Annotated in this window: 47 protein-coding genes and 1 pseudogene (1 of these 48 cut by a window edge); 16 read left to right on the plus strand and 32 right to left on the minus strand. The window is 61.7% G+C overall.

Annotated features, from left to right (window positions below):
- Positions 1–259 precede the first annotated feature (259 nt).
- Genes CI807_RS08800 through CI807_RS08895 form a run of 20 tightly spaced genes read right to left on the minus strand, consistent with a single transcriptional unit; the run spans position 260 to position 17,511 of the window.
- Complete coding sequence (locus CI807_RS08800) at positions 260–703, minus strand: hypothetical protein (RefSeq protein WP_095014395.1); 444 nt, start codon at positions 701–703, stop codon at positions 260–262.
- Positions 704–729: 26 nt separating this feature from the next.
- Positions 730–1,956, minus strand: a complete 1,227-nt coding sequence (locus CI807_RS08805; RefSeq protein WP_095014396.1) for a beta-ketoacyl-ACP synthase — start codon at positions 1,954–1,956, stop codon at positions 730–732.
- On the minus strand, positions 1,956–2,684 hold the full coding sequence (locus CI807_RS08810; protein WP_095014397.1) for a 3-ketoacyl-ACP reductase FabG2: 729 nt from the start codon (positions 2,682–2,684) through the stop codon (positions 1,956–1,958). Before CI807_RS08810 ends, CI807_RS08805 begins: the two co-directional genes overlap by 1 nt.
- Positions 2,681–3,142, minus strand: a complete 462-nt coding sequence (locus CI807_RS08815) for a hotdog family protein (RefSeq protein ID WP_095014398.1) — start codon at positions 3,140–3,142, stop codon at positions 2,681–2,683. Before CI807_RS08815 ends, CI807_RS08810 begins: the two co-directional genes overlap by 4 nt.
- A complete protein-coding gene (locus CI807_RS08820) occupies positions 3,139–4,305 on the minus strand; it encodes a beta-ketoacyl-[acyl-carrier-protein] synthase family protein (protein ID WP_095014399.1) in 1,167 nt (388 codons plus the stop codon). The genes CI807_RS08815 and CI807_RS08820 overlap by 4 nt, the downstream gene beginning before the upstream one ends.
- Positions 4,302–4,784 (minus strand): hypothetical protein, encoded by a 483-nt coding sequence (locus CI807_RS08825; protein WP_095014400.1) that lies wholly within the window; start codon positions 4,782–4,784, stop codon positions 4,302–4,304. Before CI807_RS08825 ends, CI807_RS08820 begins: the two co-directional genes overlap by 4 nt.
- Positions 4,781–5,515 carry a class I SAM-dependent methyltransferase gene (locus CI807_RS08830; RefSeq protein WP_095014401.1) on the minus strand — a complete coding sequence of 245 codons (735 nt, stop codon included), beginning with the start codon at positions 5,513–5,515 and terminating at the stop codon, positions 4,781–4,783. Before CI807_RS08830 ends, CI807_RS08825 begins: the two co-directional genes overlap by 4 nt.
- A complete protein-coding gene (locus CI807_RS08835; protein WP_177409570.1) occupies positions 5,512–6,759 on the minus strand; it encodes an NAD(P)/FAD-dependent oxidoreductase in 1,248 nt (415 codons plus the stop codon). Before CI807_RS08835 ends, CI807_RS08830 begins: the two co-directional genes overlap by 4 nt.
- Before the next feature lie 33 nt (positions 6,760–6,792).
- Complete coding sequence (locus CI807_RS08840; RefSeq protein WP_095014403.1) at positions 6,793–9,105, minus strand: MMPL family transporter; 2,313 nt, start codon at positions 9,103–9,105, stop codon at positions 6,793–6,795.
- Positions 9,095–9,685, minus strand: a complete 591-nt coding sequence (locus CI807_RS08845) for an outer membrane lipoprotein carrier protein LolA (RefSeq protein WP_095014404.1) — start codon at positions 9,683–9,685, stop codon at positions 9,095–9,097. The genes CI807_RS08840 and CI807_RS08845 overlap by 11 nt, the downstream gene beginning before the upstream one ends.
- A complete protein-coding gene (locus tag CI807_RS08850) occupies positions 9,682–10,107 on the minus strand; it encodes a thioesterase family protein (protein WP_095014405.1) in 426 nt (141 codons plus the stop codon). The genes CI807_RS08845 and CI807_RS08850 overlap by 4 nt, the downstream gene beginning before the upstream one ends.
- The gene (hutH, locus tag CI807_RS08855) at positions 10,100–11,641 is read right to left on the minus strand and encodes a histidine ammonia-lyase (RefSeq protein WP_095014406.1); all 1,542 of its coding nucleotides are present in this window, start codon (positions 11,639–11,641) and stop codon (positions 10,100–10,102) included. The genes CI807_RS08850 and hutH overlap by 8 nt, the downstream gene beginning before the upstream one ends.
- Entirely contained in the window at positions 11,625–12,560 is a 936-nt protein-coding gene (locus tag CI807_RS08860; RefSeq protein WP_095014407.1) for a glycosyl transferase, read from the minus strand. The genes hutH and CI807_RS08860 overlap by 17 nt, the downstream gene beginning before the upstream one ends.
- Entirely contained in the window at positions 12,557–13,291 is a 735-nt protein-coding gene (locus tag CI807_RS08865; protein WP_095014408.1) for a glycosyltransferase family 2 protein, read from the minus strand. Before CI807_RS08865 ends, CI807_RS08860 begins: the two co-directional genes overlap by 4 nt.
- Positions 13,284–14,954, minus strand: coding sequence for an acyl-CoA synthetase family protein (locus CI807_RS08870; RefSeq protein WP_095014409.1), 1,671 nt, complete (start codon positions 14,952–14,954; stop codon positions 13,284–13,286). The genes CI807_RS08865 and CI807_RS08870 overlap by 8 nt, the downstream gene beginning before the upstream one ends.
- The gene (locus CI807_RS08875; RefSeq protein ID WP_095014410.1) at positions 14,951–15,496 is read right to left on the minus strand and encodes a hypothetical protein; all 546 of its coding nucleotides are present in this window, start codon (positions 15,494–15,496) and stop codon (positions 14,951–14,953) included. Before CI807_RS08875 ends, CI807_RS08870 begins: the two co-directional genes overlap by 4 nt.
- Complete coding sequence (locus tag CI807_RS08880; protein WP_016979215.1) at positions 15,493–15,747, minus strand: acyl carrier protein; 255 nt, start codon at positions 15,745–15,747, stop codon at positions 15,493–15,495. The genes CI807_RS08875 and CI807_RS08880 overlap by 4 nt, the downstream gene beginning before the upstream one ends.
- A 9-nt stretch (positions 15,748–15,756) precedes the next feature.
- A complete protein-coding gene (locus CI807_RS08885; RefSeq protein WP_014716603.1) occupies positions 15,757–16,026 on the minus strand; it encodes a phosphopantetheine-binding protein in 270 nt (89 codons plus the stop codon).
- Positions 16,004–16,816 (minus strand): 1-acyl-sn-glycerol-3-phosphate acyltransferase, encoded by an 813-nt coding sequence (locus tag CI807_RS08890; protein ID WP_095014411.1) that lies wholly within the window; start codon positions 16,814–16,816, stop codon positions 16,004–16,006. Before CI807_RS08890 ends, CI807_RS08885 begins: the two co-directional genes overlap by 23 nt.
- Positions 16,792–17,511, minus strand: coding sequence for a beta-ketoacyl synthase chain length factor (locus tag CI807_RS08895; RefSeq protein ID WP_095014412.1), 720 nt, complete (start codon positions 17,509–17,511; stop codon positions 16,792–16,794). Before CI807_RS08895 ends, CI807_RS08890 begins: the two co-directional genes overlap by 25 nt.
- 348 nt (positions 17,512–17,859) lie before the next feature.
- On the opposite strand from CI807_RS08895, the gene CI807_RS08900 reads away from it, so the two are divergent.
- Both CI807_RS08900 and CI807_RS08905 read left to right on the plus strand, forming a co-directional pair.
- Complete coding sequence (locus CI807_RS08900; RefSeq protein ID WP_016979218.1) at positions 17,860–18,630, plus strand: ParA family protein; 771 nt, start codon at positions 17,860–17,862, stop codon at positions 18,628–18,630.
- A 337-nt stretch (positions 18,631–18,967) separates the two neighbouring features.
- Complete coding sequence (locus CI807_RS08905; RefSeq protein WP_016979219.1) at positions 18,968–19,183, plus strand: DUF6124 family protein; 216 nt, start codon at positions 18,968–18,970, stop codon at positions 19,181–19,183.
- Positions 19,184–19,304: 121 nt separating this feature from the next.
- Here CI807_RS08905 and trxC read toward each other — a convergent pair whose 3' ends face one another.
- Positions 19,305–19,745, minus strand: coding sequence for a thioredoxin TrxC (gene trxC, locus CI807_RS08910; RefSeq protein ID WP_095014413.1), 441 nt, complete (start codon positions 19,743–19,745; stop codon positions 19,305–19,307).
- A gap of 237 nt (positions 19,746–19,982) precedes the next feature.
- Between trxC and CI807_RS08915 the strand changes: the two genes are divergently transcribed.
- Entirely contained in the window at positions 19,983–20,282 is a 300-nt protein-coding gene (locus CI807_RS08915) for a type II toxin-antitoxin system HigB family toxin (RefSeq protein WP_095014414.1), read from the plus strand.
- A complete protein-coding gene (locus tag CI807_RS08920) occupies positions 20,279–20,680 on the plus strand; it encodes a type II toxin-antitoxin system HigA family antitoxin (RefSeq protein ID WP_095017526.1) in 402 nt (133 codons plus the stop codon). Before CI807_RS08915 ends, CI807_RS08920 begins: the two co-directional genes overlap by 4 nt.
- Before the next feature lie 39 nt (positions 20,681–20,719).
- Here CI807_RS08920 and selO read toward each other — a convergent pair whose 3' ends face one another.
- From selO to CI807_RS32075, 5 genes and pseudogenes are all read right to left on the minus strand, one after another.
- A complete protein-coding gene (gene selO / locus CI807_RS08925; protein WP_095014415.1) occupies positions 20,720–22,183 on the minus strand; it encodes a protein adenylyltransferase SelO in 1,464 nt (487 codons plus the stop codon).
- 48 nt (positions 22,184–22,231) lie between these two features.
- Positions 22,232–25,573 (minus strand): mechanosensitive channel MscK, encoded by a 3,342-nt coding sequence (gene mscK, locus CI807_RS08930; RefSeq protein WP_095014416.1) that lies wholly within the window; start codon positions 25,571–25,573, stop codon positions 22,232–22,234.
- Positions 25,574–25,623: 50 nt separating this feature from the next.
- Entirely contained in the window at positions 25,624–27,366 is a 1,743-nt protein-coding gene (locus tag CI807_RS08935) for a potassium/proton antiporter (RefSeq protein WP_016977199.1), read from the minus strand.
- A 157-nt stretch (positions 27,367–27,523) separates the two neighbouring features.
- Entirely contained in the window at positions 27,524–28,396 is an 873-nt protein-coding gene (locus CI807_RS32070; protein WP_371858000.1) for a methyl-accepting chemotaxis protein, read from the minus strand.
- Between the two features lie 30 nt (positions 28,397–28,426).
- Positions 28,427–29,188, minus strand: a pseudogene (locus tag CI807_RS32075) (MCP four helix bundle domain-containing protein); the annotation flags it as partial.
- Between the two features lie 239 nt (positions 29,189–29,427).
- Between CI807_RS32075 and CI807_RS08945 the strand changes: the two are divergent.
- Together CI807_RS08945 and CI807_RS08950 are read left to right on the plus strand one after the other, a co-directional pair.
- Positions 29,428–29,658, plus strand: a complete 231-nt coding sequence (locus tag CI807_RS08945; protein ID WP_095014418.1) for a hypothetical protein — start codon at positions 29,428–29,430, stop codon at positions 29,656–29,658.
- Positions 29,655–29,948: a cell division protein ZapA gene (locus CI807_RS08950; protein ID WP_016977202.1), complete on the plus strand. Its 294-nt coding sequence runs from the start codon at positions 29,655–29,657 to the stop codon at positions 29,946–29,948. The genes CI807_RS08945 and CI807_RS08950 overlap by 4 nt, the downstream gene beginning before the upstream one ends.
- On the opposite strand, the gene CI807_RS08955 is transcribed toward CI807_RS08950, so the two are convergent.
- Both CI807_RS08955 and putA read right to left on the minus strand, forming a co-directional pair.
- Positions 29,945–31,747, minus strand: coding sequence for an acyl-CoA dehydrogenase (locus tag CI807_RS08955; protein ID WP_095014419.1), 1,803 nt, complete (start codon positions 31,745–31,747; stop codon positions 29,945–29,947). The genes CI807_RS08950 and CI807_RS08955 overlap by 4 nt on opposite strands.
- Before the next feature lie 166 nt (positions 31,748–31,913).
- Entirely contained in the window at positions 31,914–35,867 is a 3,954-nt protein-coding gene (gene putA / locus CI807_RS08960; RefSeq protein ID WP_095014420.1) for a trifunctional transcriptional regulator/proline dehydrogenase/L-glutamate gamma-semialdehyde dehydrogenase, read from the minus strand.
- A gap of 461 nt (positions 35,868–36,328) precedes the next feature.
- On the opposite strand from putA, the gene putP reads away from it, so the two are divergent.
- The 4 genes from putP (at position 36,329) to CI807_RS08980 (ending at position 41,616) form a co-directional block, all read left to right on the plus strand.
- The gene (gene putP, locus CI807_RS08965) at positions 36,329–37,813 is read left to right on the plus strand and encodes a sodium/proline symporter PutP (protein ID WP_095014421.1); all 1,485 of its coding nucleotides are present in this window, start codon (positions 36,329–36,331) and stop codon (positions 37,811–37,813) included.
- Positions 37,814–38,015: 202 nt separating this feature from the next.
- A complete protein-coding gene (locus tag CI807_RS08970; protein ID WP_095014422.1) occupies positions 38,016–39,977 on the plus strand; it encodes a type VI secretion system tip protein VgrG in 1,962 nt (653 codons plus the stop codon).
- 21 nt (positions 39,978–39,998) lie between these two features.
- A complete protein-coding gene (locus tag CI807_RS08975; RefSeq protein WP_095014423.1) occupies positions 39,999–40,682 on the plus strand; it encodes a DUF4123 domain-containing protein in 684 nt (227 codons plus the stop codon).
- Between the two features lie 97 nt (positions 40,683–40,779).
- Positions 40,780–41,616, plus strand: a complete 837-nt coding sequence (locus CI807_RS08980) for a 23S rRNA (adenine(2030)-N(6))-methyltransferase RlmJ (protein ID WP_016975658.1) — start codon at positions 40,780–40,782, stop codon at positions 41,614–41,616.
- A gap of 109 nt (positions 41,617–41,725) precedes the next feature.
- Here the strand turns inward: CI807_RS08980 and msrA are convergent, their stop codons facing one another.
- The 4 genes from msrA to aceE all read right to left on the minus strand — a co-directional run bounded on the left by msrA (position 41,726) and on the right by aceE (position 49,743).
- Positions 41,726–42,373, minus strand: coding sequence for a peptide-methionine (S)-S-oxide reductase MsrA (gene msrA, locus CI807_RS08985; protein ID WP_095014424.1), 648 nt, complete (start codon positions 42,371–42,373; stop codon positions 41,726–41,728).
- A gap of 73 nt (positions 42,374–42,446) precedes the next feature.
- Positions 42,447–45,140 carry a bifunctional diguanylate cyclase/phosphodiesterase gene (locus CI807_RS08990; RefSeq protein ID WP_095014425.1) on the minus strand — a complete coding sequence of 898 codons (2,694 nt, stop codon included), beginning with the start codon at positions 45,138–45,140 and terminating at the stop codon, positions 42,447–42,449.
- A gap of 305 nt (positions 45,141–45,445) precedes the next feature.
- Positions 45,446–47,086, minus strand: coding sequence for a dihydrolipoyllysine-residue acetyltransferase (gene aceF / locus CI807_RS08995; protein WP_095014426.1), 1,641 nt, complete (start codon positions 47,084–47,086; stop codon positions 45,446–45,448).
- Between the two features lie 11 nt (positions 47,087–47,097).
- Positions 47,098–49,743, minus strand: coding sequence for a pyruvate dehydrogenase (acetyl-transferring), homodimeric type (gene aceE / locus CI807_RS09000; protein WP_095014427.1), 2,646 nt, complete (start codon positions 49,741–49,743; stop codon positions 47,098–47,100).
- Between the two features lie 383 nt (positions 49,744–50,126).
- Between aceE and glnE the strand changes: the two genes are divergently transcribed.
- The 6 genes from glnE to CI807_RS09030 form a co-directional block, all read left to right on the plus strand.
- The gene (glnE, locus tag CI807_RS09005; protein WP_095014428.1) at positions 50,127–53,066 is read left to right on the plus strand and encodes a bifunctional [glutamate--ammonia ligase]-adenylyl-L-tyrosine phosphorylase/[glutamate--ammonia-ligase] adenylyltransferase; all 2,940 of its coding nucleotides are present in this window, start codon (positions 50,127–50,129) and stop codon (positions 53,064–53,066) included.
- Between the two features lie 161 nt (positions 53,067–53,227).
- Positions 53,228–54,262, plus strand: a complete 1,035-nt coding sequence (gene waaF, locus CI807_RS09010) for a lipopolysaccharide heptosyltransferase II (RefSeq protein WP_095014429.1) — start codon at positions 53,228–53,230, stop codon at positions 54,260–54,262.
- A 1-nt stretch (position 54,263) separates the two neighbouring features.
- On the plus strand, positions 54,264–55,325 hold the full coding sequence (waaC, locus tag CI807_RS09015) for a lipopolysaccharide heptosyltransferase I (protein WP_095014430.1): 1,062 nt from the start codon (positions 54,264–54,266) through the stop codon (positions 55,323–55,325).
- Positions 55,325–56,449, plus strand: coding sequence for a glycosyltransferase family 4 protein (locus tag CI807_RS09020; protein WP_095014431.1), 1,125 nt, complete (start codon positions 55,325–55,327; stop codon positions 56,447–56,449). The genes waaC and CI807_RS09020 overlap by 1 nt, the downstream gene beginning before the upstream one ends.
- The gene (gene rfaP, locus CI807_RS09025; protein ID WP_095014432.1) at positions 56,446–57,252 is read left to right on the plus strand and encodes a lipopolysaccharide core heptose(I) kinase RfaP; all 807 of its coding nucleotides are present in this window, start codon (positions 56,446–56,448) and stop codon (positions 57,250–57,252) included. Before CI807_RS09020 ends, rfaP begins: the two co-directional genes overlap by 4 nt.
- Positions 57,252–57,671: the 5' portion of a lipopolysaccharide kinase InaA family protein gene (locus CI807_RS09030; RefSeq protein WP_016975594.1), read on the plus strand. 315 nt of this gene lie beyond the right edge of the window; the window shows 420 of its 735 coding nt (coding positions 1–420); it begins with the start codon at positions 57,252–57,254; the stop codon falls past the right edge of the window. Before rfaP ends, CI807_RS09030 begins: the two co-directional genes overlap by 1 nt.

Consider the following 57,671-nt stretch of genomic DNA (forward strand, 5'->3'; position numbering starts at 1 on the left):
GCTACGCAGCCCAACGCGGGGCAAGCCCGCTCGCCACAGGTACTGCGTTAGTTGTCAAATCAGCACTTTGCCACGGGTTGCCCCAGGGATGTTTTCAGGCATACTGCCCACGTTCCCGAAAGGGGCTTGTGAGACTCTGAGGATCCTGGGCAACCAGCAATCGCAGAGCCAGGCAGGAAGCGGCGATGACAAGCCAACCTGTTTGTGAAGAGGGCGCCGAAAGGCGCCCTTTGTCGTTTCTGTAGAGCCTGAATTCGTTTTATTTGGTGGTGCCGGTTTGCTCAAACAACTGCGCCGCCGTCCCTGCCTCATTCACGCCATTGCTGCGCAACCCCGCCATGATGTCGCTGTCCAGATTGTTCACCCAACGGTTGTAGTTGCGATGGATCTTGCCGTCCTTGTAGCCCAGGTCGCGGCTGTCGCGGTAGGTGATGGCGTAGCTGTTGCGGGTGTAGCGGATGTCGATGGCTGCGTAATACTGGTTACGCACGTTGATCTCGGCCTGTACCAGCTGCGGGCTCAGGCGTTGTACCGTCCACTCGCGTTTTTGCAGGGCGTTGACGATCACCGTTTTCATTTTTTCTTCGCTGACCTGGGCGTCGGCCGGCAGGTCGTGCTGGGTATTGAGGATCGGCTTGCTGGTGCAACCGGCGGTGACCAACAGGGCCAGGGTGATCAGGGTGACGCGTAGCAAGGAAGACATTCCGTATTCTCCAATCGATTTAAAGGTCAGGACCAGCGGCGGAAGATCAGCGAGGTGTTGACGCCGCCAAAGGCAAAGTTGTTGTTCATCACGTAGTCGTGGTGCATCTCGCGGAACTCACCTTGCAGGTAATCCAACTCGCCGCATTGCGGGTCGACCGAATCCAGGTTGAAGGTGTGCACGTATTGGTCGCGGTTCATCATCTCGATGCTGAACCACGACTCCAGCGCGCCGCACGCACCCAGGGTGTGGCCGAGGAAACTCTTCTGCGAGCTGATAGACATGCGGCTGCCGAACAGGCTGCTGGTCGCCAGCGTTTCGGCGATATCGCCCTGGTCGGTGGCGGTGCCGTGGCCGTTCACGTAGCCGATCGCGGAAGGCTCCAGCCCGGCATCTTCCAGGGCCAGTTCCATCGCACGGCGCATGGTTTTCTGCTCTGGGCGGGTGGTGTGCTGGCCGTCGGCGTTGCTGCCGAAGCCCACCAGCTCGGCGTGGATATGCGCACCGCGTGCCAACGCGTGTTCCAGTTCTTCCAACACCAGCATGCCGCCGCCTTCACCGATCACCAGACCGTCACGACCACTGTCATAGGGACGTGGACTGGTCTGAGGCGCATCGTTTTTCAGGCTGGTGGCGTAGAGCGCGTCAAACACCATGGCTTCGGTGGGGCACAGCTCCTCGGCGCCGCCGGCGAGCATCAACGGCAGGCGGCCGAACTTGATTGCTTCATAGGCATAGCCGATGCCTTGGCTGCCGCTGGTGCAAGCGCTGGACGTGGGGATCAGCCGCCCGGTCAGGCCAAAGAAGATGCTGATATTCGCCGCCGTGGTGTGCGGCATCATGCGCACATAGGAGTTGGCATTCAGCCCCTCGGCCACCGAGTTCAGCAGCATGTTGCCGAACGCCTTGATCTCGTCGGTGCTGCCGGTGGACGAGCCACAGGCCACGCCCATGCGCCCGTCCTTGATTGACTCATCGCCGAGCAAGCCCGCGTCCTGCAACGCCTGCTCTGCCGCCCACACTGCAAGGCGCGACACCCGGCCCATGCTGCGCAATTGTTTGCGCGTCCAGTGCGCGGGCACGACAAAATCGTCGATCGGCCCGGCCAGGCGCGTGTTCAGTTCGGTAAAGCGGTCCCACTCATCCATGCGCCGGATGCCGCTGCGGTTGGCGCGGAAGTTGGCGGAAATGGTTTCCCAGTCGCCGCCCAGTGAAGTCATACCGGCCATGCCGGTCACTACGACGCGTTTCATCAGCACAGGCCCCCATTCACCGCCAGCACCTGGCGCGTGATGTAACCGGCTTCGGCCGACATCAGGAAATTCACCGCGCCGGCCACCTCTTCCGGGGTGCCCATGCGTTGCGCGGGGATCATCTTCATCAGTTCTTCCACCGGCACGTTCTCATCCAGCATGGCGGTGTCGATCAAGCCGGGGGCGACGCAGTTGACGGTGATCTTGCGCTTGCCCAGCTCGATGGCCAGGGCCTTGGCCGCACCGATCAAGCCGGCTTTGGAGGCGCTGTAATTGACCTGGCCGCGATTGCCGATCAGCCCGGAGACCGAGGTGATGCACACGATGCGCCCAGCCGCGCGACGACGAATCATCGGCATCATCACCGGGTGCAGCACGTTGTAGAAACCATCGAGGTTGGTGCGCATCACCACATCCCAATCGTCTTCCGACAAGGCCGGGAAGGCGCCGTCACGGGTCAGGCCGGCGTTGAGTACCACGCCGTAATAGGCGCCGTGTTGCTCAACATCCGCTTCCAGAATCTCCTTGCACGCCGCGCGATCCGCCACATCGAATTGCAGCACCCGCGCCTTGCGGCCCAGGGCTTCAACTTCGGCCTGCACTGCATCGGCGTCGCTACGGCCACTGCGGCAATGCAGCACGATGTCATGCCCGGCCTGGGCCAGGCGCAGTGCGATGGCGCGGCCGATGCCACGGCTGGAGCCGGTGACCAGTACGGATTCAGTCATGGCGTTACGTCCTTCGATTCATCTAAATAGTTGGCCGCCTGGGGCGGTCGAAATACATTCAAGCGGGCGCTGGCCTGGATCCCGTCGCCGGTCAGGTGGCATTCGAACACACCCATGCCGTTGTCGTCTTCCAGTGAGCGCAGCCCGTGGATAGCCAGTTCGGCGCCTGCCGGGAAGTGCTCCACATTGCACTCGAACTTACGTGTGCCGAGCAGGAAGCCCAGTTCCACCGCTTCGCCTTTCTGGCGCGCGCGGCAACCGGCGTAGGCGGCGACGCTTTGCGCCATCAGCTCGATGCCGACCCAGGCCGGCAGGCTGCCGTCCGGGCGGTTGAACAGGCCGCCGGGTTTGACCGTGACGCGGGTGTGGATCTGCTCTTCATCGAACGACAACACCTGGTCGATCAGGATCATGTCGCCCGCATGGGGCAGCAGTTCAGCGAGTGGCCAAGCAATCATGGGGCCTCTCCGATAATCAGGCTGACGTTGTTGCCGCCGAAGGCAAACGAATTGCTCATCAGGCAGCGCTTTCCTAGGGTTTCTGAGGCCTGCGCCCACTGCAAGACGGGCAGGGCCGGGTCGGCCTGGCCGTCCCACACGTGGGGTGGGACGCGGTTGTGAGCCAGGCTCAACCAGCAGAACGCCGCTTCCAGCGCACCGGCTGCGCCCAGGGTGTGGCCGCTCATGGGTTTGGTCGATGAGCAGGCCACGCCGTGCGGGAACAGGCTGGCGACGGCCAGGCTTTCCATGGCGTCGTTATGTTGGGTGGCCGTGCCGTGCAGGTTCAGGTAGCCGATCTGCTCAGGCTGCAATCGGGCGCTGGCCAAGGCTTTGCGCATTGACTGCAACGCGCCTTTGCCGGTGGGCTCGGGCGCGGAGATATGGTGCGCATCGCAACTGGCGCCGCTGCCCAGCAGGGCGATGGGCGCGGGTTGCTTGCTCATCAGGAACAGTACGGCCGCTTCGCCGATGTTGATGCCGTTGCGGTTCACCGAGAACGGATTGCAGCGCTGGTTCGACACTGCTTCCAATGAGCTGAAACCGTTGAGGGTCAGCTTGCACAGGCTGTCGACGCCGCCGCAGATCACCGCATCGCACACACCCAGGTCCAGCAGGCGCTGGGCACTCATCAACGCACGGGCGCTGGAGGTGCAGGCGGTGGAGATCACATAGGCCGGGCCGCTCAGTTGCAGCCAGTCGGCGAGGAAATTCGCCGGGGCGCTGAGTTCCTGCTGCTGGTAGTCGTAGTCGCCGGGGAACTGGTGTTCCCGCAAAAAGTGCGCGATGCCGCGACTGGCTTCGTCGATGCCCGAGGTGCTGGTGCCGAGCACAACGCCGACGCGTGATGCGCCGTAGGTGTGGATCGCCTGGCGGATATCACCCTCAATCTGCAACGCCGCTTCCAGCAGCAACTGGTTATTGCGGCTGCTTTGCTGGCCCAGTTCGGCGGGAAGGGTTGCCAGCTCGCCGTGCACACCGGCTACCGGCAACACGCGTTCCGGCACCCAGCCGCTTTCGGTGCGCATGCCGGAGCAGTCACCGGCAAACAGGCTGCGGCTGACTTCATCCTGGCCACGGCCGAGGGCGCAGATCACGCCCAGGGCGTTGAGGTAGGCGCTCATCGGCCGGCCCCGAGCGGCGTGATGCGGTAGCTCAACGGCTGGCCGATCATGTTCACGCTGAAGACCTCGGACGATTGATACACGATCTGCCAATGGCCCGGCAGGGTGCGCGTCAGGTCCATGGCCTGGGCGTTGGGGTAGAGCGCGCGCACGTCATCGGCCGATGTCAGGGCAAACAGCAGCGCGGCGAACAGCTCGCGCGCCTGGGGATTGGGCGGCAGCAAGCCGTCGGCCTGCCACTCGCCATCGATCAGTTTTTGTCGGGCCTGGGGAATGCCCAGCGGGTCCATCATCGACCAGCGAATGCCGCCGCTTTCGCGCTGGATCACCAACAGCCAGTCCTGACTCTGGCCGTCGGCCAGGCGCTGCACATGCAATTGCAGCGGCAAGGCCAGGGCTGGGGTTTTCTCCGGTAGCGGCGGCTGGCTGGCGCAGGCGCTCAGCAGCAACAGGCAGCCGATCAACAGCATGCGCATCATGGGGCAGCACTCGTCAGCGGTTTGCGTGCCACGCAGTTGACCAATGTTTCCTCGCGCTGGCCCACCGGCGGCGCCTTGCGCAGGCCCCAGCGTTCCAGCAGGCCGAAGTCGCTGGAGCGGCTCCACCACAAGTACGGGTACGAGACGTTCTGCGGGCCAAATTCAAAGCCCTGCTCACGAAGCATCTCCAGGTATTGCTCGGCGCTTTTCTGCACATGCATCGGGTGGCGGAACAGCCAGCGAATCACCCAGGTGTCGATGTAGGCTTCGGTGGATTCTGCAAACAACAGATAACCGCCCGGCTTGAGCACGCGGTAGAACTCTTTGAGCGCGCGATGTTGCTCGACCAGATGGTGGAAGGTCTGGTGGCAGAACAGGATATCGACGCTGGCGTCCGGCACTTGCAAGGTGGCGCAGTCGCTGCCGATCAGCTCGATGGCCAAGCCTTGGCGCCGGGCTTCTGCACGGCTCAGTTCCAGGCTGTGCGGGTCGGCATCCAGGCCGATCAAGCGTGCGGGAGCGAACACCTGCTGCAAGTACTGGAACGACTTGCCCTGGCCACAACCGGCGTCGAGCAATACCGGCGCCTCTGGCAATGGGTCGGTAAACAGGCTGCGCAGGTCGTTGATCGCCACGCGCAGCACATGGTGCTGCCAGGTGTGGCTGCGCAGGAACCAGAAGCCGAACCTGGTTTCTTCGACGTAGTTCTTACTTAAGTACTGACTGCTCATACCGGCTCACTCGCACAAATCTCCGACAACATCCGCAACCGCCGCTTGGGCTCGCTGACAAACGGGTTGCGCTCATCCCAGGCGTAGCCGGCGAGGATCGAGCAGATCATCCGGCGAATCTCCGGCGAGCTGTCCGGGTGGTAGATCACATCCTGGAACGTCCCGGCGTACCAGCCCTCGACGTAGCAGCGGAAGGTGTCCACGCCGCGTTTCAAGGGCACGGCAAACTCGCTTTCCCAGTCCACGGTTTCGCCCTTGAGCTGACGGTGCAACACAGCGGCCGCCATGCTTGCCGAGCGCATGGCGATGGTCACCCCGGAAGAAAACACCGGGTCGAGGAATTCCGCCGCATTGCCCAGCAGCGCGAAGCCCGGTCCGTGCAGGGTTTTGACGTTGGCCGCGTAGCCACCGAGGGTGCGCGCCGGCGTATCCCACACGGCGTTTTGCAGCACGCCGGCAAGGCTCGGGGTTTCGGCGATAAAGCCGCGCAGGCAGGCGTCGAGGTCGCCATCGCGACCGTCGAAATGCTCCTTGGCCGCGACCACGCCCACCGAACAACGCCCGTTGCTGAATGGGATGGTCCAGAACCAGATATCACGCTGGGTTGGATGGGTGGTCACCAGAATCTTGGTGCGATCAAAGCCTTGATGTTCGATGCGGTCTTCGACGTGGGTGAACACGGCTTGGCGTACGGGGAAGTCGGACGGCAGGTCCAGGTCCAGCAGACGAGGCAGCACGCGGCCATAGCCGCTGGCGTCGAGTACGAACTTGGCCTTGAGGTGGTACTCGCTGCCGTTCTCACGGCGCACATGCAGGTAGCGGCTCTCGCCGCTGAAATCCACGCCGACGATAGTTTCGCCGTAGCGGATCTCCACGCCTTGCTTGGCGGCCTGATCGGCCAGCAACTTGTCGAACTCGCCGCGCTGCACCTGGAAGGTGGTCGGCTTGCCGTTGCTGAAGGTGTCACTGAAGTCAAACGCACTGTAACGCTCGCCCCAGGCGAACGCGGCGCCGGTTTTCACCTGGAACCCTGCGGCCTGGACCGCATCGAGCATGCCGGCCTCTTCGATGAAATCGATGCAGTGCGACAGCAGGCTTTCGCCAATCGAGAACCGTGGGAAATGCTGGCGCTCGATGATCAATACATCATGCCCTTTGCGCTTTAACAGCGCGGCGGCGATGGCCCCGGACGGACCGGCACCGATCACCACCACCTGACGACGTTCCATTTCAACTGTGGGCACGAGGGCTCCTTGCCACATTGGCGATAATCACATTCATAAGGCGTGTTTCTGTTGCCCGGCCCAGGGCGCCAGCATAAAGCTGAATGCCAGGCCCAGGCTGACCGATAAGCCGAAATTACTCACCGCCGGTGTACTGGACACCGCCAGCAGGCCAAACGACAACCAGGTCGTCAACGCTGCCAACAAGGTGCCCAAGAGACTGACCGCCGGGCCGCCGATCTGCTCGCGCATCAGGATCGCGTAGTCGACGCTGATGGCCGTGACCAGTAGCAGGCCGAACAGACTGAACAGTGTCAGCGGCTGGCCCAGCCATCCAAGGCTGGCCAGGCTGCACAGGGCCGCCAGCAGCGGCAGCGCGACGATACGCAAGGCACCGCCGAAACCGAACGGCAGGATCAGCAACAGTACGATCAACACGCAGGACATCAACTTCAATTCAGCCGCGCTGATCTGTGTGTCGGCGAACACCCGATTCAAGTCGCCCAATCGGTCGACCAATTGCACGCCCGGCAAGTCCAGCGCCTGCACACGCAGCAAGGCGGGGTTGTTCAAGCCTTGCAGGCTGACCATTGCCGCCACGCCGCCGTCGACCTTGCCGAGCCACAGCGTGCGCCAAGGCTCGGCCATCGGGCCGGCCAGCGCAGCGTCGATGTCTTGGGTGGGCAGCGCTTGCAGGTGCGCGACTTCGGCTTGCAGTGCGCTGACGGGCACGCCGAGGTCGAGCAGCGGCTGCCAGTGTTGCGGCAGGTTGTTCAGCGCGTCACGCAGTTGCTGTTGCTCGGCGGGCTGGCTGACCAGTTGATTGAGCGCCAGGTAGCCCTGGAGCTTGTCCATATTCACCAATTGATCCAGGCGCTGCGCCAACGCGCTCTGACGCTCTAGCAACTGTTGCTGGTTGTCCGCCCGCACCAGGAAGAACTGGCTGGTGGGCTGGAACCCGGTAATCCGCGCCACGGCCTGCGCTTCTTGCAGCAATTGCGGCGGCGCGCCGATCCATTGGCGGATATCGTTTTTGCTGTTCAGGTGCCACAGGCCACCGGCGCAAAACAACAACACCAGCGCCAGCAGTACAGGGCTTGGCACGCGCTTGAGCAGCGATTCGCGCACCAACCACAGGCATTGCGCGATGCGCAGCGGCCATTGCGCCGGGCGCAGTTCGACGCCCTTGAGCAGCGCCGGCAACAGGCACACGGCGGACAGGTAGGCACCGACCAGGCCGGCGGCTGAGAAGATGGCGATTTGCGTTAACGCCGGGAATGGCGTCCAGGCCAGCGCCAGGTAGCCGATGCAACTGGTCGCCAGGCTCAGGCTCAACCCCGGCAAGGTGATGCGCAACGCCGGCCAACTGCGCCAAGGCTGCATGCTCCAGCTTTTCGACAGGTAATGCAGCGGGTAATCCACCGCCACGCCGATCAGGCTGGAGCCCAGCACCAGCGTCATCACATGCATATGGCCGAACAGCGCCACGCAGGCCACCGCGCCAAACAGCATGCCCACCAGCACCGGCACAAAGGCCAGCAACACCCGCCAGCGGCGGAAGGCGAGCAGCAGCAACAACAGGATACCGACGGTAGCGCCGCCGCCGACCCAGGTGATTTCGCGCGTGGCTTGCTGCTGACCGTTGGCGGCGTAGAGCAAGCCGCTGGCGGCGAGTAATTGCGCGCCGTGTTCGCTGGCCTGCGCGCGACTGCCCTGGAGCAAATCCGCCACTTGCAGCGGCAGTTTCATGTCGAAGGCATTGCCGGTGGTGCGCGCACGCAGCAGCACCCAGCTCTTGCCATCGGCATCGGCGATCAACGCGCCGCTGCCGATATCCAGCTGCACCGAGCCGTGCTGCGGCTGGCTGTTCTGGATGCGCCCGGTAAGGCCCAGCCAGTCGTCCTGGCTCGGCACCAGGCTGAACCCGGTGAAGGGATCGAACAGCGCTTGCACGCGCTGTTGGATAAACGCGTCAGGCTGTTCGATCAACTGCTCGCGGTCCTTGGCCGAGAGCATTGCCAGGCGCCCGCGCAGCAATTGCTCGCGCAGTGCCGGCAAGTCGGCTTGCAGGTTCCACTGCACTTTTTCAAACAGCCCGCTGGCCTGCCAGCGCTCGCCCAATTGTTGCGCCACGGCCACGGCTTGCTGACGATCGGCATGGCCTACCAGTACCAGCATCTCGCGGTTCAACGGTTCCTGCATGCGCTGTTCGGCTTGCTGTTCCAAGGCGTCCGGCGTGTTGCCCGGCACCAGTTCCATCAGGTTGGCCGACAACGGCGCGCCATGACGCCACTGCCAGCCAGCCAGGGCCAGCACGGCCACCAGCAGGATCAGGAACAGGCGTGGTAACAGGCGCTCACTGGGCAAAGTCGTGTTGCTCCGCTTCGCTCAGGGGTTGGCTGGCGGTGCTGTCCTGCATGCGCAAAACAGTGCTGTCGCCTTGGGTTTCCAACAGTTCGATGGTCTGCACCAAGTCGCCGCCGTCGATGTTGATCTGGGTGAAAACCTGCTTGAGCAACAGTGAACGCGGGATCAGCGTGAGCTTCCATTGCTTCGCCTCGCCTTGCAGCTGCAAGTCGAAGTCACGCTGCAAGCCGCTGCTGTCGCCCTGGAGCACGGCGAGGAACAGGCGATTCTGCTCGGCGCCGGCGCTCTTGTTCGGCAACAGTTGCCAGCCATTGGCGTCGCGGCGGGCGATGCCCTGGGCGCTGATGCGGTAGTCCTGTTGCAGTGGGGTTTTCAGCAGCCACAGCAGGCCGTGGTCCTTGGCGAGGACGAAGGTGCCTTTGCTGACCAAGGGCTGGGGCAGGGCGCGCAGGTGTTTTTCCTGGGTGAAGTTGCCGTGGATCACGCTGGGTTTGGCCAACTGCTCGCTGAGCTGTTGCAGATCGAAGGCGTGGGCTTGCAGCGACAGCAGCAGCACACCCAGAAAGGTGATCCATTTCATGAAAGGGCCTTTTCGACGGCGTCGGTGAATATTTTGGGGGAGGCCAACTGCATCTCGCGACTGGCGATTTCCACTGCCACCTGCACGGTGCTGGCGCGGGTCAGGCGCTCGCCGCTGGCCAGGTCAGTGATCAGGTAATTGACCTTCAAACGGTTCTCCCACTCCACCAGGCTGGCGCGCACGTTGAGGGTCTGGCCGAACACCGCGCCACGCACGTAGCGCAGCTGCATGTCGATCACCGGCCAGGCGTAGCCGGATTCGAGCATCGCGGTGTAGTTGTGGCCGATCTTGTCCAGCAACGCACAGCGCGCCACTTCCAGGTACTTCACGTAATGCCCGTGCCACACCACGTTCATGGTGTCGACGTCAAAAAACGGCACGAAGATTTCGGTGTCGCAATGCAGCACGCCCTGGCTACGCATGCAGCCTCCAGTGTTGCTCGGCAATACGTTGCAGGCACAGGCGCAACTCACCTTCGAGGGCGCGGTCTTCGATGACGGGTGGGAAGTCCTTGGCCAGCGCTTCGTGCATTGCTGCCAATGCGGGTGGCAACGGTCGCGCATCTTCGGCCTGGGCGCGCAGCCAGACACCCTGATTGGCGGCGAGCAGCGTGGCGGCAGCGACCTGTTCGGTCAGCTCCAGTACACGGATCGCATCGCGGGCGGCGATGGTGCCCATGCTCACCTTGTCCTGGTTGTGGCACTCGGTGGAGCGCGAGAACACGCTGGCCGGCATCGTATTTTTCAACGCTTCGGCGGTCCAGGCGCTGGTGCCGATCTGCACGGCCTTGAAGCCGTGGTTGATCATGGCGCGATCAGCCGGTGCGCCAGACAGGTTGCTCGGCAGGCCATGGTTGTAACGCACGTCCACCAGCAACGCGAGCTGTCGGTCGAGCAGGTCGGCGACGTTGGCGACCAGCGTCTTGAGGCTGTCCATGGCGAAGGCGATGTGCCCGCCGTAGAAATGCCCGCCGTGCAGTACGCGCTCTTCTTCGGCGTCGATGATCGGGTTGTCGTTGGCGCTGTTCAGCTCGATCTCGATGAACGAGCGCAGCCAGTTCAGGCTGTCGGCCAGCACGCCAAGGACGTGGGGCGCGCAGCGCAGCGAGTAACGGTCTTGCAGGCGATGCAACGGCGCGGTCGGCGCGTCGATCGCCAGGTCCTTGCGCAGCCAGGCGGCGACTTGCATCTGCCCAGGGTGCGGCTTGGCGGCGAACAGGCGTTCGTCGAAGTGCTCCGGGTTGCCCTGCAGCGCCACCACGTTCAACGCGGTAATGCGCGTGGCCAGTTGCAGCAGGTAGTCGGCGCGGGCGAAGGCCAGGCAGGCCAGGCCGGTCATCACGGCGGTGCCGTTCATCAGCGCCAGGGCTTCCTTCGGGCGCAACACCAGCGGTTCCCAGCCCAGCTCGCGGTGCACGTCGGCGGCTTGGCGACGTTCGCCGCGGAACATCACCTCGCGTTCGCCGGACAGGGTCGCGGCCACGTAGGACAGCGGGGTCAGATCTCCGCTGGCGCCCACCGAGCCTTCTTCCGGGATCAGCGGCAGCACGTCGTGTTCAAGGAACGCGTGCAGGCGTTCGAGTAACTCCACGCGCACGCCGGACACGCCGTGGCACAGCGACTGCAAACGCGCCGCCAGCACGGCGCGGGTGGCCTGGGCGTCGAGCAACTTGCCCAAGCCGCAACCGTGGAAGGTGTACAGATGACGCGGCAGGGCTTCGACGTGCTGCAACGGCACCGCCACAACGCAGGAGTCGCCGTAGCCGGTGGTCACGCCGTAGATCACACCTTCCTTGTCCAGCAGGGAGTCGAGGAACTGCGCGCCCTTGGCAATGCGCTGGCGATAGGCGGCATCGTCCTGCAATTGGGTCGGCGCCTGACGGTTGGCCAGGGCCAGCACGTCTTCGATGCGCAAAGCGCGTTCGCCAAAGGTTACCGGCTCAAGATGCGTCGTCATCGGTCTTCCAGAAAGGGTAAAAGTTGAACCATTGTTGGGGCGCTTCCAGGCAGAACTGGCCCAGGCGTGCAGCGTAGCGCGCGGTCCACAGGGCTATGACCTGCTCGCGGGTGTTGCGTTTCCATTCGATCATTTCGGCGAAAGGCTCAATGCTCAGGCGATAGCGGCCTGTGTGCTTGAGGCACATCAGCAGGTTCACCGGGCATTTGAGCAGGCCGGCCAGCAGCCACGGGCCTTGGGGGAAGGCCGCGTCATGGCCGAGGAAATCCACGCGCACCGTGCGCCCGCCGTGCAGCGGCACGCGGTCGCCGGCAATGGCCAGCCATTCGCCGTCGTCCAGGCGCTGGCTGAGCAGCAACATGGTGGCCGGGTCCAACTCGCTGACCTGGATCAGGCGCAAATGGGTCGCCCCGGCTTCGCCCAGCAGGCGGTTGAATTGCTCGGCGTGCTTGGTGTGCACCAGTACGTTCATGGTGACCTGCTCGCCGATCTCGGCGAGGGCGCGGCACACTTCGAGGTTGCCCAGGTGCGCGCCCACCAGCATCTGCCCGCGCTCGCCGCGCAGTTGCCCGCGCAATTGCGCCGGGTCGTTGATCTCGATCTGCTCCAGGCGCAGCTTGCCGTTCCACACGTCGAGTTTGTCGAGCAGCGAGTCGGCAAACGCCATGAACTGGCCGAAGACTTTCCAGTGGGTGGGGCGCAGTTCATCGCGTCCGCTCCAGTCGGCCAGGCGCTGCTGGTACTGCCAGGCGCTGCGGCGCGCGGTGCGGCCAAACAGGAAGAAGTACAACACGATGCCGTACAGCACCGGGCTCAGCAGGCGGCGGCCAAGGACCTTGGCGGCGAAAGCCGTGAGTTTCATCAGCCAATAGCTGCCGCGTTCCTCGCGGTCGGCCCAGTGTTTGCTGCTGTCATTCATGCCTGCCACCGTCGCCACAGGATCAGTGGCGCGCGCACCAACATGCCGAAGAACAACCGGGTGTGCATGGCCGAGATGCGTACGTTGTCGCGGAACAGCCGGAAGTGCGACAGGCCGTCAGCCGGGTAATGCACCTGGGTCGGCAGCCAGCGCATCGGCTGGTTGCGCCAGGCCAGGCGCACCAGGATGTCGGAGTCGAAATCCATGCGTGTGCCGATGTAGGCCGAGTCCATCAGTGCCAGCACCGGAGGCAGCGGGTATACGCGAAAGCCGCACATCGAGTCGCGGATCTGCAGCGACAAGGTGTTGATCCATACCCACACGTGGGTCAGGTAGCGCGCGTACAGGCGGCCTTTGGGCACGCTGTCGTCGTATTCGGGGTAGCCGCAGATGATCGCGTCGGGGTGCCGGCGGGAGGTGTCGAGGAAGGTCTCGACTTCGCGCAGGTCATGCTGGCCGTCGGCGTCGACTTGCAGGGCGTGGCTGAAGCCCAGGCGTGCGGCCTCGCGGAAACCGGCCATCACGGCACCGCCCTTGCCCTGGTTGGTGGGCAGGGTCAGCAGGGTGACGTTTTCCAGGGTGGCCAGTTGCGCCAGCACGGCGGCGCAGGCCGGGCTGCTGCCATCGTCCACCAGCAGGCAGGGCAGGCCGCTGTCCAGCAGGCTGCGGATCACGGCGGGCACGGCGGCTTCGTGGTTGTAGACCGGGATCAGGGCGCAGGGGTTATGCATGCGCGGCCTCCAGTAAAATCCGGCCGCTGGAACAGGCCGCCACACCGTTGCGATAGGCGAAATACAACTTGCCGCGTTCCGCATCAAACCGCAGGTGCAGTTCGATCGCATCGCCCGGCCGCACCAGTTGCTGGAACTTGAGCACTTCCATCCCGGCAAACGTTGCCGGTAAATCGAGCAGTTGCTGGCCCAGGTTGAACGCCCATTCCACCTGCACCACGCCCGGCAATACTGGGGTGACCGGAAAGTGCCCGCTGAAATAGGCCAGGTCTGGCGGGACGCTCAGTTGCAAGGTCCATTCGCCATCGGCTTCGACCTGCTTCATTACTTCCGGGGCTTTCGGTCGTGGTGCCACCAACAGCGCCTCGACCTGCGCCTGGGGCAGTTTGCCTTGGCTGTTCAGCGGCAACTGTCTCAGTAAACGCCAGCGACGCGGCAGCGCCAGGGCTTCGCAATGCTGGCTCAAATGTTGGCGCAGTGTTTGGGTGAGCGTGCGTCGGCCCTGATTGCGCAAGGCATGCAGGCCCTCGGCACTCAACACCACCAAGGCGCCCAGGGACGCGCGGTTTTCCTGCACCACGCCCAGGCGCGTTTCCGCGACCCACGGGTGGGTCATCAGCGCGTGTTCCAGCATGGGCAGGGAGATGCGTTTTTCTTCCAGCTTGACGATGCGGTCCAGACGGCCCAGCAGCTCGAAGCGACCATCGGCATGGATGCGCGCAGCGTCGGCGGTTTGTTCGATATGCCCTTCAGGCAAATACGGTGAAGCGATGCGCAGGGCGCCGTCGGCATCCTGGCTCAGGTGCACGTCGGCAAACGGCTGCCACGGCTGCGCACCCTGGCGCCAGGCGATACCGCCGGTTTCCGAACTGCCGAGGATTTCTGTGGGCCACTGTTGCAAACGGTCGTACAGGCTGCCGGCGGCGTCCACCGGCAATGCGCCGCCGGAGGAAAATACCCGTGACACCTGGCTCAGCGCCGGCCAATCGAGGTTGTCGCCCATGCGTTTGAGCAATGCCGGGCTGGCGACCCAGGCGAACCGGGCATGCTCACGGCTGGCGCGCTGCAAGTCTTCAGGGAAGGCCAGTTGCTTGCGCACGAAGGTGCGGCCGGCGCACAGCGGCCACAGAACGCGGAACAACAAGCCGTAGATATGCTGGGTGGCGACGCTGCCAATGATGCAGGCGTGCTTGAGGTCCGGACCCCACAGGGTTTCCAGGGCTTCGACCTCGTTGGCCAGTTGGCGCAGGGTCTTGTCGATGCGCTTGGGCTCGCCGGTGGAACCAGAGGTGCACAGGCTTAGTTGGCAAGCGTCCAGATCGAGCGCGGCAGCAGCCAGTGGCGCCTGGTACAGCGCGTCCAGGTCTGCCGCTTCGGTCAGCCAGGCATCGACGGCCTCGTCCCAGCGTTGGCGGGTCTGAGGTTGCAGGTCGGCGGGCAACAACACGCTGACCCCGGCGCGCCAGGCGCCCAGCAGGGCAATCGACAGCAGGCCGGCATCTTCCAGGTACACGGCCAGGCGCTGGATGCCGCGTGCTTGCAGGCCTGCGGCCAGGCTCAGGGACTGTTCCCACAGTTGGGCATGATTCATTGCAGGTTCGGTGGTGACCGGACGCTGTTCCAGCGGCTCAAGCAGCAAGTGCTCAAGTTTCAACCCATTCATACGCGGCCTCGAACCCTTTGTCGTACCAGCCATTCCACGGCAAACAACAGCCCCATCAGCCCGTAGGCGATCAGGCCGTTGTACAACGTCCACCAGCTCAGCGGCGCCCACAGGGTGAGGGCGGCGGCGAGCAGGCCATTACACAGAAAAAACACGCTCCACACCACGGTGACCTGGCGGGTATACACAATGGCATGCGGGGGCAGCACCGGGTCGGTCATGCGCGCCAGGCGCTCGACCATCGGCGGGCCGTATTTGAGGCTCAAGCCAAACAGCGCCAGCATGAACCCGCTGACCAGGCTCGGGTACCAGCGCAGCAAGTGCGGGTTGTCGAACCAGGCCAGCAGCAGGCAGAACACGATTACCGCCAGCGCCATCCAGCGGCTGCCGGGGCGTCGCGCACCGGTCAGTGCGCGCAATAGCCACAGGCTGCCCAGCAGCAGGCCGAATTGCCACGGGGCGAAGTGTTCGGTGCCGTAATACACCGCAAAGGGGTACAGCAGCCCCGCCAACAACAGGCCGAGGCCAATCAGCCGGCTCATGCGGCAGGCGTGACCAGACGGTACACCGCCTCAACCACGTCGTTGACGGTGCGCACGGCCTTGAATTCTTCGGCGGCGATCTTCTTGCCGGTCTGGCGCTTGATATGGTCGATCAAGTCGACCGCATCGATGCTGTCGATTTCCAGGTCTTGGTACAGGTTGGCGTCAAGGGTGACGCGTTCCGGCGGCAGTTCAAACAGTTCCACCAAGGCGTCGCGCAGGGTGTTGAAAATATCGTCACGAGTTTGCATGGTCCGGTCTCAAGCTGCCTGTCTGGCCGTGACGAACGCCGCAAGGCTGGCCACGTTGGTGAAGTGATTGCGGGTGTCCTTGGCGTCGGCATCGATCTTGATGCCGTACTTTTTCTGGATCGCCAGGCCCAATTCCAGGGCGTCTACCGAATCCAGGCCGAGGCCTTCGCCGAACAGGGTCTGCTCGCTGCCGATGTCGTCGACACTGATGTCTTCCAGGCCCAGGGCCTCGATGATCAGCGTCTTTATGTCGTGCTCAAGGCGGTGTTGGTCGCTCATCTTCGGCGAGCTCCTTAATAAAAAAGTGATGCAGGTAATCGTTGAGCTTGCGTGAGGCCTGGGGCGCGGGCCCCATTGATGCGAACGCCTGTGGTTCTATATCGGCACCCACCCGCAAACTGAAGTGCACGCGGCATTTTGGGATGCGATACCAGGGTTCGGCCTTGGTCAGCGTGGTGGGGCTGACCTTGATCACCACGGGGGTGATGATTGTCGCACCGCGCAGCGCAATGGCGGCGCCGCCGCGATGAAAGGCAGGCGCCGCGCCGGGTGTGGTGCGGGTGCCTTCGGGAAAGATGATCAGGGTCTGGCCGCTGCGCAGGGCATCCGCCGCCGCATCGAGCATTTCGGCACTGCCGTCGTTGCTGATATAGCCCGCATCGCGCACCGGCCCACGGGTGAAGGGGTTCTGCCACAGGCTCTGCTTGACCACGCAGTTGGCCTGGCGCACCAGGCCGATCAGGAACACCACGTCGATCAACGACGGGTGGTTGGCGATGATCATCTGGCCAGGGCGGCCGAGTTTTTCCGCGCCTTCGACACTGTAGGTGAGCACGCCGGCGCGCTGCATCAGGCGAATAAAGAACCAGAACAGCCAACTGATCGTGTGACGGGCGCGGCTGCGGTGTTTGGCAGCGTCTCCTGGCAGGCAACTGAGCAACGGGAATACCAGCAAACGCAGGCACAGGCCGCCGAAACCGAACAGCGCGAAGCTGGCGGCGGTGGCGAACAGGCGCCAATAGTAGGCGTCCCGTGGTTTCTCGTTCAGGGCTTGCGTTGCCAGTTCCATACACGGTTCTTCCAGGCATGTTGGCAGGCGACCTGTTCGGTGAGCAGGGTGCGCAGCAGGTTCAGGGCGTGGGGCCACTGGGTTTGAGTGAGTTGGACAGTGCCGCTGTTCAGTTCCAGCTGCCACTCGTCGCCCGGCGTCAGCAGCAGGCCAAGGGCGTAGGGGAAGGGCACGTCGTGAATCCAGCTAGCGTAGGCCTCGGGCGGCTGTTCTTCGGTGATCACCAGCAACACCGCCGGCGCGCCTTCGTTCAGCAAGGCGGCGGCTTCGAGCATGCCATGTTCCAGGCCGTCACCCGCAGCGGCGAGGGCGGTCATTTCGCTGGTTTCATTGCGCAGGATCGACCACAGGCCAATCACCGCGTTGTGCACTGACAGGCTGAACTGGGTCGGCGACAGCGGCTGGTCGTTGGCCAGGTCACTGAGAATGTCGAGGGTGCGCGGGGTCTCGCCATGCCGGGAGACAAACACCAGCGGCAGGTCCTGCAAACCTTCGGCCAGTGGCCAACCCACGCTGAACGCCATGCGCGCCAAGCGGCTCAGGCGGCGGCGTTGCATGGCCGGCAGGAATGACACATCGGGGCAGGCTTCGCTGGCAGGCAGCAACACCGGGGCCAGGCACCAGGCGTGCCAGTCGTCCGCACTCTCCAGGCCAGGGGCCCAGGCGCGCCATTGGGCGATGTTGAAGTTGATCACTGAGAAGTTATCCCGCCCCTGCGGGCTTCCATGTGCGACTTTTGGCCCCGAATACCGGGACAGGGAACAATAGTCGAATGGCGCGCATTATCCCGGTGCCGTGGGGTTCTAGCAAACTTTGGTAAAGATTTGTGCACGGTTGATTACAAAATAGTGGAAAGGATTTACAGATTGTCCTTTACCAGGGGACTGATTGGATTGTCGGACCGTTCTTTTTAATCTGTCGGCTACGTATGACAGGCAGGTCGCCGATCGGCCGTGATGCAGCAGTGCATGGATGAACGAGGTAGCTAACAGGCGCTTTTGCCCTCTACACTCGGACATTCATTGATACACGGAGGTTTTTCCATGCGGCGTGTGGTGTTCAATCAGAAAGGCGGCGTTGGCAAGTCCAGCATTGCCTGCAACCTGGCGGCAGTCAGCGCCAGCGAAGGTTATCGAACCCTGTTGGTGGACCTCGATGCACAAGCCAACTCAACCCAGTACCTCACGGGGCTGACCGGCGACGATATCCCTATGGGTATCGCGGATTTTTTCAAGCAAACCCTGTCTTCCGGGCCGTTTTCCAAGAAGAACAAGGTAGATATCTACGAAACCCCGTTCGACAACCTGCACGTCATCACCGCAACCCCGGAGTTGGCCGACTTGCAGCCCAAGCTTGAGGCCAAGCACAAGATCAACAAGCTGCGAAAGCTGCTGGATGATCTGAGCGAGGATTACGACCGGATCTACCTGGATACACCGCCAGCCCTGAATTTTTATGCGGTTTCGGCGCTGATTGCCGCTGATCGTGTGCTGATCCCTTTCGATTGCGACAGCTTTTCGCGCCAGGCCCTGTATGGCCTGCTGGCGGAAATCGAAGAATTGAAGGAAGACCACAACGAAGGCCTTGAGGTGGAAGGCATTGTGGTCAACCAGTTCCAGGCCCGGGCGACGTTGCCGCAGCAGATGCTTGATGAATTGATTGCTGAAGGGTTGCCGGTATTGCCGGTGTACCTGGCCAGCTCCGTGCGCATGCGCGAGTCACACCAGGAGAGCAAGCCGCTGATCCACCTGGACCCACGGCATAAGCTGACGCAGCAGTTTGTGGAGTTGCATAACCTGCTGGAAAACGCGTGATTGATGTCGCTCCTTCCTACATGGGGTGTAGGAAGGGTCTGGCTATCGGGGTTAAGCCTTGTAACGTTGCCTACAGGTACTCCAGAATCCGCTGGCTTGTGCGTCTGGATGGGCTTCTCTTAAGGTTCTCGGGCCGCTGAATTCTCAGTGGTCGGGTTTAGTAGCCCGTGTTGAGACGTACAGCAAAATCGTCGATCAGGACCTTCCTGAATTTGATGGTGGCTGTACGGAGGGCGCTCTTGAGCGCGCCGGTTGCGTCTCCCGGTCTACTAACCTGCGTACAGCTGCCACCCCCGTTTAGTAGCGGTCGGTTGCGGCTCCTGCTCGGAGACGATCCATGGTTAACCTTTATACCGTCACCCCCAACCTCCCCACCGAAACCCTCGTCCTCAACAGCTACGAAACCTTCTCCTCCGTCCGCACCCTGTTGCTCAACCTGTCCAACGACCTCACCGGCGAACACCGCGACGTTGCTTTGGCGATCCACCAATTGAGCGAACTGGGCGTACTGCTGGTCGGCCAGATGATGGACCGTGAAGCCCCGCTGCCCTAAGTTGAAACACCGTCACTGTAGGAGCGAGCTTGCTCGCGAAAAACGTCAACGATAACGCGGGCAACCTGATTTGCTGCGGCGCCTGCGTGTTCTTCGCGAGCAAGCTCGCTCCTACATGGAATCAGGCTGACACCCCCTGGCTACGCAACCAACTCATCAACTGCGGCAACGGAAACGCCCCACTCTGGCGCGCCACTTCGCGGCCGTTCTTGAACAGAATCAAGCTGGGAATCGAGCGAATCCCCAACTGTGCCGACAACTGCTGATTGGCCTCGCTGTCCAGCTTGGCCAACCGACACTTGCCCGCCAACTGCCCGGCCGCCTGCTCGAACACCGGCGCAAACGATTTACATGGGCCACACCAATCGGCCCATACATCCACCAGCAACGGCAGGTCGCCTTTGATCTGGCTGGCGTAGTCGCCTTGCTTTAGCTCAAAAGGCTTGTTCAACAAAACCGGCTGTTTGCAGCGTCCGCATTTGGGCGCATCGCCCAGGCGTTCGCCGGGGATGCGGTTGAGGCCGTTGCAGTGGGGGCAGGGAATGACAAGAGGTTCGGACATGGTGGAGCTCCAACGAAAGCAGTCAGTGAAGCTCAATGTGGAGTCGGGCGCAGGTGTTATCAAGTTCTGAAGCGGCGTTGCATATGCTCACAGATTTTTGCGCGTCGATTGCGCGCGCCTATCTAGGCTGTGAAAGCGTGCTCGACAAAGCACCACCGGTCCGATCGGCTCTATAGCAAATTGCGATAGTCAGTGTTCGGGTATAACCTTCATAGCAAGATGCGATAGGGATGTTGCATGCGAGTGATCAGTGCGAAGCAAATACGAAATGCCAAGGAAAAATGGCCTCACTCAGCCAGTGCTCTGGATGAGTGGCATCGTAAGGTCAAAGTCATCAGCCCTGAAGATTTTGCGACGTTGAGAGCCGTTTTCCCTGCTGTGGATAAAGTTGGGGCACTGCATGTGTTCAATATTGGAGGTAACAAGCTCCGCCTTGTTGCCATCGTGCGCTATCGAATGCAGCGCCTCTATATCCGGCATGTTTTGGACCATCGTGAATACGACAAGGGTAAATGGAGGGAGTCATGGGAAAAATGAGTGTATTGATCGAGCAAGTCGCCGAGCATTGGCAGTTCGTGTCCTCCTTGTTGCGTAAGCCGAAAACCGAGGCTGATTACGATGTGTTGGTCGAGGCGCTCGACGAATTGCTGGATATCGTGGGGGACGATGAAACCCATCCGCTGATGGGGCTGGTCGATATCATCGGTGACTGGGTTGAGGCCTACGACTTAGAGCATTGGCCAATACCTGAGGCGAGCGGAGTTGATGTACTGCGGTCAATGATGCAGGAGCATGGTTTGACGCAAAGTGATCTGCCTGGCGTAGGCGCTCAATCGGTAGTCTCAGAAATCCTGAGTGGAAAACGCCAGCTGAACGTTCGGCAGATTCGTTGGCTGGCGGAGTTCTTCAAGGTCCCTGTGGACATGTTCATCTGATCACGGTCAAGGCGGTGGGCGATCTTCTGGATAGACCTCCTACGACGAACAACTAATCTCCAAATGCTTCCCCCAATCCGGCGGACGCTGTGCGTATTGCTCCATCCCCGCCTGCTCCTCAAACGGCTTGGAAAGCACCTCATGCAGTCGTCGCACCTCGCTGTAATCCCCGGATTCGGCGGCCGTGATGGCGTTTTGCGCCAGGTAGTTGCGCAAGATATACAGCGGGTTCACCGCGTGCATCCGCGCACGGCGCTGTTCCTCGCTGTAGTCACCATCCCGTGCAACGCGCGCCTTGTACTGCTCGGCCCAGGCATCAAACCCGGCCAGGTCGACAAAGTCATCGCGCAACCGCGCCACGGCCAACGCCGCCGACTCATCTCCCAGGCGGCGGAAGAACAGGGTGTAATCCACGCCGCTGTTCTGCATCAGCTTCAATAAACGCTCCACCAACTGTTGGTCATCGTCTTCGGCGCTGGTCAGCCCCAGGCGGCGGCGCATCAGGTCCAGGTAGTTCACCTGATACAGCGGCAGGTACAGCCCAAGCGCTTCTTTCAAGGCATCTACGCTGATAAACGGCGTCAGTGCTTGCGCCAATGCGCTGAGGTTCCATTGCCCGATCGGCACCTGATTGCTGAAGGAGTAACGCCCTTCATGGTCCGAGTGGTTGCAGATGAAGTGCGCGTCAAAGTCATCCAGAAATGCAAACGGCCCGAAGTCGAAGGTGATGCCCAGGATCGACATGTTGTCGGTGTTCATCACGCCGTGGCAGAAGCCATAAGCCTGCCATTTAGCGATCAATTCGGCGTTGCGCTCGACGATTTCGCGGAACATCGCCAGGTACGGCTCGGGTTGTTTGCGGCACTCGGGGTAGTGCAGGTTCAGCACATGCTCGGCCAACAGCGCCTGCTGCTCGGGCTTCTTGGTGTAGTAGAAGTATTCGAAATGGCCGAAGCGGATATGACTGTGCGCCATGCGCAATACCATCGCGCCACGTTCCTGCTTCTCACGCCACACCGGGGTGTCGGAGCCGATCACGCACAAGGCACGGCTGCTCGGAATGCCCAGCGCGTGCAGCGCTTCGGAGGCCAGAAACTCGCGGATTGAGGAGCGCAACACGGCGCGACCATCACCCATGCGTGAGTAAGGCGTCATCCCGGCGCCCTTGAGGTGCAGGTCCCAGTGCTCGCCCGCTTCGTTGTACACCTCGCCCAGTAATAAGCCACGGCCGTCACCCAGTTGCGGGGTGTAGCCGCCGAATTGATGCCCGGAATAGACCATCGCCCGGGGCTCCGCTTCGGCCCACAATTTGTGGCCGCCAAACAGTTCGGCAAATACCGGCGTTTCGGCCACGGCGGGGTCGAGGTCGAGCAGGGCCAGGGCGGCCTCGCTCGCCACGACCAGGCGCGGCGCGTCGAGGGGCTCAGGCAGTACGTGGGTCGAAAACGCGTCGCCCAGGCGTGCGAAGCGGTTGTCGAAGGTCAGTTCGTCGAGGGCTTTCACCGGCCATCTCCAGCAGAATGTCCGAGCATTCTGCTGGGGATAGCGCGGTTAGTCGAGTTTGCTCGGCGGTGGTTCCTGCACGCCGCCATCGTTGGCGGGCTTGGCGGGTGGGGTGTCGACTTCCACCAACTTGTATTCCTGGCCGTGGAGGTTCTTGAGGTAGACCTCCATCTGGCGGAACGAAATGTTGATGCTCTCTTTCTTGAACTCGCGGTTGATAAAGCGGTTCACTTCGTCGATCACCGGGTTGCGGTCGCCCAGGTCGCGCACGTGCATGCGCAGTTCGTGGTCAAGGGTGCTTTCGCCGAAGTTGAGGAAGTACACGTGGGGCTCTGGCTCCTTCAGTACCCGAGGGTTGTCGCGGGCGGCCTTGAGCAGCAGTTCCTTCACACGGTCCAGGTCGGAGCCGTAGTCGACGCCGAGTTTGAGGGTGACGCGGGTGATGGTGTCGGTCAGCGACCAGTTGATCAGTTGCCCGGTGATGAAGGTTTTGTTCGGGACAATGATGTCCTTGCGGTCAAAGTCAGTGATCGTGGTGGCGCGGATGCGGATCTTGCTCACCGTGCCCGACAGGTTGCCGATGGTGATGGTGTCGCCGATGCGCACCGGGCGTTCGAACAGGATCATGATGCCGGAGATGAAGTTCGCGAAGATCTCCTGCATACCAAAGCCCAAGCCCACCGACAGCGCCGCCACCAGCCATTGCAACTTGTCCCAGCTCACGCCGAGGGTGGACAGGGTGGAGACGAAGCCGACGCCGGCAATCACATACGACAGCAGCGTGGTGGTCGCGTAGGCACTGCCTTGGGCCAGGTCCAGCTTGGACAGCACCAGCACTTCGAGCAGCCCGGGCAGGTTGCGCGCCAGGGCGAAAGTGATGCCGATGATGATCAACGCGCCGAGCAGGTCACCGATGCTGATCGGCACCATGCTGATATTGGCGCCGGTGCCGCTGGTGTATTCGTACAGCGTGACGTTATCCAGGTACGAAAACACCGAGATCAGGTCCGACCACACCCAGTACAGCGCCGCGATAAAGCCGCCGAGCAAGGCCAGGCGGATCAGGCGCATGGACTGTTCGTTGACCTGTTCGATGTCCAGGGTCGGTTCTTCGATCACTGCTTCGCCGTCGCCGGCTTCCTTGGCGGCTTGGCGTTTGGCCAGGGCGCGCGCATAGGCCAGGCGTCGGGCGGCAACGCCCAGGCCGCGAACGAAAGTGGCTTCGATCACCAGCCAGAACATCAGCAGGTACAGGGTGTTGATCAGGCGGTCACTGAGCTTGAGTGCGGTGTAGTAGTAGCCAAAACACACGGCGATAAACAACGCGACCGGCAACGCGGTAAACAACAGGCCCACGGCCTTGCGGAACAGCGAGGCTTTTTCATGGGTCGGGCTGTTGAGCAACAGGCGGCCGAGCAGCCAGGCCATCAGCGCGTAGCAGGTGAGTACCACACCAATGCCCAGCACGTCGTCGGCCAGCGCCGCCGGTTGGTGTTCGGCGATGGCCACCACGGCCACCAGCGCCAGTACCACCAACCCGAGCTTGCGCACCCAGCCTTGCAGGAATTCGACCTGGGGTTTTTCCCAGCGGAAGTGCAGTTCCGCCACGCCACCCGGCGCCAGGATGCGATAAGCGGTGTAGAACACCAGCCAGGCCTGGGCGATCTGCAGCAGGGCCGAACCGAGGTTGGCGTTCTGCCCACGGGCGTCGATCTGCAGTGCGTAGCCGCACAGCGCCAAGCCCAGGGAAACCGGCATCGCCAGCAGAATATTGATCAGGATGGCCTGGGGCGTGTGCCACTGGCTGTCACGCTTGAAGTGGCCAATATCCAGATGCACCTTGTTCAGGCGCTGGTACAGGTTTTTACGGCGCCACAGCAGCGCGCCAATCAACAGCAGCAGCGGCAGGAACAGCAGCGGGCGCTGGGTCAGGCCGTCATACAGTTCGCTGACGCTGGACGCCCAGGGCAGGGTAGCGACTTGCTTGCTCAGGTGCGCCGGCACGGTTTCCAGCCATTCGGTGTCCAGCGGCTTGTTGCTGGGGATCCAGAACATCTGCTCATCCAGCGTCGCGCGCAGGGTGGTAGCGGTGCTGAGCAGTTGTTTCTGGTTCAGTTGCAGGGTGATGGATTCGTTGAGCAGTGCGCTCAGCTCACGGCTCAGGCGCTCCAGCAGATCGCTGCGGGTAATCGCCAGTTCCAGCAGGGTGCGACGCAGTTGCGGAGTGACGTCTTCCGGCGCTTGGTTCGCCAGCAAGTTATCCACATAGGCGCTCGGCGAACTGATCAGTTCGCGTTGCTGGTTGACCTCGAACTGGTACAGGCGAATGTTGGCGATGTCGTCCGCCAGGTCGCGGTCCACGGTCAGGCGTGGCAAGGCTTGTTTCTGTTTGTAGAGGATCTTGGACAGCAGCAGGCTGCCCTTGAGCACGTTGATCTGCTCGTCCAGGGCCGAGTCGCTCTGGGTCACCGTGTCGAGTTGCTGCTTGGTTTTCAGGTTCTTCTGGGTCAGATCGTTGAGGCGGTCGGTGCTTTTGAGCAGGTAGTCGGACAGCTTCAGGTTGGCCGCGCTCTCGGTGGCGAGCAGGCTGCTGCCGCCGGCTTTTTGCGCTTCGATGGACTGCTGGGTCACCGTTTGTTGGGACTGGGCCAGGCGTTTCTGGTTGATCAGGGTTTGCAGGTCCTGGATCTCTTGTTCCAGGCGCGCGGTTTTTTCCATCACCAGGTCGTGTTGGCTGTTGCCCAGGTCTTGCAGTTGGCTGTTGCCGGCCAGTTCCTGGCGGCGCAGCGGGATCAGTGCGTTGAGGGCGGCCAGTTCGGCATTGAGCTGGTTGCGCTGGTCGCCGCTGAGGGCCTTACCGTTGTCTTTGCCGGCCTTGAGGATCGAATTGATCTGCAGGATGCGCGTCTGGCTGCTGCTGATTTCGGTCTGGGCGCGTTCGGGGCGGGTCTGGGCGGCGATGGACAGGCTGTTGGCGTCGGCCAGTTCTTTTTGCAGGTCGCCTTGCTGGGTGGTGCGCTGCACCAGCAGTTGCTCAAGCTGCGGCACCGGCAAGGTGGCGTAGCGCTGGGCGACCGGGATGATTTTGGTGGCCTTGAGCCGGGTCAGTTCGCGCTGGTTGTCGGCGGTCTCGCGCGGCGCGTCTTCCAGCTGGCGCTTGAGGTCGACCAGGCGCTGCTCGTAATCCTGCTTGTTGCCCAGGTACGTCAAGGTCTGCTGCAGGATGGTCTGCAGGGCCTTCATGTCGGCGTCGGGCAGCTTGCGGTCGGGCAGCTTGTCCAGGGTTTGCTGGATGGCGTCGGCGCTGGGCGGGTCGGCCGCGTGAACGGTGCCGACACAAAGGGTCAGGCCCAGCAGGGCAGTGGCGAGGAACGTGCGCAGGGTAGGCATAGAGACCGGTCTTGCAAGGTGAAGAATCGGGGGCGTCGTCGCCCCGCAGTTTAGAGGAAGAGTCCGGGGCCCGGGCGACTTCCTTCGGGGAATCTGACGCCCACTTTGCCAATCTTGTTCCCGTCCATGACCGCGACGGTCCAGATGGTGTTGTTCCACTCCACCTGGTCGCCGACGATGGGCGCGCCGCCGACTTTCTGGGTGATGAAACTGCTCAGCGGCATATCCGGGTCGATGCCTTCCAACTTCAGGCCGTACAGCGCGGAAACCGCGCCCAACTGGGCGTCGCCTTCCAGCACGAAGTCGCCGAAGAAACGCAGGTCCAGACCGCGTTGCGGGGCCTGGCTGAACAGTTTGCCCAGGGCCGGCAGGTTGTGTTCATGGCCGATCACGCAGAGCAAATCGCCGACTTCCAGTACCGTACTACCCGACGGATGGAGCAGTTGCTGGCCACGGAACAGCGCGGCGATCCGCGTGCCTTCGGGCATTTTCAGCTCACGCAGGGCGGCGCCGATGCACCATTTTTCCGCGCCCAGGCGGTAGACGAACAGCTCCCACTCGCTGGTGACATGCACTTCCAGTGCGGCACGGGAAATCGGCGCCGGGTCCGGCGGTACGGTGACTTTGAGCAGCTTGGCCACCCACGGCAGGCTTGTGCCCTGCACCAGCAGCGACACCAGCACGATAAAGAACGCGAGGTTAAAGTACAGCTGCGCATGGGGCAGACCGGCCATCAGCGGGAACACCGCCAGAATGATCGGCACCGCGCCCCGCAGGCCGACCCAGGCGATAAAGGCCTTTTCCCGACCGTGGAACGCTTTGAAAGGCAGCAGGCCGACCATTACCGACAATGGCCGCGCAAACAGAATCATCCACAGCGCCAAGCCCAGGGCCGGCAACGCGATGGGCAGCAAGTCATGTGGCGTGACCAGCAGGCCCAGTACCAGGAACATGCCGATCTGTGCCAGCCAGGCCATGCCGTCGAGCATATGCAAAATGCCATGACGGCTGCGCACCGGGCGGTTGCCGATCACCAGGCCGCACAGGTACACGGCGAGGAAGCCGCTGCCGTGCAAAGCGTTGGTCACCGCGAACACGAACAGGCCGCCGGCGATCACCAGGATCGGGTACAGGCCGGTGGCCAGGTTGATGCGGTTGACCATTTGCAGCATCAGCCAGCCGCCGCCCAGGCCGACCACGCCGCCGATGCCGAACTCGCGCACCAAGTGAGTCAGCAGGCTCCAGTGCAGGCCGGTCTGGCCGCTGGCCAGCATGTCGATCAAGGTGACGGTGAGGAACACCGCCATGGGGTCGTTACTGCCGGATTCGATTTCCAGGCTGGCGGTGACCCGTTCGTTGAGGCCCTTGCCGCCGAGCAGCGAGAACACCGCTGCGGCGTCCGTGGAGCCGACAATCGCACCAATCAACAAGCCCTGGATGATATTGAGGTCAAACAGCCAGGCCGCGGCCATGCCGGTGAGGCCGGTGGTAATCAACACCCCCACCGTGGCCAGCGACAAGGCTGGCCAGAGTGCCACGCGGAAACTCGCCACCCGTGTGCGCAAACCGCCATCGAGCAGGATCACGGCCAGGGCGAGGTTGCCCACCAGGTAGGCGGTTGGGTAGTTATCAAAGATGATGCCGCCGCCATCGACGCCGGCAACCATGCCCACGGCCAGAATGATCACCAATATCGGGATCCCCAGGCGGGACGAAAGAGAACTCACCAGAATGCTCGCACTCACCAGCAACGCGCCGATCAAGAACAGGCTGTTGATGGTCGTCGCATTCAAAGGCAGTACTCCATGAGCAAACAAGACGGGGCGCAAACTGACCATGCAGTCTGCGTGCCAGCGATTCTAACCTGTTGAATTGCTGCGCTGTCAAAAAGCTTTTGTGGGGTAAATCCTGTAGGAGCCGGGGGGACGCCTACAGGGTGGGATTAGTCAGTTAGAGGCGGAAGCGCCCGACCATCCCATTCAAGTCCACCGCCAGGCGCGACAGCTCGCTGCTCGCCGCACTGGTCTGGCTGGCGCCGGCCGCCGACTGGGTCGACAGATCGCGGATGTTCACCAGGTTGCGGTCGACTTCCCGTGCCACCTGGGCCTGTTCTTCCGCCGCGCTGGCGATCACCAGGTTGCGCTCGTTGATCTCGACGATCGCGGTATTGATGGTATCCAGCGACATCCCGGCGCCTTTGGCGATGTTCAGCGTCGATTCGGCGCGTTCGGTGCTGTTGCGCATCGAATCCACCGCGTGCTCGGTACCGGCCTGGATACTGCCGATCATCCGCTCGATCTCGCTGGTCGACTGCTGGGTGCGATGGGCCAGGGCGCGCACTTCGTCCGCCACCACTGCAAAACCGCGACCGGCTTCACCGGCACGTGCCGCTTCAATCGCCGCGTTCAGGGCCAGCAGGTTGGTCTGGTCAGCCAGGCCGCGAATCACGTCGAGTACCTTGCCGATGTCGCGCGACTCATTGGCCAGGTCGCCAATCAGGGTGGCCGTGGCTTGCACATCGCCGCTCATGCGTTCGATGGCGCTGACGGTTTCCTGTACCAGATCACGGCCATCACCGGCGGACGTGGTGGCGTTGCGCGATGCCTCGGAGGTGCTCACCGCATTGCGGGCGACTTCTTCGACAGCACTGGTCATCTCATTCACCGCCGTGGCGGCTTGTTCGATTTCGTTGTTCTGCTGGGTCAGGCCACGGGCGCTTTCGTCGGTGACGGCGTTCAGTTCTTCCGCAGCAGACGCCAGTTGGGTCGCGGACCCAGCGATGCGTTGCAGGGTGTCGCGCAACTTGTCCTGCATCTTGGCCATGGCCGCCAGCAGGCGCCCGGCTTCGTCGTTGCCGTCGACCTTGATCGGCCGCGTCAGGTTGCCTTCGGCCACTTCTTCGGCGGCTTCCAATGCCTGGGAGATGGGCAGGGTGATGCTGCGGGTCAGCAGCCACGCAAACAGCAGTGTCAGCAGGGTGGCGATCACCAGCAGGCTCACCACCATGTTGAAGGCCATGTTGTATTGGTCTTCGGCATCTTTATTGGTAGCCAGGGCCATCTTGTTGTTGATGTCCAGCAGGCGGGTGAGCACGGCGTTGACCTGCTCGGAGTTGCTCAGCAGTTCGGTGTTGAGCAGGGCGCGCAGCTCTTCCACTTGATTGGCGCGGGACAGGCTCTTCATGCGCTCTTCAATCTGATGGTACTGGCCCAGCAGGCGTACGTATTCGTCGTAGGTCGAGCGCTCTTCGCTGCTCTCGATGAGTTTTTCGTAGATGCCCTGCGCCGTGCGAATCTGCTGATTACGCAGCTCAAAGGCTTCCAGGGTTTTTTGCTGAACCTCCGGCTCGCGGTTGGTCAGCAGGCGGTACGACAGCACGCGCAGGCGCAGGGTCAGCTGGGTGAATTCATCGAGCGCACGAATGCTCGGCACGCTGGACAGGGTGATGTCTTCGGTGGCGCCACGGATCTTGCTCATCTGGTTCAGGGCAAACACACCGAGAAACAACATCAACGCGCCAATAAACGCGAAGCCGAGGAAGGCCCTCGGAGCGATATTCATATTACGAAGCGACATGCGGGAATCCTGGGGGAGAAGCGCGATCCGTGCGGCCATGAGACGGGGTGTCCCTCTCTATCGGTCGTACGACTAAAGTCTAAAGGGGCGTGTGCGGTTTTGTCGCATCTGACGAGGGGTTTGATCGATTCAGGAACCAGATCCGGTAAATGCAGTCACTAAGGCTCGAAAGTACGGCCCGGCCCTTAAAAATCGGGCTGCGCGCCGGGGATAACCCTGGCATCCGAGGTGAATTTTCTTTATCGTCACCGCCCTTTGAAAAAGCCCGAGAAATCAAAATGTTAGAAGCATCCCTCAGCCAATTGGAACAACTGGTCAGCGACCTGGTACAACAGAACCAGGACCTGCTGGGCATCAACGAATCCCTCAAGGCGGAACTGGCCCGCGCCAAGGACGAGAACGACAGCCTGCAACTGAACCTGATGGAGCAGGAAGAAAAGCACGGCGCCACCGCCGCACGTATCCAGGCGCTGGTTGAGCGTGTGAGCGCAGGGCCTGTCGGCGCATGAGTGAAGGGATAAAGGTCGTTTCGATTCTCGGAGAGGATTACTCGATCAAGGCTCCGGCCGGGGAAGAGAAAACCCTGATGCACGCCGTGACCCTGCTCAAGGCGTCCCTGGCCACCACCAAGAAGAAGTACCCGACCCTGATCGGTGACAAGCTACTGGTGCTGGCGGCGCTGAACCTGTGCGCCGAGCAGATCGAAATGCAGCAGGCGCACCAGCAGGAACTCGACCGTTACCAAGAGCAAGTCAGCGCCACGGTCGATGTGATTTCCAAGGCGATCGGAACGCCTTAGAACCACTCATCTTGCATGCCGAGGCACGTGTCATCGCGGGCCTCCAAGATTGCCAGTTCATGATGGCAGCTCGGCACTTCCCAGGTCAGGAAGTACCGGGCAGCCTGGAGCTTGCCTTTATAGAAGGCCACATCCGCCGCATTGCCCTTGGCCAAGCCTGCTTCGGCGCGAATCGCCTGTTCCAGCCAGCGCCAGCCAATCACCGTATGCCCGAACACCTTCAAGTACAGCGCTGAGTTCGCCAGGCTGCTGTTGACCTTGCCGTGGGCGAGATCCGTCAGCAAACCGAGGGTGACGCTTTGCAGGCGGTTGACCAACTGTTCCAGCGGTTCCCTCAGCGCGGTAAGGCTTGGGTATTCCTGGGCACGTGCGCCGGTTTCGGCGATCAGTCGGATGAGTTGCTTCAAGCCTGCGCCGCCATTCTGCGCCAGCTTGCGCCCGAGCAGGTCCAGGGACTGGATACCGTGGGTGCCTTCGTGGATCGGGTTCAGGCGGTTGTCGCGGTAGTACTGCTCCACAGGGTATTCGCGGGTATAGCCATGGCCGCCGAGAATCTGGATCGCCAGTTCGTTGGCCTTGAGGCAGAACTCCGACGGCCAGGATTTGACGATGGGCGTGAGCAAGTCCAGCAATTCATGGGCCTGCTTGCGCTCAGCTTCGGTTGCCAGGGTGGTGGTGTCATCGAATAGGCGTGCGGCGTAGAGGCCGAGGTCGAAGGCACCTTCCACGTAGGATTTTTGGGTGAGCAGCATGCGTTTGATGTCCGCGTGCTGAATGATCGAGACCGGCGCGGTCGTGGGATCTTTACTGTCGGGCAGGCGACCTTGCGGGCGTTCGCGGGCGTACTCCAAGGAGTAGAGGTAGCCGGCGTAACCGAGCATGACCGCGCCCATGCCGACACCAATCCGCGCCTCGTTCATCATTTGGAACATGCAGCTCAACCCCTGGTGCGGTTTACCCACCAGATAGCCGACGCAATTCCCGTTATCGCCGAAGTTCAGCGCGGTAGACGTGGTGCCACGCCAGCCCATCTTGTGGAACAGCCCCGCCAGCAACACATCGTTGCGCTCGCCCAGGCTGCCGTCGTCGTTGACCAGGAACTTGGGTACGATAAACAGCGAAATGCCCTTCACCCCGGCCGGCGCGTCCGGCAGTTTGGCCAGCACCATGTGCACGATGTTTTCCGACAGCGGGTGGTCGCCGCCGGAAATGAAGATCTTGTTGCCCTTGAGTCGATAGCTGCCGTCAGCCGCAGGCTCTGCCCGTGTACGAATATCTGACAGCGAAGAACCGGCATGGGGTTCGGTAAGGGCCATGGTCCCGAAGAAACGGCCGTCGATCATCGGTTGCAGGAAGCGTTGTTTCTGATCCTCGGTGCCGAAGCTTTCAATCAGGTTGGCGGCGCCCATGGTCAGGAACGGGTAGGAAGTGGATGCCGCGTTGGCCGACTGGAAGTGCGCAAAACAGGCTTGGGACAGCAGGGTCGGCAGTTGCATGCCACCCGCTTCAAAGCTGCGGGCTGCGTTGAGGAAGCCGGCTTCCAGGAAGGCGTCCACGGCGGGTTTCACCTCCGGAATCAAGATGGCCTTGCCGTCTTCGTAGCGCGGTTCGTTTTCGTCGTTCTTGCGATTGTGAGGAGCGAAGTACTTTTCCGCGATGTTGCGCGCGGTGCTGATGGCAGCATCGAAGGTTTCGCGATTGTGTTCGGCAAACCGCTCGCGCTGGGTCAGGCCCTCGGCATCGAGGACTTCGTACAGCTCGAAAGCCAGATTGCGGGAACTGAGCAGCGTCTCGGACATGGCGGATTACCTTTAGAAAAGTATGCCGCAGTCTAGGAGTGCTGATAAAAACGGGGAAGGAAGATAGATGGGGGTGATGGGGCGGCACAAGTTGCAAGCTTCAAGCTACAAGTAAGAGCGCGATGCTTTTACTTGTAGCTTGTAGCTTAAAACTTGCCGCTGCTGATCAGCCGATAGTCATCAGGCTGGCATTACCGCCGGCAGCCGCAGTGTTAACGCTCAACGCACGCTCGATCACCAAACGCTCCAGCGCAATCGCTGTCTCACCTTGCGACAAACCATGCACGCCGACAATCGCCCCACCACGCTGGGCCACTTGCTGGCACACCGCACGCAATTGATCGGAATCACCGTGATGCAAGACCGCGTCGAACACCACGTCGTCTTTGGTCCAATCAGCCACGCGCTTGATCTTCGCCTGAATCTCCTTCGGCAGGCGTGGGAACAAGGCCTTGGTCAGGTCAGATTCCGGCCATACCGCCGAACCGCCCACGGCCAGTACCGCCGCCAGTTGCGTCAGCAGATCGCCTTCCACTTCCGCCAGGCACAGTACGTGCTCGCGAGGCAGGATGGCGTAGCTGTTGCGTTCGCCGGTCGGGCCGGCCAGTTGGCGGGTGATACCGCTTTGCGATTGCGCGGCGAACTGGCTGCACAGGGCGCTCAGGTCGCTGAACTTATTGCTGTCGGCCCAGGTTTTCAGGGCGGTCAGCGGCTGGCTCATGGCATCGCGCAGGCGCACGTCCGGCGCGGCCAATGCGTCGCCGCGTACGAAGGATTGCTCGATGGCATCCGTAGGACGCGTCGACAGCAGGCGGTACAGGTACAGCGGGCCACCGGCTTTCGGGCCAGTGCCCGACAGGCCTTCGCCGCCGAACGGTTGCACGCCGACCACAGCACCGACGATGTTGCGGTTCACATAGACGTTACCGGCATGGACGTTGTCGATCACCTTGGCGATGGTCTCGTCGATACGGGTGTGCACGCCCAGGGTCAGGCCATAGCCGGAAGCGTTGATCTGGCCGATGAGCTGGTCGATCTCTTTGCGCTTGTAGCGCACCACGTGCAGTACTGGGCCGAAGATCTCGCGTTGCAGTTCGTCGAAGCTTTCCAGCTCGATCAGGGTCGGCATCACGAAGGTGCCACGCTTGATCTCTTCACCATCGGCAATCGCCACTTGATACACAGTGCGGCCTTTGTCGCGCATGGCCTGGATGTGTTTCTCGATGCCGGCCTTGGCTTCGGCGTCGATCACCGGGCCGATGTCGACGGACAGGCGCTCTGGGTTACCCAAGCGGCATTCCGCCATGGCGCCCTTGAGCATTTCGATGACACGGTCTGCCGAGTCTTCCTGCAGGCAAAGTACACGCAGGGCCGAGCAGCGTTGGCCGGCACTGTCGAAGGCCGAGGACACCACATCGATAACCACTTGTTCGGTCAGCGCCGAGGAGTCGACGATCATCGCGTTCTGGCCACCGGTTTCGGCGATCAGCGGGATCGGACGGCCCTGGGCGTCCAGGCGGCCGGCGACATTACGTTGCAGCAGGCGCGCCACTTCGGTGGAGCCAGTGAACATCACGCCTTTGACGCGATCATCACCCACCAGGCGGGCACCGACGGTTTCGCCCTGGCCCGGCAGCAGTTGCAGCACGCCTTCCGGAATACCGGCTTCCAACAGGATGCGCACGGCTTGCGCGGCGACCAGCGGAGTTTGCTCGGCCGGCTTGGCCAGTACCGGGTTGCCGGCGGCCAATGCGGCGGCGACTTGGCCGCTGAAGATGGCCAGCGGGAAGTTCCACGGGCTGATGCACACCACCGGGCCCAGTGGGCGGTGGGCGTCGTTGGTGAAATCGTTGCGTGCCTGCACCGCGTAATAGCGCAGGAAGTCTACGGCTTCACGCACTTCGGCGATGGCGTTGGCGAAGGTCTTGCCGGCTTCACGGGCCAGCAGGCCCATCAGTGGCTGAATCTCGCCTTCCATCAGGTCGGCGGCACGCTCCAGGATCGCGGCGCGCTCGGCGGGCGGGGTGGCCTGCCAGATCGGGCCAGCGCTGATAGCGCACTGGATAGCGTTGTCGACGTCTTCGACGGTGGCTTCTTGCACATGACCGACCACGTCACGCAGGTCGGACGGGTTCAGTACTGGCGCCGCTGGTTGCTCGCTGGAGGCGCAACCGAGCATCGGCGCAGCTTTCCAGTGGTTGTGAGCGGTGGCCAGCAAGGCGCAGGACAGCGATGCCAGGCGGTGCTCGTTAGCCAGGTCGATACCGGCCGAGTTGGCGCGGTCGCTGCCGTACAGGTCACGCGGCAAGGGGATGCGCGGGTGCGGCAGGCCGAAGCCGCCTTCCAGCGTGGCCATTTGCTCGATGCTGGCCACTGGGTCGGCCACCAGCTCCTGAATGGAGATGGATTGGTCGGCAATGCGGTTGACGAACGAGGTGTTCGCGCCGTTTTCCAGCAGGCGACGCACCAGGTAAGCCAGCAGTGTCTCGTGGGTGCCGACTGGAGCGTACACACGGCACGGACGGTTCAGCTTGCCATCGGCAACCTTGCCTACAACCTGCTCGTACAGCGGTTCGCCCATGCCGTGCAGGCATTGGAACTCGTACTGGCCGGGGTAATAGTTCTGACCGGCGATATGGTAGATGGCCGACAGCGTGTGGGCGTTGTGCGTGGCGAACTGCGGGTAGATGACTTCCGGTACCGACAGCAGTTTGCGTGCGCAGGCAATGTAGGAAACGTCGGTGTACACCTTGCGGGTGTAGACCGGGTAGCCTTCTAGGCCTTCGACTTGGGCGCGCTTGATCTCGCTGTCCCAGTACGCGCCTTTTACCAGGCGGATCATCAGGCGATGGCGGCTGCGGCGCGCCAGGTCGATGACGTAGTCGATCACATACGGGCAACGCTTCTGGTAGGCCTGGATCACGAAACCGATGCCGTTCCAGCCGGTCAGTTGTGGCTCGAAGCACAGGCGCTCCAGCAGGTCCAGCGACAGCTCCAGGCGGTCGGCTTCTTCGGCGTCGATGTTCAGGCCGATGTCGTATTGCTTGGCCAGCAGGGTCAGGGACAGCAGGCGCGGGTACAACTCGTCCATCACGCGCTCGTATTGCGCACGGCTGTAGCGCGGGTGCAGGGCCGACAGCTTGATGGAAATGCCCGGGCCTTCATAAATCCCACGGCCGTGGGACGCTTTACCGATCGAATGGATGGCTTGTTCGTACGAGGCCAGGTACTTCTGCGCGTCGTGTTCAGTGAGTGCGGCTTCACCGAGCATGTCGTAGGAGTAGCGAAAGCCCTTGGCTTCGAACTTGCTCGCGTTGGCCAGGGCTTCGGCAATGGTTTCGCCGGTGACGAACTGCTCGCCCATCAGGCGCATGGCCATGTCGACGCCCTTGCGGATCATCGGCTCGCCGCTCTTGCCGATGATGCGGCTCAGGGACGAAGTCAGGCCCGCTTCGTTGTGGGTGGCGACCAGTTTGCCGGTCAGCAGCAAGCCCCAAGTCGCGGCGTTGACGAACAGCGACGGGCTGTTGCCCAGGTGCGGCTGCCAGTTGCCAGTGCTGATCTTGTCGCGAATCAGTGCGTCGCGGGTGCCTTTGTCCGGGATGCGCAGCAGCGCTTCGGCCAGGCACATCAGTGCCACGCCTTCCTGGGACGACAGGGAAAACTCTTGCAGCAGACCCTGAACAATACCGGCACGGCCGCCAGCACTCTTCTGGTTACGCAGTTTTTCAGCGATCGAGGCCGCGAGCTTGTTGGTGGCTTCGGCCATTGGGGCCGGCAGGCGAGCCTGTTCGATCAGCATCGGCACCACTTCCGGCTCGGGGCGGCGGTAAGCGGCGGTGATCGAGGCGCGCAATACGGATTGCGGCAGGATGCTCTCGGCGAACTCCAGGAAGCACTGGTGGGCGTGGTCGGTCTGGACCTCGCCTGCATCGTCGGCGTCCTTGCTGCTCAAACCATTGAGTTCGGTCAGGGTTGCACCACCCTCCAGTTTCTCCAGGTAATTGAAAATCGCCTGCTTGATCAGCCAGTGCGGCGTGCGATCAATGGAGGTCGCGGCAGCCTTCAGGCGCTCGCGGGTCGGGTCGTCGAGTTTGACCCCAAGGGTGGTCGTAGCCATTTTCTTATCCTCATGGGTGCCACTACCGAGTGGCATCAGCTGGCGGCAAGATTAGCTTTGCGCATGCAGAGGTGCAACCGGGTGCAACCCTTTTTGTTCAGGAAATTTTCGATCGTGATCGGGAAAAAAACACACCGCCGACGGATTGCGCTCTGCCTTGGTGCGTTTGCTTCTGAGATCGGCTGTTCTTGCTCCGAAAAGGAGCAAAAACAGTGCGTTTTACACAAAACATATCTAGGTGCAACTTAATCTCACGAAACTGGTTGCACCTTATTTGCTTTGTTGAATAGCATTCGCGCACCAAGGTGCAACCACTTTAAAAGTTCGGTTCATCGGCTGACGGCTTTCCTGGGGAAACGTCAGTCATAAATGCGCGGCACGCAGCTACGTCTACCTACTTCCAGTGGGTGGTCGTCTGACAGACCGTTGCTACATAAAAACAAAGCCAGGGCGTCACTCTTATGAGCGTTAGTAATCCAACCCTGATCACGTTCGTGATCTACATCGCAGCAATGGTGCTGATCGGCTTCATGGCCTATCGCTCCACCAACAACCTTTCCGATTACATCCTGGGCGGTCGCAGCCTCGGTAGCGTGGTGACTGCCTTGTCGGCCGGCGCTTCCGATATGAGCGGCTGGTTGTTGATGGGCCTGCCGGGCGCGATCTACATGTCTGGCCTGTCGGAAAGCTGGATCGCCATCGGCTTGATCGTCGGTGCCTACCTCAACTGGCTGTTCGTCGCCGGTCGCCTGCGGGTCCAGACCGAGCACAATGGTGACGCCCTGACCCTGCCGGATTATTTCTCCAGCCGTTTCGAAGATAAAAGCGGCCTGCTGCGGATCATCTCCGCTGTGGTGATCCTGGTGTTCTTCACCATTTACTGCGCTTCCGGCATCGTGGCCGGTGCCCGCCTGTTCGAAAGCACCTTCGGCATGTCCTACGAGACGGCCCTGTGGGCCGGTGCTGCAGCGACCATTGCCTACACCTTCGTCGGTGGTTTCCTGGCAGTGAGCTGGACCGATACCGTACAAGCCACCCTGATGATTTTCGCGCTGATCCTCACGCCGATCATCGTGCTGCTGGCCACCGGTGGCGTCGACACCACGTTCCTGGCGATCGAAGCCAAGAACCCTGACAACTTCAACATGCTGAAAAACACCACCTTCATCGGCATCATCTCGCTGATGGGCTGGGGCTTGGGTTATTTCGGCCAGCCGCACATCCTTGCGCGTTTCATGGCGGCGGATTCGGTGAAGTCGATTGCCAAGGCACGTCGCATTTCCATGACCTGGATGATCCTGTGCCTGGGCGGCACCGTGGCGGTAGGCTTCTTTGGTATTGCCTACTTCTCGGCGCATCCGGAAGTGGCAGGTCCCGTGACCGAGAACCACGAGCGTGTGTTCATCGAACTGGCCAAGCTGCTGTTCAACCCGTGGATTGCCGGCGTACTGCTGTCGGCCATTCTGGCGGCGGTGATGAGCACTTTGAGCTGCCAACTGTTGGTGTGCTCCAGCGCCTTGACCGAAGATTTCTACAAAACCTTCCTGCGCAAGAACGCCTCCCAGCTTGAGCTGGTATGGGTCGGTCGCCTGATGGTGCTGGTGGTTGCACTGATCGCCATCGCCATGGCCGCCAACCCGAACAACCGCGTACTGGGCCTGGTGAGCTACGCCTGGGCTGGTTTCGGCGCAGCGTTCGGCCCTGTGGTGCTGATCTCGGTGATCTGGAAAGGCATGACCCGCAACGGTGCACTGGCCGGTATCCTGGTCGGCGCGACCACTGTGATTGTGTGGAAACACTTTGAACTGCTGGGTCTGTACGAAATCATCCCAGGCTTTATCTTCGCCAGCCTGGCGATCTACTTCGTGAGCAAGATGGGCGCACCGACTGCCGGTATGGTCGAGCGTTTTGATGCCGCGGAAAAAGACTACAACCTCAATAAGTAATTCGCTGGGCGTTTAGTGCCAGGTGAGTTGAAAGAAAGGCCCGCGTCCTACGGATTGCGGGCCTTTTTTACGTGTGATTTACGTCGGTCTGAAGAGGATTCAGACGCGTCTGTGTAGGGCTTTACTGATTTATCTGGGGCATGCTCAGCCAGGGGGAATCGTGATGCAGAATCGGTCCTCCACACCTGCAGAGAAACACCGGATGTTCGCTCCTGCCAATCAAAGCGCCTTTACCCTGACCCTCGATGGGAAGCCCAGTGAATTCCAGGTCCACGGGTTCATGGGGGATGAGTTTGTTAGCCTGCCTTTTCGCTTTGACCTTGAACTGGTCAGTGAGCAATCCGATCAAGACCTTGAGAGCCTGCTACACCGCCAAGCGTTCCTGAGCTTTGACGCCCATGGTCATGGGGTTCATGGCCTGGTGTATCGGGTGGCGCAGGGCGATTCGGGCAGACGCCTTACCCGTTACCAGATCACGCTGGTGCCGCAGTTGGCTTATCTGGAACACAGCACCCATCAGCGGATTTTCCAGAAGAAAACGGTGCCCGAGATCATTGCGCAGGTACTGGAAGCGCAGGCGATCCAAAGTGATGCCTTTGCGTTTCAACTGAGCGGCAAGTATCCCGAGTGTGAATACTGTGTGCAGTTCGGCGAAACCGATTTGGAGTTCATTCAGCGTCTATGTGCCGAATCGGGCATTCACTATCACTTCCAGCACAGCCCTGAGCGACACCTGTTGGTGTTTGGCGACGATCAAAGTGTTTTTGCGCGGCCTGATCAATCCACGCCGTATTCGCCTGGTACCGGGATGGTTGCCGACGAGCCAGCGATCAAGCGCTTTATCCTGCGGCTGAAGACGCGTACCACCGGTGTGAACCTGCGTGACTACGATTTCAAGAAGCCTGGCCTGACGTTGGAAAGCGAAGCATCCAGTCGGCTGCGGCCCACCCTGGACGACCAGCGCTACCCGGGGTGCTTCACGGATCGTGAGCAGGGTAAGTACCTGGCGCAACGCTTATTGGAGCGTCATCGCAGCGATTACCGTCAGGCCAGCGGCGCTAGCGACCAGCCAGCGTTGGTGACTGGGCAGTTCTTGAAGATGACTGGGCACCCTCGTCAGGAATGGAATGATTTGTGGCTGGTTACCCAGTTGCACCATGTAGGGCACCAACCTCAAGTGCTTGAGGAGTCTGTTGGCGATGAGTCGCCTCAAGGCTACAGCAATGAATTTGTTGTAACGCCTTGGGACGTAGCGTTTAGAACACTTCTGATTATGTCTCGGCCTCAAATAGCGGGTTACCAGAACGCAGTGGTGACCGGCCCTGCCGACAGCGAAATCCATTGCGACGAATACGGTCGGGTCAAGGTGCAGTTGGCGTGGGATCGTGACGGTGAGCATAACGACCATTCCAGCTGTTGGCTGCGGGTTGCCAGCGGTTGGGCGCATGATCGTTATGGGGCGGTATTGATCCCTCGGGTCGGTATGGAAGTGCTGGTGGGCTTCGCTAATGGCGACATGGATATGCCGCTGGTCATGGGCTGCCTGCCCAACGCGGCCACCCAGGTGCCCCTCGATCTGCCTGCGGACAAGACTCGCAGCATCTTCCGCAGTCAGAGCAGCCCCGGTGGTGGTGGTTACAACGAGTTGCGCATCGAGGACCGCAAGGGGGCCGAGGAAATCTACCTGCGTGCCCAGCGGGACTGGACCCAGCACGTGCTGCATGACCTTCGGGTAAACGTGGACGGTGAGTCGCATCACGAACTGCAAGGCGAGGAGCTGCGCATTACCCATGGCAACCGTCTGACTGACCTGAAGCGAGACGACCACTTGATGGTGGGCGGCTCTCGGCAGGTAAGGGCAGGGCAGGCCATCCAGATAGGCGCGGGGCAAAGCGTTGTGATCGAGGGTGGCGCAACCGTCACGATTCAGGCGGGCGGGCAGTCGATCACGCTGTCTGCGGGTGGGATTTTCAGCAGTGTGCCGATCCAGCTTGGCAGTGCGCCTGCTGTTACTGCAGCGCCGTTAACGCCTGGACTGAAGGAAACACTGTTGGCGGTGATTCCTGCTCCGCTGAGCCGCGTGCAGGTGGCCAGTCTCAAGCGCAGCGCGCCGTTTTGCGAAGAGTGTGAGCGTTGCAAAAACGGCCAGTGCGGCCCCATCTGACTTTTAAAGGGATTTACGAAGATGCATCAACCTTTGCTGCCTGGCGAACAAATGTTTGCAGTGTTGAGCGCTGCCAGCGACGCCAACCCCCTCGACGCTTGGCGGGCGCTCGTCGCCGGCGCCCCGCCGCAACCCGTTTGGGCCGGTACGCCCTATGCGACATGGGACGAGGTGATGCCTTATGTAGGCATCGTTGAGCCCGGCAGTCCTTTCCTGGAATGGGCCGTGTCCACTGATGCCACGGATTGGGGGTGGTTAGCCATATCGACCCACCCGCTGGAAACCGTGATTGCACACCTGCAAGGCCTGACCAAGGTGTATCTGCCCGATGGTCAGGAAGTGTTCTTACGATTCTGGGACGGTGCTCAATTCCTGCCGATTCTTCAGCAGTCGGGCGATGAGCTATTGCCGGTGTTCCAGCGCTACGTGATCAATGGCCAGTCGCTGACCGTTGTCACTGGCCCAGTCACTGCCGCCAAAGCGAGCCCGTGGTGGCGAGTACCTGCGCCGTTACTGGCGCATCTGGGCGAGCAATCGCCGCAAACCCTGATCGATAACCTTCTGCAATGGCTCGAAGAGCAGCGCCCAGATCTTTACACTGCCTTCACGCCGACGACCTTGAGGCACAAGGTCGCCTACTTCGCGCGCCGAAGGGATGTCAGTCATCAGGGATTGACCGACTTCCTGGCTTCAGAGTTGAGTTGAAGCCAGTGCGACTTTTCGACATAAGCACCGCCCGGCACGCCGCACTGCACCAACGCCTGCGTAAAAGGTAAACTTCGCCTCCTGCGCAGGAGCAACCATGAATTATCGTCACGCCTTTCACGCCGGCAACCACGCCGATGTCTTCAAACACCTGACCTTGACCCGCCTCATCGCCCTGATGTCGCGCAAGGAGCAGCCGTTCGCCTACCTCGACACCCACGCCGGGATCGGCCTGTACGACCTGCAGGGCGACCAGGCCAACCGCACGGGCGAATACCTGGAAGGCATTGCGCGCCTGTGGGGCGAAAGCGACCTGCCGCCGTTGACCGCTGATTACATGCGCGTGCTGCACGAGATGAACCCGGACGGCCAGTTGCGCTACTACCCCGGCTCGCCGGAGCTGGCGCGCCGCCTCACGCGGCCACAGGACCGCGTGCTGCTCAATGAAAAGCACCCGGAAGACGGCGTGCTGCTCAAGGACAACATGAAGGGTGATCGTCGCGTGAAGGTGCATTTGGGCGAAGGCTGGCATGTGCCGCGTGCCCTGCTGCCGGTGCCGGAAAAGCGCGCCTTGATGCTGATCGATCCGCCGTTCGAAAAACTCGACGAGATGCAACGCTGCGCCGCTTCCCTCAAGGAAGCCGTGAGCCGCATGCGCCAGACCGTCGCCGCCATCTGGTATCCGGTGAAAGACCAGCGCATGTTGCGCCGTTTCTACCAGGACCTGGCCGGCACCGGTGCGCCAAAGTTGCTGCGCGTGGAATTGCTGGTGCATCCGCTGGACACACCCAACACCCTGACGGGCTCGGGCCTGGCGATTGCCAACCCGCCGTGGGGCTTGGAGGAGGAGTTGCGCGAGCTGCTGCCGTGGCTGTCCAAGAAGCTGGGTCAGACCCAGGGTGGGTGGCAGATGGATTGGCTCATCGCTGAGTAACTTGTAGGAGCGAGCTTGCTCGCGAAAAACGTCAACGATAACGCGTGTTTTCAGACGAAACGTGTCGCGCTCAGGTTTTTCGCGAGCAAGCTCGCTCCTACAAGGATTTTCAGATTGGGCAGGTTACGCCCGTGCCACCAATCCCGCAGTAGCCCTGCGGGTTCTTCGCCAGGTACTGCTGGTGATACGCCTCGGCGAAGTACACCGTCGGTGCTTCTTCGATTTCCGTGGTGATCACGCCCAGACCAGCCTTGCTCAGTTCGCCTTGGTACGCCTCGGCACTCGCCTGCGCCGCCGCCAATTGCTCCGGCGTGGTCGCATAGATCACCGAGCGGTACTGGCTGCCGATGTCGTTGCCCTGGCGCATGCCCTGGGTCGGGTTGTGCAGTTCCCAGAACATCTTCAGCAAGTCTTCGTATTTCACCTTGGCCTGGTCATACACCACCAGTACCACTTCGCTGTGGCCGGTCAGGCCGGAGCAGACTTCTTCGTAGGTCGGGTTCGGCGTGTAGCCGCCGGCGTAACCGACCACGGTGCTGACCACGCCATCGCGCTGCCAGAACCGGCGCTCGGCCCCCCAGAAGCAGCCCAGGCCGAAGATCGCAAAGCCGACGTCATCCAGGAAAGGGCCGAGTAGCGGGTTGCCGTTGACGAAATGCGTCTCCGGCAGATTCATCGGGGTTTCACGGCCAGGCAGAGCTTGTTCTTGGGTAGGCAGCACGTTTTTGTTCACCAGAATTTCCGAGCGCAAGACCATGATCAGTCCTCTCGTCAGGTTGAGTTAGCGGTAAAGATTCAGACAGCCAGTGTGCCCGAGTGTTACAGCGCTGTCAGGCGATTGGCCCGCGCGGGTAGCGTTTGAGCATCGCCAGCAGCTCTGCACCGGGGATCGGCCGGTCGAACAGGTAGCCTTGGCCGACATCGCAACGGTGGCGGCGCAGGAACGCCAGTTGTTCGGCAGTCTCGATGCCTTCGGCGACCACCTTGAGCTTGAGGTTGTGGGCCATGGCAATTACGGCCGAGGTGATTTCCATGTCGTCCTGGTTATCCGGGATTTCGTGGATGAAGCTGCGATCGATCTTGATGATGTCGATGGGGAATTTTTTCAAGTAACTCAACGACGAGTAGCCGGTGCCGAAGTCGTCCATGGCCAGGGTCAGGCCAAAGCTTTTCAGTTGATCAAGCTGCAGGCGCGTGTCTTCGGTGGCTTCCAGCAGCAGGCCTTCGGTCAGTTCCAGCTCCAGCAGGTTGGCCGGCAGCTGTTCTTCCTTGAGGATCGCGGCAATCGAGGCCACCAGGTCCGGATCGGAGAACTGCTTGGGCGACAGGTTGATCGCCACCTGCAAGTTGCCCATGCCGCCGGCGCTCAGTTGCTTGCTCATGCGGCAGGCCTGGCGGGCGATCCATTTGCCGATGGGGATGATCAGGCCGGTCTCTTCCGCCACGCTGATGAATTGGTCGGGGCGGATCATGCCCTTTTCCGGGTGGTTCCAGCGCAGCAGCGCTTCCATGCCCAGCAGACGGCCGCTGCGCAGGCACAGTTTAGGCTGGTAGAACACGTCCAGCTCGTTCTGGGTGAGGGCGCGGCGCAGGTTGTTCTCGACGAACAGCTTGTAGCTGGCTTCGGCGTTCAGCGCTTCGGTAAACACTTGGACCTGATGCTTGCCGTTGGCCTTGGCCTTGTGCAAGGCCAGGCCGGCGTTGCGCATCAGGGTCTGCGGATCGCGACCATGCAGGGGCGCGCACGCCAGGCCCACGGAGCCGGTGACGCTGATCAACTGGTTGTCGACGAACATCGGTTTGTCGAGGGTTGCCAGCAACTGGCTGGCAACCTGCTGGCCGCTCTCGAGGTCGGTGTCGTCGAGCAGCACCGCGAACTCGTTACTGGCAAACCGTGCCAGGCTGCCACCGGCACTCAGGCTGTTGCGCAAACGCCGTGCGAGGCTGATCAGCAGTTTATCGCCGGTCTGGTGGCCGAGGCTGTCGTTGATGCGCTTGAAGTTGTCGATGTCCACCAGCAACAGGCTGATCGGGCTGTCGCTGTCGCGGGCAAAGCGTTCGTCGAGGTTGCGGATGAACGCCGGGCGGTTGCCCAGGTTGGTCAGGTTGTCGGTGTAGGCCAGGCGCTCGATGCGCTGCTGGGCCAGCTTGGTCTGGGTGATGTCTTCGTAGATGCCGATGTAGTGGGTCAACTCGCGGTTGTCGCCATACACCTTGGAAATCGATAACTGGCCCCAGTAGGGTTCGAGGTTTTTGCGGCGGCTCTTGAATTCACCCTGCCAGCTGTTGCTCTTGGCCAGGGCTGACGGTGCGTCGAACAGCAATTCACTGAGGTTTTCCAGCGCCGGCAACTGGGCCAGGCGGTGGCCGTGGACCTCTTCGGCGCTGTACTGAGTGATCGCGGTAAAGCTCGGATTGACGTATTCGACCACGCCGTCGCAGTTGACCAGCAGAAAGGCGTTGGCGCTTTGCTCCACGGCGCGCTGGAACAGGTGCAGAGCGCTGGTCGCCGTACGGCGGTTGTGGTTGTTGATGACCTGCGCGAACTGATCGGCCAGCTCGCCGGCAAAGGCGATTTCGTCAGCCTGCCAGGCGCGGGTGCTGCCGCTTTGCTCCAGGCAAAGCACGCCCACCACATGACCGTCGACGCGAATGCTCGCGTCGAGCATGGCGTGGATGTCTTTGTCGCGCAGGCTGTCGGCCATTTCCCGGGTGCGTGGGTCGCGCAGCGCGTTGGTGGCGTCGATCGCCCGGCTGCTGTGCAAGGCTTCCAGGTAGTCCGGGAAGCAGCTGGCATCAATGGATTCAGGCAGGTGGTGTTGCTCGTCGGCGCGGTGGTAGGCCGAAATTGGCACCAGGCGCTGGCCTTCGAGGTTCCAGATGCTGGCGCAGTCGATCTGGTAGATATCACAGGCACTGCGGGTGATCAGCTCGGCGGCTTCTTGCAGCGAATTGTTAGTTGTGTAGCGCTGGCGGGCCAGCAGCAGGATCAGCTCCTGCTGGGCGCGCACCCGCTCCAGGTGCTGCAGTTGTTCCTGTTGGGCGCGCTGGTTGAGCTCCAGGGCGATCTGCAGGCGGCTGTTCTGGTTCTCCAGGTCTGCCGTCGGGGCAGCAGTGGGAATCTCGCTGAACAGGCCGTCGACCACCATCAGGTAACCGCGCAGCAGGTGGCGATTGTGTTGCTTGTAGGATTCGCCCATCTCCAGCAGGCTAAGCGGCCCGTCGCTGGTGTGCAGGGTGTAGCGCACCAGGTAATGCGGGCTCTGGGTCAGTTGCTGCTGGATCGCGTCGTGCAGTTGATAACGCGCCTGGGGCTCCATCAGGCTGGCGTAAGGCGTGCCGATCAAGGCGCACAACTCGACCGCTGGCAGGCCGAATTGGCGTTCGCAATTGGGGTCGAGGTAAAGGAGGGCCCAGCTTGCCTCATTCAGCCGCTCGAAACGCAGCATACCGAGGCGCGAAGGCACCGGTAACTGCGTCACTACCTCGGCCGCCATACGGGCGACATCGGGTTGGCTTTTCATGGGGGAAACTCACTTGAAATTACGCGCACGGCGCCGGGCTCACGCCCTCTTTTCTGTTGCCTGCGGCAAGGTTGCATCATGCGGCGCGGGCTGACAAGAGAGGATGAAGGCTAAGTGCTATAAGGGGGTTATCGGCCGCGAAAGGGATTTCTACAATCGGGGTGATGGAAGGTGTACAAGCCTGTTTTTGTTGTCCAACAAACCGGCAAAAAAAGCCCCGCCAAGTGGCGGGGTTGAGGTACGAGCGTGGCGCTCGAAAATCGGTGCAACCAGGCCTCCCGGGTGAACGGGAGGCCTGTTCGTGCTTACAGCAGGATGGTGCGGATGTCGTTCAGCAACTGGCTCAGACGCTGGGTGAAGCGAGCCGCAGCAGCGCCGTTGATCACACGGTGATCGTAGGACAGCGACAGTGGCAGCATCAGCTTCGGCTGGAACGCTTTACCGTCCCACACAGGCTGGATGGTGGCCTTGGACACGCCCAGGATCGCCACTTCCGGCGCATTGACGATTGGCGTGAAGCCAGTGCCGCCAATGTGACCGAGGCTGGAGATGGTGAAGCACGCGCCCTGCATGTCGTCCGGGGTGAGCTTCTTGTCGCGGGCCTTGGCCGCCAGTGCAGCGGCTTCGGCAGCGAGTTGCAGCAGGCTCTTCTGGTCGACGTTCTTGATGACCGGTACCAGCAGGCCATCCGGGGTGTCGACGGCAAAGCCGACGTGCACGTACTTCTTGCGGATGATTGCCTTGCCGCTTGGCGCCAGCGAAGCGTTGAAGTCCGGCAGTTCCTTGAGCAGGTGCGCGCAGGCCTTGAGCAGCAGCGGCAGCACGGTCAGTTTCACGCCGGCTTTTTCGGCCACGGCTTTCTGCGCAACGCGGAAAGCTTCCAGGTCGGTGATGTCTGCCTGGTCGAACTGAGTCACGTGCGGGATGTTCAGCCAGCTGGCGTGCAGACCGGCCGCGCCGATTTGCATCAGGCGGGTCATCGGCACTTCTTCGATTTCACCGAAGCGGCTGAAGTCCACGGTACGGATCGGCGGAATGCCCGAACCACCGGTAGCAGCGCCAGCAGCCGGAGCTTCCTTGGCTTTCTGCATCATGGCCTTGACGTAGACCTGCACGTCTTCCTTCAGCACGCGACCGTGAGGGCCGGTGGCCGACACAGCGTTCAGCTCAACGCCGAACTCACGGGCCAGCTGGCGCACGGCAGGCCCGGCGTGAACCTTGGCACCGCTTGGCGCAGGTGCGGCAGCAGCAGGGGCCGGTGCGGCCTCGGCTTTCGCAGCAGGTGCAGGCGCAGCAGCCGGTGCAGCTTCAGCCTTGGCGGCGGGAGCGGCGGCCGGAGCGGGCGCAGCAGCAGGTGCAGCGCCTTGTACTTTCAGCTTGAGGATGAAGTCGCCAGTGCCGACTTCGTCTTCCAGCTTGACCGCGATGCTTTCCACGACGCCGGCAGCCGGCGACGGGATTTCCATGGAGGCCTTGTCGGACTCCAGGGTGATCAGCGACTGGTCGGCTTCGACGGTGTCGCCGACCTTGACCAGCAACTCGATGATCTTGGCCTTGCCCGACGAACCGATGTCCGGGACGTGGATGTCCTGAACAGAGGCTGCGGCCGGAGCAGCAGCCGGGGCCGCAGGGGCCTCGGCAGCAGCAGGCTTTTCAGCAGGCGCAGGTGCAGCAGCGGCAGCCGGGGCCGCCGCAGGGGCCGCATCAGCGGCACCTTCGATTTCTAGTTCCAGCAGTTCGTCGCCTTCTTTCAGGCGGTCGCCCAGCTTCACTTTCAGGCTCTTGACCACGCCGGCCTTGGGAGCAGGGATTTCCATGCTCGCCTTGTCCGATTCCAGGGTCAGGATGCTCTGGTCGGCTTCGACGGTGTCGCCGACCTTCACAAACAGCTCGATTACTTCACCTTCACCGCTGCCGATGTCAGGTACGCGAATGAGTTCGCTCACAAAAAGTCTCCTCAGCAGTCCAGTGGGTTGCGTTTTTCCGGGTTGATCCCGAACTTGACGATAGCGTCTGCTACCACCTTAGGTTCGATCTCACCGCGGTCAGCCAAGGCTTCCAGGGCTGCCAACACCACGAAGTGACGGTCAACTTCGAAGAAGTGACGCAGCTTCTTGCGGCTATCACTGCGACCGAAACCGTCGGTGCCCAGGACTTTGAATTCCTTGGACGGGACCCACTGGCGAATTTGTTCAGCAAACAGTTTCATGTAGTCGGTCGAAGCGATCACCGGACCTTTACGGCCATTCAGGCACTCTTCAACGAAGGTGCGCTGTGGCTTCTGGCCAGGGTGCAGGCGGTTGTGACGCTCTACGGCCAGGCCGTCGCGACGCAGTTCGTTGAAGCTGGTAACGCTCCAGACGTCAGCGCCGACGTTGAACTCGTCACGCAGGATCTTCGCCGCTTCACGCACTTCGCGCAGGATGGTGCCGGAGCCCATCAGTTGCACGTGGTGCGCTGCTTCCTTGGTGTCTTCTTCGAGCAGGTACATGCCCTTGATGATGCCTTCTTCCACGCCAGCCGGCATGGCTGGCTGCTGGTAGGACTCGTTCATCACGGTGATGTAGTAGAAAACGTCCTGCTGCTCTTCGGTCATCTTCTTCATGCCGTCCTGGATGATCACCGCCAGCTCATAGCCGTAGGTTGGATCAAAGGTGCGGCAGTTCGGGATGGTGGCAGCCAGGATGTGGCTGTGACCGTCTTCGTGTTGCAGGCCTTCGCCGTTCAGCGTGGTCCGGCCAGCGGTACCGCCGATCAGGAAGCCACGGGTACGGCTGTCGCCTGCTGCCCATGCCAGGTCGCCAATACGTTGGAAGCCGAACATCGAGTAGAAGATGTAGAACGGCAGCATCGGCTGGTTGTGGCTGGAGTACGAAGTACCGGCAGCGATGAAGGAGCTCATGGCGCCCGCTTCGTTGATGCCTTCTTCGAGGATCTGGCCCTTCTTGTCTTCCTTGTAGAACATCACCTGGTCTTTATCGACTGGCTCGTAGAGCTGGCCGACGGAGGAGTAGATGCCCAACTGACGGAACATGCCTTCCATACCGAAGGTACGGGCTTCGTCCGGGATGATCGGCACGATGCGCGGGCCGATTTCCTTGTCCTTGACCAGTTGCGCCAGGATGCGCACGAAAGCCATGGTGGTGGAGATTTCACGGTCGCCCGAGCCGTCGAGGATGGCCTTGAGGGTGCTCAGGTCTGGCGTCGGTACACTGAAGCTGTTGGCGCGACGCTGAGGCACGAAACCACCCAGTGCGGCGCGGCGCTCGGCCAGGTAACGGGCTTCGGCGCTGTTCGGCTCCGGCTTGAAGAACGGCAGGTTCTCCAGCTCTTCGTCCTTGACCGGGATGTCAAAGCGGTCGCGGAACAACTTCAGGCTGTCGACATCGACTTTCTTGGTGTTGTGCGCAGTGTTCTTCGCTTCGCCGGCACCGGTGCCATAACCCTTGATGGTCTTGGCCAGGATGACGGTCGGTTGTTCTTTGTGGTTGACCGCTTCGTGGTACGCCGCGTAGACCTTGTACGGGTCGTGGCCGCCACGGTTGAGTTTCCAGATCTCGTCGTCGGACAGGTCTGCAACCATTGCCTTGAGTTCAGGCGTGTTGAAGAAGTGTTCACGCACGAACGCGCCGTCTTTGGCTTTGTAGTTCTGGTACTCGCCGTCGATGACTTCGTCCATGCGACGTTGCAGGATACCGTCGACGTCCTTGGCCAGCAGTGGGTCCCAGAAACGGCCCCAGATGACTTTGGTCACGTTCCACTGAGCACCACGGAACACGCCTTCGAGTTCCTGGATGATCTTGCCGTTGCCGCGAACCGGGCCGTCGAGGCGCTGCAGGTTGCAGTTGATGACGAAGATCAGGTTGTCCAGCTTCTCGCGGCCAGCCAGGGAGATGGCGCCCAGGGATTCCGGCTCGTCACACTCGCCGTCGCCCAGGAAGCACCAGACTTTCTGCTTGCCTTCAGGGATGAAGCCACGGGCTTCCAGGTACTTCATGAAGCGCGCCTGGTAGATCGCCTGGATTGGGCCCAGACCCATGGAAACGGTCGGGAACTGCCAGAAATCAGGCATCAGCCAAGGGTGCGGGTACGACGACAGGCCGTTACCGTCCACTTCCTGGCGGAAGTTGTTCATGTGTTCTTCGGTGATGCGGCCTTCCATGAACGCACGGGCGTAAACGCCTGGAGAAGTGTGGCCCTGGAAGTAGATCAGGTCGCCGCCGTGTTCGTCGGTCGGGGCCTGGAAGAAGTAGTTGAAGCCGATGTCATACAGGGTTGCGCTGGAAGCGAAGCTGGAGATGTGACCGCCCAGGTCCGAATCTTTCAAGTTCGTGCGCATTACCATCGCCATGGCGTTCCAACGTACCAGCGAGCGAATGCGGCGTTCCATGAACAGGTCGCCAGGCATGCGTGCTTCGTGGGTAACAGGGATGGTGTTGCGGTATGGCGTAGTGATGGCGTAAGGCAGTTGCGAGCCGCTGCGGGTCGCGAGTTCGCCCATACGGGTCATCAGGTAGTGAGCACGGTCTTCGCCTTCTTTGTCGAGAACCGATTCCAGGGCGTCCAGCCATTCCTGGGTTTCGACGGGATCGAGGTCTTGCATGGCTTGCTCCAGGGCGGAAAGGCTACCAGAATCGGTTGCCTGAAGTTTGCGACTGGCCTTGTGGGCAGACGACATAAATTCTTGGATGGCCGAAGGTTGCTTCGGCGTCCTGTAGTTTTACTACAAATCGTCGGCCATTTCAGCCTTTCGAATGTATATACGAGTAGTAAAACTACACAAGACTGAGCGTATGGCTCGGTCTGGCTGGTGAGCATAATCGTTATTGTTGATCTTTTGCGAACAAGAAAAGGTGAATGTTTGATGTTGGCTGCCAAAATGAAATTAATTTCAGCTATTTCTAACCTTTGTTCGACAGTCCTTCATAGAGCGTGGTTCTTGCCTTCACAGTCACACGCCATTTACGCGCCGATCAAGGATAGACCATGAGCCTTCCAACACTCGCCGAACTACCGGCCATTCTCTTGCCAAAAGCCCAGCGAGCCGAGCAGTCATTTCGTGACGCAGTGGCCGCGCTGGACGACGATCATGGACTTTCTGCTTGGACGCCGCAACGGTGGGCCGACTTCGCCCGGGTGTGCGCGGCCAGTGATTTTGTCATTGAACAGAGTGTTCGTGACCCTTTGATGTTGCTCGAACTGGTGGCCTGGGGCGAGCTGGACCGTGGTTTTGCCCCTGACGAGCTGTGCGGGCAGATTGCTGGCGCCGTGCAACAAGCCGAAACAGAAGATGAGCTGGGCCGCGTGCTGCGTCGCCAGCGTACGCGCCAGCAGGTGCGCATCATCTGGCGCGACCTGACCCGCCAGGCGGACCTGGTGCAAACCTGCCGCGACCTCTCCGACATGGCTGACGCCAGCATCGACCAAACCTACCAATGGCTGTACCAGCGCCACTGCGTTCAGTTCGGCACGCCCACTGGCCGGCGCAGCGGCGAGCCGCAGCACATGGTCATCCTCGGCATGGGTAAGCTCGGCGCGGTGGAGCTGAACCTGTCGTCGGATATCGACCTGATCTTTGCCTACCCCGAAGGTGGCGAGACGGTTGGCGTTAAACGCTCCCTGGATAACCAGGAGTTTTTCATTCGCCTGGGTCAAAAACTGATCAAGGCCCTCGACCCGATGACCGTCGACGGCTTCGTATTTCGTGTCGACATGCGCCTGCGCCCCTACGGTTCGGCCGGTGCACTGGTGCTCAGCTTCAATGCACTTGAGCAGTACTATCAGGACCAGGGCCGCGACTGGGAACGCTACGCCATGATCAAGGCGCGGGTCGTTGCCGGCGACCAAGTGGCCGGTGCGCAACTGCTCGACATGCTCCGACCGTTCGTTTACCGCCGCTATCTGGATTTTTCCGCCATCGAAGCGCTGCGCACCATGAAGCAGTTGATCCAGCAGGAAGTGCGGCGCAAGGGCATGGCCGACAACATCAAGCTGGGTTCGGGCGGCATCCGCGAAGTGGAATTCATCGCCCAGGCCTTCCAGCTGATCCACGGTGGTCGCGACCTGAGCCTGCAACAGCGTCCGTTGCTCAAGGTACTCGGTACGCTGGAAGGCCAGGGCTACCTGCCGCCGGCGGTGATCGCCGAATTGCGCAATGGCTACGAATTCCTGCGCTACACCGAACACGCGATCCAGGCGATTGCCGACCGGCAGACGCAAATGCTTCCGGACAGCCCGGAAGACCAGGCGCGCATAGCCTTTATGTTGGGCTTTGCCGACTGGGCCGCCTTCCACGAACGCTTGATGTACTGGCGCGGTCGGGTGGACTGGCATTTCCGCCAGGTGATTGCCGATCCTGACGAAGAAGAGGGCGAAGAAAGCGAGTTGGTGGTGGGCGGTGAGTGGTTGCCACTGTGGGAAGAATCTCAAGATGAGGAGGCCGCCTGCCGGCAATTGGCCGAAGGCGGCTTTACTGATGCGACCAAGGCGCTCAAGGCGTTGGCCGGTCTGCGCAACAGCCCGCAATTGCGTGCCATGCAGCGTTTGGGGCGTGAGCGGCTGGATGCATTTATTCCGCGCCTGCTCGCCCAGGCTGTCGAGCACGCCAACCCGGACCTGGTGCTGGAACGCGTGCTGCCATTGGTGGAAGCCGTCGCGCGGCGTTCCGCTTATCTGGTGCTGCTCACGGAAAACCCCGACGCCCTGCGTCGCTTGTTGACCCTGTGCGCCGCCAGCCCGTGGATCGCCGAGCAGATCACCCGCTTCCCACTGCTGCTCGACGAATTGCTCAACGAAGGCCGTCTGTTCAAGCCGCCGTTGGCGCCTGAGTTGGCCGCCGAACTGCGAGAGCGCCTGACGCGCATTCCGGAAGACGACCTTGAACAACAGATGGAAGCCCTGCGCCACTTCAAGCTGGCCCATCGCCTGCGCGTGGCCGCTTCGGAAATCGCCGGCAGCCTGCCGCTGATGAAAGTCAGTGACTACCTTACTTGGCTTGCCGAGGCGATTCTCGAACAAGTGCTGGCCCTGGCCTGGCGCCAGACCGTAGCGCGCCATGGCTCGCCGCAACGGCTGGACGGCACCCTGTGCGATCCTGGGTTCATCATTGTCGGTTATGGGAAAGTCGGTGGGATCGAACTGGGGCATGGTTCGGACCTGGACCTGGTGTTTATCCACGATGGCGATCCGCAGGCGGAAACCGATGGCGCCAAGCCGATCGACGGGGCGCAGTTCTTCACGCGCCTGGGCCAAAGGATCATCCACTTGCTTACCACCCAGACCAACTCCGGCCAGTTGTATGAAGTCGACATGCGCTTGCGGCCTTCCGGTGCGTCCGGTTTGCTGGTGAGTTCGCTGGGGGCGTTTGACCGCTATCAACAAAATGAAGCCTGGACCTGGGAGCATCAGGCGCTGATCCGCGCGCGGGTGCTGGTGGGCAGCCAGGATGTGGGGCAGGCATTCGAGCAGGTACGGGCTAAAGTGTTGGGGCAGCAGCGGGACCTGGACAAGCTGCGCCAAGAGGTCAGCGAGATGCGTGCCAAGATGCGCGACAACCTGGGCACCAAGACCACGGCGGCCGGCACCGGCGCCAATGCCTTCGAGGCCACGGCGGCGTTCGACCTCAAGCAGGACGCCGGAGGTATCGTCGATATTGAATTTATGGTGCAATACGCGGCTTTGGCGTGGTCTGCGCAACATCCATCGTTGCTGCGCTACACCGACAATATCCGCATTCTGGAAGGCCTGGAGCAGGTGGGCTTGATGCCCGCGGCCGATGCCCACCTGCTGCGCGAGGTATATAAGGCCTACCGTTCCGCCGCGCATCGCCAGGCCTTGCAAAACGAGGCCGGTACGGTGGCCGGGGATCAGTTCGCCGACGAACGGCGCCAGGTGATGCGAATCTGGAAAGAACTGGGGTTAAGTTGAGTCAACTGTGGGAGCCGGCTTGCCGGCGATGAGGCCCTTGGAATCCATGGAGATCTTTCGGACGTTATCGCTGGCAAGCCAGCTCCTACAATTGTTCGTCTCCTACAGAAAATTTCGATGCGGGGAGGTATAAGCCTCCCCGCATCGTTTGTGGAAACTACATGAATATTCTGATCGTTGGGCCCAGTTGGGTCGGTGACATGGTGATGGCGCAGACACTGTTCCAGTGCCTGCGCATGCGCTACCCGGACTGCCAGATCGACGTACTTGCCCCTGAGTGGAGCCGGCCGATCCTCGAACGCATGCCGCAAGTGCGCAAGGCCTTGAGCTTCCCGCTCGGCCATGGCGCGCTGGAGCTGGCGACGCGCCGTCGCATCGGTAAATCCTTGGCAGGTGAATACGACCAGGCGATCCTGCTGCCCAATTCGCTCAAGTCGGCGTTGGTGCCGTATTTCGCCGGCATTCCCAAACGCACTGGCTGGCGTGGTGAGTTCCGCTACGTGCTGCTCAATGACGTGCGCACCCTGGACAAAGCCCGCTACCCGCTGATGATCGAGCGCTTCATGGCCCTGGCCTACGAGCCGGGGGCCGAGTTGCCCACGCCGTATCCGCGTCCGAGTTTGCAGATCGACCCGGTGAGCCGTGACGCCGCCCTGGTCAAGTTCGGCCTGGAGCTCGACCGTCCGGTCCTGGCGCTGTGCCCCGGCGCGGAGTTTGGCGAGTCCAAGCGCTGGCCGTCGGAGCACTACGCCAAGGTCGCCGAGGCCAAGATCCGTGAAGGCTGGCAGGTATGGCTGTTTGGTTCGAAGAAGGACCACCCGGTGGGCGAAGACATTCGCCAGCGCCTGATTCCGGGCCTGCGTGAAGAGGCGGTCAACCTCAGTGGTGACACGTCGCTCGCCGAAGCCATCGACCTGCTGTCCTGCGCCGACTCGGTGGTGTCCAACGACTCCGGCCTGATGCACGTCGCCGCCGCGTTGAACCGCCCGCTGGTGGCGGTATACGGCTCCACGTCGCCGGGCTTCACGCCGCCGTTGGCCGACAAGGTCGAAGTGGTGCGCCTAGGCCTGGAGTGCAGCCCGTGTTTTGATCGCACCTGCCGTTTCGGTCACTACAACTGCATGCGCCAGTTGCTGCCGCAGCCGGTGAACGAAGCCTTGCAGCGGTTGCAGGGCTCTGCGGTCGAGGTCCGATAGTTTGCGCGTACTGGTAATCAAGACCTCATCCCTGGGCGACGTGATTCATGCCTTGCCGGCCCTGACTGATGCAGCGCGGGCGATTCCCGGCATCCGATTCGACTGGGTGGTGGAAGAAGGCTTCGCCGAGATTCCCACTTGGCACCCGGCGGTCGATAAGGTGATCCCGGTGGCGATCCGCCGCTGGCGCAAGAACCTCTGGCAGACCATCAAGAGTGGCGAATGGCGGCGCTTCAAGCAGCAAGTCCAGTCGACCAAATATGACCTGGTGATCGATGCCCAGGGACTGCTGAAAAGCGCCTGGCTGACCCGCTACGTGCGCGCGCCCATCGCGGGTTTCGACAAGAATTCCGCCCGTGAGCCGATGGCTGCACGTTTCTATTCCCGTCGCCTCGCCGTGGCGCGTGGGCAGCACGCGGTGGAGCGTCTGCGTCAACTGTTTGCCGTGGCCCTCGGTTATGACTTGCCCAAGGGCTTGGGTGACTACGGCCTGAGCACTGAAAAACTCCTGGGCCTGCCGCCGAAAAAGCCGTTTGTACTGCTGCTGCACGGTACCACCTGGGACACCAAGCACTGGCCCGAAGCCTACTGGCGCGATTTGGCTGAGCGCATGGGGCGTCTGGGCGTCGACGTGAAATTGCCTTGGGGCAACGCCGCCGAAAAAGCCCGCGCCGAACGCCTGGCCCAAGGCCTGCAAAACGCCGAAGTGCTGCCCAAATTGAACCTGGCCGGCGTCGCCCGCGTACTGGCCGGCGCCCGCGCCTGTGTGGCGGTGGACACCGGTCTCGGTCACTTGGCCGCCGCGCTGGATGTGCCGACCATTTCCCTGTTCGGCCCGACCAACCCCGGCCTCACCGGCGCGTATGGTAAGGGCCAGATTCACCTGGCCAGCGACTTCCCCTGCGCACCGTGCCTGCAAAAACAATGTACCTATCAACCGACGGCCGACGACCTGCGTCGGTTCGACCTCAAGCGCGAGTCGCCCCTGTGCTTCACGCGCCTGAACCCTGAGCGTGTGGCAAGCCGACTGAGCACGTTGTTATTGGCTGAGGAGCTGCACTGATGCAACTGGCTTTTGTTTTGTACAAATATTTCCCCTTCGGTGGCCTGCAGCGCGACTTCATGCGCATCGCCCTGGAGTGCCAGCAGCGCGGCCATCAGATTCGTGTCTATACGCTGATCTGGGAAGGCGACATCCCGCCCGGCTTCGAAGTGCTGGTGGCGCCGGTCAAGGCGTTCTTCAACCATCGGCGCAATGAGAAACTCAGCGCCTGGATGGCCGCCGACCTGGCCAAGCGCCCGGTGGACCGTCTGATTGGCTTCAACAAAATGCCTGGCCTGGATGTGTACTACGCCGCCGACGGCTGCTTTGAAGACAAGGCGCAAAATCTGCGCCACTCGCTGTACCGCTATTTTGGTCGCTACAAGCACTTTGCCGACTACGAGCGCGCGGTGTTCGCCAAGGACGCCAAGACCGAAGTCCTGATGATTTCCGAAGTGCAGCAGCCGCTGTTCATCAAACACTACGATACGCCGCTGGAGCGCTTCCATCTGCTGCCGCCGGGCATTGCCCAGGACCGCCGCGCGCCGCCGAATGCCGCAGAAATTCGCGAGGGTTTCCGTAAGGAATTCGACCTGGGCGATGACGATTTGCTGCTGGTTCAGATCGGCTCGGGCTTCAAGACCAAGGGCGTCGACCGCAGTCTCAAGGCTGTGGCCGCGTTGCCGGCGGAACTGAAAAAACGCACGCGCCTGTTTGTAATCGGCCAGGACGACCCCAAAGTATTCCAACTGCAAAGCGCAACGCTGGGGCTGGGCGACAACGTGCAGTTCCTCAAGGGCCGCAGCGATATCCCGCGTTTCCTGCTGGGTGCCGAGCTGTTGATCCACCCGGCGTACAACGAAAACACCGGCACCGTATTGCTTGAAGCCTTGGTGGCCGGGCTGCCGGTACTGGTCTCGGCCGTATGTGGTTATGCCCACTACATCGCTGAAGCCGACAGCGGCCTGGTGCTGGATGAGCCGTTCGAACAAGCGCAGCTCAACCAGTACCTGGCGAATATGCTCACTGACACTGCACAGCGCGCGGCCTGGAGCCGCAATGGTTTGGCCTTCGCTGAGACGGCCGACCTTTACAGCATGCCGCAGCATGCTGCGGATGTGATCCTGGCGGAGCCAAAACGATGAAGTTGATTCTTGCCGAACCGTTCAAGACGTTATGGGCCGGGCTTGATGCCTTTGCCGAAGTCGAGAAACTGCAAGGCGAAGTATTCCGCGAGCTGGCGGCGCGTCGCACCCTGCGTACCGTGGTGGATGGCCGTCCGTATTTTGTGAAAATCCACCGTGGCATTGGCTGGGCGGAAATCTTCAAGAACCTGATCACCGCCAAGTTGCCGGTGCTAGGCGCTGGCTTGGAGTGGGATGCCATCCACCGCTTGCAGGAACTGGGCGTTCCGACCATGACTGGCGTGGCCTTCGGCGAAAAAGGCAGCAACCCGGCGGACCAGCACTCGTTCATCATCACCGAAGAGCTGGCACCGACCCTCAGCCTGGAAGATGTGACGATCAATTGGGTGGCCGCGCCTCCGGCGCCTGCGTTGCGTCATGCGCTCACCCATGAACTGGCGCGCATGGTCGGCGACATGCACCGTGGCGGTGTGAACCACCGCGACTGCTACCTGTGCCATTTCCTGCTGGACACGGCCAAGCCCATCGATGCGAAGAACATCAAGCTGTCGGTGATCGACTTGCATCGCGCCCAACTGCGCGCGCACTTGCCGTTGCGCTGGCGCGACAAGGACCTCTCCGCGCTGTACTACTCGGCGCTGGAAATCGGCCTGACCCGTCGCGACAAACTGCGTTTCCTCAAGGGTTACTTTCGCCAGCCGCTGCGCCAGATCCTGGCCGAGCAATCGGCGTCGTTGAACCTGATGCAGCGTAAGGCCGACAAGCTTTACGCACGCAAGCAGCGCCTCGGGGATGCAATCTGATGGCGGGTTGGAACCTGGAACCTGCCTACGCCCACCTGGCGGATGATTTTGGAAGCCTCGAAGCGGTTTTCGCCCTGCAGGGCGAGCGGCTGACCCGTGATCCACTGTCGGAAGTGATCCGTGTGGAGCGCGGCGGGGTCAATTACTACGTCAAGCGCTACACCGGCGCCGGCAAGGGCCTGCGGCGTTACCTGGGCAAGCCTCGGGTCAAGTCCGAGTGGCAGAACCTCAAGCGCTTCGCCAAGTGGGGCATTCCCACCGCCGACGTGGTTGCCTGGGGCCTGGAGCGCAAAGGCCTGGCCTACGACCGTGGCGCGATGATCACCCGCGAGCTGCCGAGGACCGAAGACCTTTCAGTGCTCGCCGAGCGCAACGATGCGCGCCTACGCGATCCCAAGTGGGTCAACGCGGTGAGCCGC

The organism is Pseudomonas sp. NS1(2017) (genome assembly GCF_002269425.1).
Taxonomy (GTDB): Bacteria; Pseudomonadota; Gammaproteobacteria; order Pseudomonadales; family Pseudomonadaceae; genus Aquipseudomonas; species Aquipseudomonas reactans.

Excerpts from the sequence above, each read along its gene's own strand:
- CI807_RS08975 (WP_095014423.1), top strand. The coding sequence starts at position 39,999 with ATGCATCAACCTTTGCTGCCTGGCGAACAAATGTTTGCAGTGTTGAGC.
- CI807_RS08950 (WP_016977202.1), top strand. The coding sequence starts at position 29,655 with ATGAGTGAAGGGATAAAGGTCGTTTCGATTCTCGGAGAGGATTACTCG.
- CI807_RS08815 (WP_095014398.1), bottom strand. The coding sequence starts at position 3,142 with ATGATTGCTTGGCCACTCGCTGAACTGCTGCCCCATGCGGGCGACATG.
- CI807_RS08845 (WP_095014404.1), bottom strand. The coding sequence starts at position 9,685 with ATGAAATGGATCACCTTTCTGGGTGTGCTGCTGCTGTCGCTGCAAGCC.
- CI807_RS08870 (WP_095014409.1), bottom strand. The coding sequence starts at position 14,954 with ATGAATGGGTTGAAACTTGAGCACTTGCTGCTTGAGCCGCTGGAACAG.
- CI807_RS08865 (WP_095014408.1), bottom strand. The coding sequence starts at position 13,291 with ATGCATAACCCCTGCGCCCTGATCCCGGTCTACAACCACGAAGCCGCC.
- CI807_RS08915 (WP_095014414.1), top strand. The coding sequence starts at position 19,983 with ATGCGAGTGATCAGTGCGAAGCAAATACGAAATGCCAAGGAAAAATGG.
- CI807_RS08875 (WP_095014410.1), bottom strand. The coding sequence starts at position 15,496 with ATGAGCCGGCTGATTGGCCTCGGCCTGTTGTTGGCGGGGCTGCTGTAC.
- msrA (WP_095014424.1), bottom strand. The coding sequence starts at position 42,373 with ATGGTCTTGCGCTCGGAAATTCTGGTGAACAAAAACGTGCTGCCTACC.
- trxC (WP_095014413.1), bottom strand. The coding sequence starts at position 19,745 with ATGTCCGAACCTCTTGTCATTCCCTGCCCCCACTGCAACGGCCTCAAC.
- hutH (WP_095014406.1), bottom strand. The coding sequence starts at position 11,641 with ATGACGACGCATCTTGAGCCGGTAACCTTTGGCGAACGCGCTTTGCGC.
- CI807_RS08955 (WP_095014419.1), bottom strand. The coding sequence starts at position 31,747 with ATGTCCGAGACGCTGCTCAGTTCCCGCAATCTGGCTTTCGAGCTGTAC.
- mscK (WP_095014416.1), bottom strand. The coding sequence starts at position 25,573 with ATGCCTACCCTGCGCACGTTCCTCGCCACTGCCCTGCTGGGCCTGACC.
- CI807_RS08980 (WP_016975658.1), top strand. The coding sequence starts at position 40,780 with ATGAATTATCGTCACGCCTTTCACGCCGGCAACCACGCCGATGTCTTC.
- CI807_RS08810 (WP_095014397.1), bottom strand. The coding sequence starts at position 2,684 with ATGACTGAATCCGTACTGGTCACCGGCTCCAGCCGTGGCATCGGCCGC.
- CI807_RS08885 (WP_014716603.1), bottom strand. The coding sequence starts at position 16,026 with ATGAGCGACCAACACCGCCTTGAGCACGACATAAAGACGCTGATCATC.
- CI807_RS08900 (WP_016979218.1), top strand. The coding sequence starts at position 17,860 with ATGCGGCGTGTGGTGTTCAATCAGAAAGGCGGCGTTGGCAAGTCCAGC.
- CI807_RS08890 (WP_095014411.1), bottom strand. The coding sequence starts at position 16,816 with ATGGAACTGGCAACGCAAGCCCTGAACGAGAAACCACGGGACGCCTAC.
- aceE (WP_095014427.1), bottom strand. The coding sequence starts at position 49,743 with ATGCAAGACCTCGATCCCGTCGAAACCCAGGAATGGCTGGACGCCCTG.
- glnE (WP_095014428.1), top strand. The coding sequence starts at position 50,127 with ATGAGCCTTCCAACACTCGCCGAACTACCGGCCATTCTCTTGCCAAAA.
- CI807_RS08880 (WP_016979215.1), bottom strand. The coding sequence starts at position 15,747 with ATGCAAACTCGTGACGATATTTTCAACACCCTGCGCGACGCCTTGGTG.
- rfaP (WP_095014432.1), top strand. The coding sequence starts at position 56,446 with ATGAAGTTGATTCTTGCCGAACCGTTCAAGACGTTATGGGCCGGGCTT.
- CI807_RS09020 (WP_095014431.1), top strand. The coding sequence starts at position 55,325 with ATGCAACTGGCTTTTGTTTTGTACAAATATTTCCCCTTCGGTGGCCTG.
- waaF (WP_095014429.1), top strand. The coding sequence starts at position 53,228 with ATGAATATTCTGATCGTTGGGCCCAGTTGGGTCGGTGACATGGTGATG.
- CI807_RS08860 (WP_095014407.1), bottom strand. The coding sequence starts at position 12,560 with ATGAATGACAGCAGCAAACACTGGGCCGACCGCGAGGAACGCGGCAGC.
- CI807_RS08825 (WP_095014400.1), bottom strand. The coding sequence starts at position 4,784 with ATGATGCGCATGCTGTTGATCGGCTGCCTGTTGCTGCTGAGCGCCTGC.
- CI807_RS08970 (WP_095014422.1), top strand. The coding sequence starts at position 38,016 with ATGTTCGCTCCTGCCAATCAAAGCGCCTTTACCCTGACCCTCGATGGG.
- putA (WP_095014420.1), bottom strand. The coding sequence starts at position 35,867 with ATGGCTACGACCACCCTTGGGGTCAAACTCGACGACCCGACCCGCGAG.
- CI807_RS08945 (WP_095014418.1), top strand. The coding sequence starts at position 29,428 with ATGTTAGAAGCATCCCTCAGCCAATTGGAACAACTGGTCAGCGACCTG.
- putP (WP_095014421.1), top strand. The coding sequence starts at position 36,329 with ATGAGCGTTAGTAATCCAACCCTGATCACGTTCGTGATCTACATCGCA.
- CI807_RS08820 (WP_095014399.1), bottom strand. The coding sequence starts at position 4,305 with ATGAGCGCCTACCTCAACGCCCTGGGCGTGATCTGCGCCCTCGGCCGT.
- CI807_RS32070 (WP_371858000.1), bottom strand. The coding sequence starts at position 28,396 with ATGGCCAAGATGCAGGACAAGTTGCGCGACACCCTGCAACGCATCGCT.
- CI807_RS08830 (WP_095014401.1), bottom strand. The coding sequence starts at position 5,515 with ATGAGCAGTCAGTACTTAAGTAAGAACTACGTCGAAGAAACCAGGTTC.
- CI807_RS08850 (WP_095014405.1), bottom strand. The coding sequence starts at position 10,107 with ATGCGTAGCCAGGGCGTGCTGCATTGCGACACCGAAATCTTCGTGCCG.
- CI807_RS08920 (WP_095017526.1), top strand. The coding sequence starts at position 20,279 with ATGAGTGTATTGATCGAGCAAGTCGCCGAGCATTGGCAGTTCGTGTCC.
- CI807_RS08990 (WP_095014425.1), bottom strand. The coding sequence starts at position 45,140 with ATGAAAAGCCAACCCGATGTCGCCCGTATGGCGGCCGAGGTAGTGACG.
- CI807_RS08905 (WP_016979219.1), top strand. The coding sequence starts at position 18,968 with ATGGTTAACCTTTATACCGTCACCCCCAACCTCCCCACCGAAACCCTC.
- CI807_RS08805 (WP_095014396.1), bottom strand. The coding sequence starts at position 1,956 with ATGAAACGCGTCGTAGTGACCGGCATGGCCGGTATGACTTCACTGGGC.
- CI807_RS08800 (WP_095014395.1), bottom strand. The coding sequence starts at position 703 with ATGTCTTCCTTGCTACGCGTCACCCTGATCACCCTGGCCCTGTTGGTC.